Source organism: Bradyrhizobium huanghuaihaiense (genome assembly GCF_007830635.1).
In the GTDB taxonomy this organism is placed as follows: domain Bacteria; phylum Pseudomonadota; class Alphaproteobacteria; order Rhizobiales; family Xanthobacteraceae; genus Bradyrhizobium; species Bradyrhizobium huanghuaihaiense.
The window spans coordinates 1-42,500 of sequence record NZ_VLLA01000027.1; the positions used below are offsets into that span (position 1 = coordinate 1).

The 42,500-nt window shown below is 64.7% G+C and carries 41 protein-coding genes (1 of these 41 running past the window's edge); 21 read left to right on the top strand and 20 right to left on the bottom strand.

Annotated elements, in window-relative coordinates; genetic code table 11:
• The coding region (locus tag IQ16_RS36480; protein ID WP_488226079.1) for a transposase at positions 1–327 on the top strand (327 nt) is incomplete at its 5' end.
• An 11-nt stretch (positions 328–338) separates the two neighbouring features.
• Here the strand turns inward: IQ16_RS36480 and IQ16_RS36485 are convergent.
• From IQ16_RS36485 to IQ16_RS36495, 3 genes are all read right to left on the bottom strand, one after another.
• A complete protein-coding gene (locus IQ16_RS36485; protein WP_026312555.1) occupies positions 339–917 on the bottom strand; it encodes a TadE/TadG family type IV pilus assembly protein in 579 nt (192 codons plus the stop codon).
• A gap of 244 nt (positions 918–1,161) precedes the next feature.
• A complete protein-coding gene (locus IQ16_RS36490) occupies positions 1,162–1,659 on the bottom strand; it encodes a pilus assembly protein N-terminal domain-containing protein (RefSeq protein WP_018646600.1) in 498 nt (165 codons plus the stop codon).
• 254 nt (positions 1,660–1,913) lie between these two features.
• Positions 1,914–2,741 carry a sterol desaturase family protein gene (locus IQ16_RS36495; protein ID WP_018646599.1) on the bottom strand — a complete coding sequence of 276 codons (828 nt, stop codon included), beginning with the start codon at positions 2,739–2,741 and terminating at the stop codon, positions 1,914–1,916.
• Positions 2,742–3,009: 268 nt separating this feature from the next.
• Between IQ16_RS36495 and IQ16_RS36500 the strand changes: the two genes are divergently transcribed.
• From IQ16_RS36500 to IQ16_RS36540, 10 genes are all read left to right on the top strand, one after another.
• Positions 3,010–3,174 carry a Flp family type IVb pilin gene (locus IQ16_RS36500; protein WP_018646598.1) on the top strand — a complete coding sequence of 55 codons (165 nt, stop codon included), beginning with the start codon at positions 3,010–3,012 and terminating at the stop codon, positions 3,172–3,174.
• 70 nt (positions 3,175–3,244) lie between these two features.
• Positions 3,245–3,391, top strand: a complete 147-nt coding sequence (locus IQ16_RS46035) for a hypothetical protein (RefSeq protein WP_167526376.1) — start codon at positions 3,245–3,247, stop codon at positions 3,389–3,391.
• A gap of 111 nt (positions 3,392–3,502) precedes the next feature.
• On the top strand, positions 3,503–4,027 hold the full coding sequence (locus IQ16_RS36505; RefSeq protein WP_018646596.1) for an A24 family peptidase: 525 nt from the start codon (positions 3,503–3,505) through the stop codon (positions 4,025–4,027).
• Between the two features lie 129 nt (positions 4,028–4,156).
• Positions 4,157–4,957, top strand: coding sequence for a Flp pilus assembly protein CpaB (gene cpaB, locus IQ16_RS36510; RefSeq protein ID WP_026312554.1), 801 nt, complete (start codon positions 4,157–4,159; stop codon positions 4,955–4,957).
• A gap of 11 nt (positions 4,958–4,968) precedes the next feature.
• A complete protein-coding gene (locus tag IQ16_RS36515; RefSeq protein ID WP_026312553.1) occupies positions 4,969–6,444 on the top strand; it encodes a type II and III secretion system protein family protein in 1,476 nt (491 codons plus the stop codon).
• 20 nt (positions 6,445–6,464) lie between these two features.
• A complete protein-coding gene (locus tag IQ16_RS36520) occupies positions 6,465–7,199 on the top strand; it encodes a CpaD family pilus assembly protein (protein ID WP_018646593.1) in 735 nt (244 codons plus the stop codon).
• On the top strand, positions 7,196–8,464 hold the full coding sequence (locus IQ16_RS36525; protein WP_018646592.1) for a CpaE/TadZ family protein: 1,269 nt from the start codon (positions 7,196–7,198) through the stop codon (positions 8,462–8,464). The genes IQ16_RS36520 and IQ16_RS36525 overlap by 4 nt, the downstream gene beginning before the upstream one ends.
• A 21-nt stretch (positions 8,465–8,485) precedes the next feature.
• A complete protein-coding gene (locus IQ16_RS36530) occupies positions 8,486–9,955 on the top strand; it encodes a TadA family conjugal transfer-associated ATPase (RefSeq protein ID WP_018646591.1) in 1,470 nt (489 codons plus the stop codon).
• Positions 9,956–9,971: 16 nt separating this feature from the next.
• On the top strand, positions 9,972–10,949 hold the full coding sequence (locus tag IQ16_RS36535; protein WP_018646590.1) for a type II secretion system F family protein: 978 nt from the start codon (positions 9,972–9,974) through the stop codon (positions 10,947–10,949).
• A gap of 9 nt (positions 10,950–10,958) precedes the next feature.
• Positions 10,959–11,933, top strand: a complete 975-nt coding sequence (locus tag IQ16_RS36540) for a type II secretion system F family protein (RefSeq protein ID WP_018646589.1) — start codon at positions 10,959–10,961, stop codon at positions 11,931–11,933.
• Between the two features lie 60 nt (positions 11,934–11,993).
• Here IQ16_RS36540 and IQ16_RS36545 read toward each other — a convergent pair whose 3' ends face one another.
• The 3 genes from IQ16_RS36545 to IQ16_RS47570 form a co-directional block, all read right to left on the bottom strand.
• On the bottom strand, positions 11,994–12,815 hold the full coding sequence (locus tag IQ16_RS36545) for a tetratricopeptide repeat protein (RefSeq protein ID WP_018646588.1): 822 nt from the start codon (positions 12,813–12,815) through the stop codon (positions 11,994–11,996).
• 85 nt (positions 12,816–12,900) lie between these two features.
• Positions 12,901–14,394 carry a metallophosphoesterase family protein gene (locus tag IQ16_RS36550; protein WP_018646587.1) on the bottom strand — a complete coding sequence of 498 codons (1,494 nt, stop codon included), beginning with the start codon at positions 14,392–14,394 and terminating at the stop codon, positions 12,901–12,903.
• Between the two features lie 286 nt (positions 14,395–14,680).
• Positions 14,681–14,884: a hypothetical protein gene (locus tag IQ16_RS47570; RefSeq protein WP_018646585.1), complete on the bottom strand. Its 204-nt coding sequence runs from the start codon at positions 14,882–14,884 to the stop codon at positions 14,681–14,683.
• 206 nt (positions 14,885–15,090) lie between these two features.
• Here IQ16_RS47570 and IQ16_RS36560 point away from each other — a divergent pair, with 206 nt between their 5' ends.
• A complete protein-coding gene (locus tag IQ16_RS36560; RefSeq protein ID WP_018646584.1) occupies positions 15,091–16,464 on the top strand; it encodes a leucyl aminopeptidase family protein in 1,374 nt (457 codons plus the stop codon).
• Positions 16,457–17,311 (top strand): C40 family peptidase, encoded by an 855-nt coding sequence (locus tag IQ16_RS36565; protein ID WP_018646583.1) that lies wholly within the window; start codon positions 16,457–16,459, stop codon positions 17,309–17,311. Before IQ16_RS36560 ends, IQ16_RS36565 begins: the two co-directional genes overlap by 8 nt.
• 35 nt (positions 17,312–17,346) lie before the next feature.
• On the opposite strand, the gene IQ16_RS36570 is transcribed toward IQ16_RS36565, so the two are convergent.
• Positions 17,347–17,598 (bottom strand): hypothetical protein, encoded by a 252-nt coding sequence (locus tag IQ16_RS36570; RefSeq protein ID WP_145832042.1) that lies wholly within the window; start codon positions 17,596–17,598, stop codon positions 17,347–17,349.
• A 256-nt stretch (positions 17,599–17,854) separates the two neighbouring features.
• Here IQ16_RS36570 and IQ16_RS36575 point away from each other — a divergent pair, with 256 nt between their 5' ends.
• Together IQ16_RS36575 and IQ16_RS36580 are read left to right on the top strand one after the other, a co-directional pair.
• Complete coding sequence (locus tag IQ16_RS36575) at positions 17,855–18,148, top strand: hypothetical protein (protein WP_018646581.1); 294 nt, start codon at positions 17,855–17,857, stop codon at positions 18,146–18,148.
• 25 nt (positions 18,149–18,173) lie between these two features.
• Positions 18,174–18,419: a hypothetical protein gene (locus IQ16_RS36580; RefSeq protein ID WP_244636005.1), complete on the top strand. Its 246-nt coding sequence runs from the start codon at positions 18,174–18,176 to the stop codon at positions 18,417–18,419.
• A 74-nt stretch (positions 18,420–18,493) separates the two neighbouring features.
• On the opposite strand, the gene IQ16_RS36585 is transcribed toward IQ16_RS36580, so the two are convergent.
• The 6 genes from IQ16_RS36585 to IQ16_RS36610 all read right to left on the bottom strand — a co-directional run bounded on the left by IQ16_RS36585 (position 18,494) and on the right by IQ16_RS36610 (position 26,998).
• Complete coding sequence (locus tag IQ16_RS36585) at positions 18,494–20,131, bottom strand: ABC transporter ATP-binding protein (protein WP_018646579.1); 1,638 nt, start codon at positions 20,129–20,131, stop codon at positions 18,494–18,496.
• A gap of 5 nt (positions 20,132–20,136) precedes the next feature.
• Positions 20,137–21,315, bottom strand: a complete 1,179-nt coding sequence (locus tag IQ16_RS36590; RefSeq protein WP_026312552.1) for an ABC transporter permease — start codon at positions 21,313–21,315, stop codon at positions 20,137–20,139.
• Positions 21,315–22,424 carry a microcin C ABC transporter permease YejB gene (locus IQ16_RS36595; RefSeq protein ID WP_018646577.1) on the bottom strand — a complete coding sequence of 370 codons (1,110 nt, stop codon included), beginning with the start codon at positions 22,422–22,424 and terminating at the stop codon, positions 21,315–21,317. Before IQ16_RS36595 ends, IQ16_RS36590 begins: the two co-directional genes overlap by 1 nt.
• Positions 22,425–22,426: 2 nt before the next feature.
• Positions 22,427–24,301, bottom strand: coding sequence for an extracellular solute-binding protein (locus tag IQ16_RS36600; RefSeq protein WP_026312551.1), 1,875 nt, complete (start codon positions 24,299–24,301; stop codon positions 22,427–22,429).
• Between the two features lie 14 nt (positions 24,302–24,315).
• Positions 24,316–26,232, bottom strand: coding sequence for an extracellular solute-binding protein (locus IQ16_RS36605; RefSeq protein ID WP_018646576.1), 1,917 nt, complete (start codon positions 26,230–26,232; stop codon positions 24,316–24,318).
• Between the two features lie 211 nt (positions 26,233–26,443).
• Positions 26,444–26,998, bottom strand: a complete 555-nt coding sequence (locus tag IQ16_RS36610) for a c-type cytochrome (RefSeq protein WP_018646575.1) — start codon at positions 26,996–26,998, stop codon at positions 26,444–26,446.
• A gap of 221 nt (positions 26,999–27,219) precedes the next feature.
• Here IQ16_RS36610 and IQ16_RS36615 point away from each other — a divergent pair, with 221 nt between their 5' ends.
• Both IQ16_RS36615 and IQ16_RS36620 read left to right on the top strand, forming a co-directional pair.
• Complete coding sequence (locus IQ16_RS36615; RefSeq protein ID WP_018646574.1) at positions 27,220–27,960, top strand: 3-deoxy-manno-octulosonate cytidylyltransferase; 741 nt, start codon at positions 27,220–27,222, stop codon at positions 27,958–27,960.
• A 21-nt stretch (positions 27,961–27,981) separates the two neighbouring features.
• The gene (locus IQ16_RS36620; protein ID WP_018646573.1) at positions 27,982–28,839 is read left to right on the top strand and encodes a prephenate dehydratase; all 858 of its coding nucleotides are present in this window, start codon (positions 27,982–27,984) and stop codon (positions 28,837–28,839) included.
• A 126-nt stretch (positions 28,840–28,965) separates the two neighbouring features.
• Here IQ16_RS36620 and IQ16_RS36625 read toward each other — a convergent pair whose 3' ends face one another.
• On the bottom strand, positions 28,966–29,982 hold the full coding sequence (locus IQ16_RS36625) for an LLM class flavin-dependent oxidoreductase (protein WP_018646572.1): 1,017 nt from the start codon (positions 29,980–29,982) through the stop codon (positions 28,966–28,968).
• 389 nt (positions 29,983–30,371) lie between these two features.
• Here IQ16_RS36625 and metF point away from each other — a divergent pair, with 389 nt between their 5' ends.
• From metF to IQ16_RS36640, 3 genes are all read left to right on the top strand, one after another.
• Positions 30,372–31,292: a methylenetetrahydrofolate reductase [NAD(P)H] gene (gene metF / locus IQ16_RS36630; protein WP_026312550.1), complete on the top strand. Its 921-nt coding sequence runs from the start codon at positions 30,372–30,374 to the stop codon at positions 31,290–31,292.
• Between the two features lie 6 nt (positions 31,293–31,298).
• Positions 31,299–35,147 (top strand): methionine synthase, encoded by a 3,849-nt coding sequence (gene metH / locus IQ16_RS36635; protein ID WP_018646570.1) that lies wholly within the window; start codon positions 31,299–31,301, stop codon positions 35,145–35,147.
• Between the two features lie 495 nt (positions 35,148–35,642).
• Positions 35,643–36,500 carry a tetratricopeptide repeat protein gene (locus tag IQ16_RS36640; RefSeq protein ID WP_018646569.1) on the top strand — a complete coding sequence of 286 codons (858 nt, stop codon included), beginning with the start codon at positions 35,643–35,645 and terminating at the stop codon, positions 36,498–36,500.
• Positions 36,501–36,777: 277 nt separating this feature from the next.
• On the opposite strand, the gene IQ16_RS36645 is transcribed toward IQ16_RS36640, so the two are convergent.
• Together IQ16_RS36645 and IQ16_RS36650 are read right to left on the bottom strand one after the other, a co-directional pair.
• Positions 36,778–37,407: a glutathione S-transferase family protein gene (locus IQ16_RS36645; protein WP_018646568.1), complete on the bottom strand. Its 630-nt coding sequence runs from the start codon at positions 37,405–37,407 to the stop codon at positions 36,778–36,780.
• 154 nt (positions 37,408–37,561) lie between these two features.
• Positions 37,562–37,864 carry an ArsR/SmtB family transcription factor gene (locus IQ16_RS36650; protein WP_018646567.1) on the bottom strand — a complete coding sequence of 101 codons (303 nt, stop codon included), beginning with the start codon at positions 37,862–37,864 and terminating at the stop codon, positions 37,562–37,564.
• 63 nt (positions 37,865–37,927) lie between these two features.
• On the opposite strand from IQ16_RS36650, the gene IQ16_RS36655 reads away from it, so the two are divergent.
• Positions 37,928–38,875: a threonine/serine dehydratase gene (locus IQ16_RS36655; protein ID WP_430648222.1), complete on the top strand. Its 948-nt coding sequence runs from the start codon at positions 37,928–37,930 to the stop codon at positions 38,873–38,875.
• A 320-nt stretch (positions 38,876–39,195) separates the two neighbouring features.
• Here the strand turns inward: IQ16_RS36655 and IQ16_RS36660 are convergent, their stop codons facing one another.
• The 4 genes from IQ16_RS36660 to IQ16_RS36675 form a co-directional block, all read right to left on the bottom strand.
• Positions 39,196–39,789, bottom strand: coding sequence for a GNAT family N-acetyltransferase (locus IQ16_RS36660; protein WP_018646565.1), 594 nt, complete (start codon positions 39,787–39,789; stop codon positions 39,196–39,198).
• A 114-nt stretch (positions 39,790–39,903) separates the two neighbouring features.
• Positions 39,904–41,409, bottom strand: coding sequence for a glycerol kinase GlpK (gene glpK / locus IQ16_RS36665; protein ID WP_018646564.1), 1,506 nt, complete (start codon positions 41,407–41,409; stop codon positions 39,904–39,906).
• A 291-nt stretch (positions 41,410–41,700) separates the two neighbouring features.
• Positions 41,701–42,093 carry an endonuclease domain-containing protein gene (locus IQ16_RS36670; RefSeq protein ID WP_020608059.1) on the bottom strand — a complete coding sequence of 131 codons (393 nt, stop codon included), beginning with the start codon at positions 42,091–42,093 and terminating at the stop codon, positions 41,701–41,703.
• A gap of 106 nt (positions 42,094–42,199) precedes the next feature.
• Positions 42,200–42,500 carry the end of an SDR family NAD(P)-dependent oxidoreductase gene (locus IQ16_RS36675; RefSeq protein ID WP_018646562.1) on the bottom strand. 473 nt of this gene lie beyond the right edge of the window, so the window shows 301 of its 774 coding nt (coding positions 474–774); its start codon lies off the right edge, out of view; it ends in the stop codon at positions 42,200–42,202.

Here is a 42,500-nt window from a genome sequence, read left to right on the forward strand (position 1 = left end):
GTCGACAAGGGATACCGCGGCCACGACGCACAAAATCCCCGTCGCGTCTTCATCTCCGGCCAGAAGCGCGGCGTTTTCGGTGTCATCAAGCGCGAGCTGCGCCGCCGCTCCGCCATCGAGCCCATCATCGGACACCTGAAGGCGGAAGGCCACCTCGGGCGCTGCTACCTCAAAGGCCGCGCCGGCGATGCCGCCAACGTCGTCCTCTCAGCCGTCGGACACAACTTCCGCCGCATCCTCGCCTGGCTGAGATATCTCTTGTGCCTGTTCCTGGCCCAGCTATGGCGCACGCTCGCCCGGCCAGCCTCGATCAATCCGGCTTCTTAACGGACGACGCTTTAGTAAGGCTCGTTCTTGAACGCGGCCGTGGCCACCAGCAGTCGCTTGCTGCCGGTGAGATTGGCGATGTTGTACCCGAGCCCGGTGACGAACAGTGGCCACTGATAGAACAGCCGCACCACCACGATGTCGCCGGCGCTGCCCGGGCTGTAGCTCATGCTCGTGTCGAAACCTCCGGAGCCGTCGATGTGGCTCGACAACGTCACCGCAGAGAAGGACGAGTAGCTCGTGACGTCGACATAGAGCTTGCTGCAATCGAACAGCGCCGGGATCTGGCTGCAGACGTAGGTCTTGAACGTTGCTTGCGTGCACGGCGTGCCGACGCCGGACACCGCGCAGGCGGTCACCGAACCCGATTGCGCCTGCCCGGTCAGCACCACCCGCGCAGAGTTCTGCGTGATGGTCTCGAGCACCTGGCTCGCAAAGAACATGAGCGCCGTCTCGATGATGGCGAACAGCAGCGCGAAGAAGATCGGCGCGACCAGCGCGAACTCGACGGCCGCGGAACCGCGGCGATTGCCGCGAAACCGACGCAGCACGGTTCGGAACGTGAACCTCACAGGTGCAGGCGATGGCATCGCGTCAAATTTCCCCAGCCAGCGGCGATCATCCGCTCAATGAAATAGCTAAAACTGATTGTTTAAGTGTTGCAGGCCGGCCGCGGCCGGCGACGCGCGCCGTTAAGGGGCCGTTAACCAGGGACCACCCGAGGCGCGCGGAAGAAGGGGCGCAGGAAGAAGAGCTCGTCCTCGCCGGTGCAGGTGCCCGGACCACACGATCCCGCCCAAGCACCTCGCCGATCTGACTTACTAGTTGGTCTTGCTAGTTGGTCTTGGCGCCCGCGCCGGCGTTGCCGCTGGCATTGCTGCTCAGCGAACCGGCCTGGCCCATCGTGGTGTTGAAGTAGTTGTCGCTGTCGCCCAGCGTCACGCGGCGCTGGCAGAGCGGCAGGCAACTGTAGGACTCGCGCTCAACCCCGCGATAGACGGTGACGAGCCGATCGCTCGGACCTTCGACCTGGATCTGGCGGTCGACCAGGATCTCGCCGGCCCGGTCCAGCGCGATGAAATTGGTGGCGCCGTAGCCCTTGCCGGTCACGACGATCATGCCGCCGGGCTGGAGCGTGACGTCGGCGATCAGGGGATTGCCGACCACGATGGTCGCCACCTTGCCGGGCAGCCGGACCAGCTTGGCCTGGTCGACATTGACGGCGATGGTATCGGCGGTGGATTCGGCAAGGCCGGCAGAAGGCAATGCCAGCACCGCAGCCGCAACCAGAAGACAGACGCGCGCATGGCGGCGCAGCAGTTCTTTACGCATACTCTTACCCCCGGGACGTCACAAACCGGCAGAAGCGATCAGATACAGCGGAGCCGGTGCCCGACCCCGCTAACCTGCCCTCAATTCGTGAACGTTCCGCAAATTCGCGTTCTATTGTTTGAACGGACTGACGATTTGCCGCTCTGGAGCACCCTAAAGCGCGATGAGATTGGGATGAATCGTCATCGCGCTTTAGGTTGTTGTTTACGCATGAACTTTCCGGAAAACCGCTTCGCACTTTTCCGGATCATGCTTTAGCGGCGGAACGGATAGGCAAGCTGCCCTCCGATCCCCTTCGGCATGGTCGCTTCGTCCTTGCCGTAGTCCTGCGGCAGTTTCCCCTCGGGCATGCGGAAGGTGCCGAACAGCACGTCCCAGATCGGGAACGTCCCGGCGAAATTGGTGTCGCCACCGTCTTCGAGCGGGGTGTGGTGCCAGCGATGGAATACCGGCGTCGCCAGCACATATTTGAACGGCCCGAACGTCCAGTTCAGGTTGGCGTGCACGAAGGCCGAATGAAAGGTCGTGAACGGGGAGACCCAGATCATGACGTTCGGGGAGATGCCGGCCATCAGCAGCACGACGTCGACCCCGATCGTGCCGAGCACGAGATTGACGGGATGGAAGCGGGCCGCCGAAATCCAGCTGATCTCCTCGGAGGAGTGATGGATCGCGTGGTACTTCCAGAACTCGCCGCCATGGAAGAGCCGGTGCAGCCAGTACAGCATGAAGTCCGACAGCACCAGGAACAGCGCGGCCTGCACCCAGAGCGGCAATTGCGCCAGCGGGCCGTGGCCGTTGTCGTAGAAGGCGATGAGATCGTCGGCGTCGTGGATGTTGAAGAAGACGCCCGCCCCAACGATCAGGAGCCCGATCCGCATGGTCCGGGCGAATACGGGGACGAAGAACCAGTAGCAGATGTCGGTGACGATCTCCCGCTTGCGCCACCACGGCAGGCCGGGATTGCAGGCCCAGAAATGCTCGAGCACCGTGAAGACCAGCGCGAGCACGAAAGTGACGGGGACCACCTTCGCAATGGTCTCGCCGAGCATCAGGGCGACTTGCATGGGCAGGCTCGACATCGTCGCCTCTCTTCCGAATTGCTGGTCCCCTTACGCCTACTCCGCGAAATTTAAGGGAGGGTGAAGCCGGCGACGCAGTTGCAGTGCGTCCGGAACCGGAGCGAATTTCGATGGGTGCTTTAAGGTGAGATTCACTCTGGGCAAAAGCATCGCGCAGCAATTGGGTTTACACGATCGAATTAACTCTACCGAAAGAGCTCGGCTCTCATGGTCATCGCGTCAACGACAGCGCCGAACGAGGCGATCCCACCCAAGATGGAGTTTGTTCATGAAGAACTTGATTGCGCGTTTCGCCAAGGATGAATCCGGCGCCACCGCCATCGAATACGGCCTGATCGCCGCCGGCATCGCGCTGGCCATCATCACCGTCGTCAACAATCTCGGCAGCACGCTGAACACCAAGTTCGGCTCGATCAGCAGCTCGCTGAAGTAAGCGACCGACAAACGACGGCAAAAGCCCCGGACCTCCGGGGCCTTTGTTTTTCCGAGTACGGCGAGTTCCAGTGGCGTTGCGAAAGTACAGAACGGATGCCGCGGTTGCGGCGAGCGAGGCGCAGGCGGCGCCGACCGGCTCGCCGGCCTATTGGGTGTGCCTTGCATTGCTGCTCGCAACGGTCGCGCTCGCGGCGCGCATCGCCAGCCTCTGGTGAGCGGGCCGCTACGGGGTTCTCGCTGCCGCCATTGTCGGTTTGTTTAGCACTGCCGGCTAGCATCGCGCGACGGCAGATCCCGCGACAAACCCAGGCCTCAAGACGCAGCCCATGATCCTCGACCTTGCGCGCCTCATGATCTTCCCGGCCCTGATGGCGTTCGCGGCTGCGAGCGATCTCTTCACGATGACCATCTCGAACCGTGTGTCGCTGGCGCTGGTCGCGGGCTTCTTCGTGCTCGCCCTTGCCGGTGGCATGGCACCTTACGAGATGCTCACACATGTCGGCGCCGGCGCGCTTCTGCTGGTCGTGGCCTTCACGTGCTTTGCGATGGGCTGGATCGGCGGCGGCGACGCCAAGGTCGCGGCCTCCGTCGCGCTCTGGTTCGGCTTCGCGCACCTGATGAACTTCCTGCTCTACGCCTCGCTGTTCGGCGGAGCGCTGACGCTGCTCCTGCTCCAGTTCCGGCAATGGCCGCTGCCCTACGGCCTCGCGGGCCAGGCCTGGCTTGCACGACTGCACGCCAAGGAGAGCGGCATTCCCTACGGCATCGCGCTCGCGCTGAGCGCGCTGATGGTCTACCCGGAGACCGAATGGGTGAAGGCGATCGACCTCGCTCACCTCGCACTGCGCTGAACGCCCTGGGTAAACCCGGCGTTAAGCCGATTTAGATACGCCTCATTAACCATGCTTTGACGAATAGCTGGTCAACTGCCGATTACGGCGGCGGCAGCGTCGCGGCGTTTTTGTTGGAAAGTGAAGCGTATGAATAGGGCACGCATTGTCGTCCTGACGGTCGCCATCTGCGCCGGCGGCGTCGCCGCGTACCTGGCGAGCGGCTCGGACAATTCTGCGCCGCCTCCAGCGGCTCCGGTCGCGCAGCTTCCGACCGTCGACGTGCTGGTGGCCAAGAACGACATCGGTCTTGGCCAGACCGTCAAGCCTGAAGACGTGCAGTGGCAGACCTGGCCGGCCGCGACCGCCAGCGCTACCTTCATCCGCCGCAACGAGCGCCCGGAGGGCGCGACCCAGGTGACGGGCTCGATCGCGCGCGCCCCCTTCATCCAGGGTGAGCCGATCCGCGACCAGAAGCTGGTCAAGGCCGAGGGCTCCGGCTTCATGGCGGCGATCCTGCCCACCGGCATGCGCGCGATCTCGACCGAGATCTCGCCCGAGACCGGCGCGGGCGGCTTCATCCTGCCCAACGATCGCGTCGACGTGCTTCTGACCCGCCGCCTCAAGAACCCGGACCAGAGCAGCGGCGCTCCCGATCTCATCACCTCCGAGATCATCCTGGCCAACATCCGCGTCCTGGCGATCGACCAGGCGCCGAAGGAGAAGGACGGCCAGAACGCGGTGGTCGGCAAGACCGTCACCCTCGAGCTCAATCCCGCACAGACGGCGACGCTATCCGCCGCGCGCCAGAGCGGCACGCTGTCGCTGGCGCTGCGCAGCATCGTCGACGTCAAGATGAGCGAGATCACGCTCGATGATTCCGCACAGAAGCGCGATGGCGTTTCGATCATTCGCTACGGCATCCCGAGCGCGACGGCAAAGGCACGATGAGGGCAGTCGATATGAAATGCAGGGCAGATTTGACGACGATGCGAACCTCCGTGGTCCGCGCCCTGTCGTTTTCGGCCGCCCTCGCGCTGGTGCTCAACCCGGCGCTGACCCCCGTGGTCGCCGCCGACTACCGCCCCGTGGCGCCGGCCGCCGCCGACGGCCAGATGAACGCGCGCTTCCTCTCGCTCGGCGTCGGCAAATCGATCGTGATCGACCTGCCGCGCGACATCAAGGACGTGCTGGTCGCCGACCCCAAGATCGCCAATGCGGTGGTGCGCTCGGCGCAGCGCGCCTACATCATCGGCGCCTCGGTCGGCCAGACCAACATCGTGTTCTTCGATTCCGCCGGCCAGCAGATCGCGGCCTACGACATCGCGGTCAAGCGCGACCTCAACGGCGTGCGCGCCGCATTGAAGCAGGTCCTGCCCAATTCCGACATCCAGATCGACGGGCTCGGCGAGGGTGTCGTGCTGACCGGCAGCGTGGCGAGTCCGATGGAGGCGCAGCAGGCCAACGAACTCGCCGCGCGGCTCGCCGGCGGCGCCGACAAGGTGGTGAACTCGATCGTGGTCCGCGGCCGCGATCAGGTCATGCTGAAGGTGACGGTGGCCGAGGTCCAGCGCAACATCGTCAAGCAGCTCGGCATCGACCTCTCGGCGAACCTGAACTACGGCACCTCGGTGGTGAGCTTCACCAATTCCAACCCGTTTACCGCCCTTGGCCACAATCTCGTGGACGGCAACAGCCTGACCACAAAGTTCGGCGCGACGCCTTCGGTACAGGCCACCCTGCGCGCGATGGAGACCGCCGGGGTGATCCGGACGCTGGCCGAGCCGAACCTGACCGCGATCTCCGGGGAATCGGCGACCTTCATCGCCGGCGGCGAATTCCCGGTGCCGGCGGGCTATGCGTGCGATCCCACCACGCATGTCTGTACCACCCAGATCAGCTTCAAGAAGTTCGGCATCTCGCTCAATTTCACTCCGGTGGTTCTGACCGAAGGCAAGATCAGCCTGCGGGTGATGACCGAGGTTTCGGAACTGTCGAACGAAAACTCGATCACGCTGTCGCAGGCCGTGACCTCGACGTCGGTGAACTCGGTGACGGTGCCCTCGATCCGGACCCGCCGCGCCGAAACCTCGCTGGAAATTCCCTCCGGCGGCGCAATGGCGATGGCCGGCCTGATCCAGCAGCAGACCAAGCAGGCGGTGAGCGGACTGCCGGGCCTGATGCAGCTTCCGGTCCTCGGCACGCTGTTCCGCAGCCGCGACTTCGTCAACAACGCGACCGAGCTGGTCGTGATCGTGACGCCCTATGTCGTTCGCGCAGCAGCGCCGAAGGACCTGTCGCGACCGGATGACGGCTTCGCCGCGCCTGCCGACCCGCAGGCCGGCCTGATCGGCAACATCAACCGCATCTACGGCGTGCCTGGCCGGACCGAACCGGCCCGGAACTACCGTGGCACCTACGGCTTCATCACCGACTGAGGCGGAACGGGGACTTCACGATGATCACAAGACCACCCCAGCTTCGCCAACGCGCCATCCGCTTCGGTGGCGCGCTCGTCGGCATCGCGCTTGCGCTCGGCGGCTGCCAGCACGACGAGGTGATGACCGCCTCCATCCCCGACGACTACAAGCAGCGTCACCCGATCGCGGTCGAGGAGCAGAACCGCTCGATCGTCGTCTTCGTCGGCCACGCCCGCGGCGGGTTGACCGCCGCCCAGCGCGCCGACGTGATGGGCCTGGCATCGGCCTGGCTGCACGAAGGCACCGGCGCCATCCATATCGACGTGCCGTCCGGCACGCCGAATACGCGCCCGGCAGCGGAATCGATGCGTGAGATCCAGGCCATGCTGGCGGCTGCGGGCATTCCCCCGCGCGGCATCATCACCCGTCCCTACCAGCCGACGGACAAGCGCTTCCTGCCGCCGATCCGGCTGACCTATTCCAGGATCGCCGCAGTCGCGGGTCCCTGCGGCCTTTGGCCGGAGGACATCGGCCCCTCGATGAAGAACAAGAGCTGGTTCGAGAACAAGGACTATTACAATTACGGCTGCGCCTATCAGCGCAACATGGCCGCCATGGTCGACAACCCGGCGGACCTCGAGCAGCCGCGTTCCGAAACGCCGTCCTACACGACGCGACGCACCGCCGCGTTCGAGAAATATCGCAAGGGAACTCCGACCGCGGTCATCTATCCTGACGCCGAAAAGGCCAAACTCAGCGACACCGGCAAATGATCAGTTACGCTCGCCAGTCCCAAGAAGAGCAGCCGGAAGCATCGCTCCCGCCGGTCGAGGAGCATATTGCGCCCGCGCCGCGCGTGTCGGTCCAGGCCTTCTGCGAGACCGTGGAGACGGCTGCCGCGGTGCAGTCGGCCGGCGAGGATCGCCGCCTCGGCAAGGCTCACCTGAAGATCCAGATGGGGGGCATGGCCGCCGCGATCGAAGCCTACCGCTCGGCGCCCACGCCGAACGTGATCGTGCTCGAGAGCGACGGCCGCAACGACCTTTTGGGGGGCCTCGACCAGCTCGCCACCGTCTGCGACGCCGGCACCCGCGTGGTGGTGATCGGCCGCATCAACGACGTCACGCTCTATCGCGAGCTGGTGCGTCGCGGTGTCAGCGACTACGTGCTCGCGCCGGTCGGCCCCATCGACGTCGTGCGCTCGATCTGCAACCTGTTTTCCGCACCGGAAGCCAAGGCGGTCGGCCGCATCATCGCGGTGGTCGGCGCCAAGGGCGGCGTCGGCGCATCCACCATCTCCCACAACGTCGCCTGGGCGATCGCACGCGATCTCGCGATGGACGCGGTGGTCGCCGATCTCGACCTTGCCTTCGGCACCGCCGGGCTCGACTACAATCAGGACCCGCCGCAGGGCATTGCCGACGCCGTGTTCTCGCCCGATCGCGTCGATACCGCCTTCATCGACCGTCTGCTGTCGAAATGCACTGACCACCTTAGCCTGCTGGCGGCGCCTGCCACGCTCGACCGGGTCTATGATTTCGGCACCGACGCCTTCGACGCCGTGTTCGACACGCTTCGCTCCACCATGCCGTGCATCGTGCTCGACATCCCGCACCAATGGTCGGGCTGGACCAAGCGCGCCCTGATCGGCGCGGACGACATCCTGATCGTGGCGGCGCCGGACCTCGCCAATCTGCGCAACACCAAGAACCTGTTCGACCTGCTGAAGGCCTCGCGCCCGAACGACCGGCCGCCGCTCTACTGCCTGAACCAGGTCGGCGTCCCCAAGCGGCCCGAAATCGCCGCCACCGAGTTCGCCAAGGCGATCGAGAGCCAGCCGGTCGTCTCGATCCCGTTCGAGCCGCAGATCTTCGGCTCGGCAGCCAACAACGGCCAGATGATCGCGGAGATCTCTGCCAACCACAAGTCGATCGAGATGTTCCTCCAGATCGCCCAGCGCCTGACCGGCCGCAGCGAGACGAAGAAACAAAAGTCATCCTTGCTTTCACCCCTGATTGAGAAGTTGCGGGGAAAATAAGCCGCCGCATGGAGTCGTTAAGTGTTCGGTAAGCGTAGCGGAACAGACACCGATCTTCGGGCCCCCAAGCCCGGCGCCGTGTCGCCAGAGCCTGCCCCGGCTCCGGCGCCGACGGTGTCGCGCGCGCCGCCCCCGCCGGCCGTCGCCTCGCCGCCGCTCGCCCCGATCAAAGCCCCGCCGCCTCCTCCCATGGAGAACCGGCGCTCTGACAATTATTACGAGGTCAAGGCGACCATCTTCGGCGCGCTGATCGAAGCCATCGATCTCGCCCAGCTCGCCAAGCTGGACTCCGAGTCCGCGCGCGAGGAAATCCGCGACATCGTCAACGAGATCATCGCGATCAAGAACATCGTGATGTCGATCGCCGAGCAGGAGGAGCTGCTCGACGACATCTGCAACGACGTGCTCGGCTACGGTCCGCTGGAGCCGCTGCTGTCGCGCGACGACATCGCGGACATCATGGTCAACGGCGCCAACACCGTCTACATCGAGGTCGCCGGCAAGATCCAGCGTACCGGCATCCGCTTCCGCGACAACCAGCAGCTCCTCAACATCTGCCAGCGCATCGTCAGCCAGGTCGGCCGGCGCGTCGACGAATCCTCGCCGATCTGCGACGCACGCCTCGCCGACGGCTCCCGCGTCAATGCCATCGTGCCGCCGCTGTCGATCGACGGGCCCACGCTCACCATCCGCAAGTTCAAGAAGGACAAGCTGACGCTGGATCAGCTCGTCAAGTTCGGCGCGATCTCGCCGGAGGGCGCCGAGATCCTCCAGATCATCGGCCGCGTCCGCTGCAACGTGCTGATCTCCGGCGGTACCGGCTCGGGCAAGACCACGCTGCTCAACTGCCTTACCAACTACATCGAACACGACGAGCGCGTCATCACCTGCGAGGACGCCGCCGAGCTCCAGCTGCAGCAGCCCCACGTGGTGCGGCTCGAGACCCGCCCGCCCAACATCGAGGGCGAGGGCCAGGTCACCATGCGCGAGCTGGTGCGCAACTGCCTGCGTATGCGTCCTGAACGGATCATCGTCGGCGAAGTCCGCGGACCCGAGGCGTTCGACCTGCTGCAGGCCATGAACACCGGCCATGACGGCTCGATGGGCACGCTGCACGCCAACAATCCGCGCGAGGCTCTCTCGCGCTGCGAATCCATGATCACGATGGGCGGCTTTTCCCTTCCGTCGCGAACAATTCGCGAGATGATCTGCGCTTCGATCGACGTCATCGTCCAGGCGGCGCGCCTGCGCGACGGTTCGCGCCGCATCACCCACATCACCGAGGTGATGGGCATGGAAGGCGACACCATCATCACCCAGGACATCTTCGTCTACGACCTGGTCGGCGAGGACGCCAACGGCAAGATCATCGGCCGGCACCGCTCGACCGGCATCGGCCGGCCGAAGTTCTGGGAACGGGCCCGTTATTACGGCGACGAGAAGCGCCTTGCCGCCGCACTGGACGCTGCGGAAGTGGCGCCGACGAAATGAGCGGGTCAGCGACGTCATGAACATGCAGGTCCTCGCCCTCGCCTTCCTCGCCACCGCCGCTGTGGGCGGCATCGCCTGGGTCTTCCTCTATCCGTTGCTATCAGGAGAACGGCAGGCGGAGAACCGCCGCGCCTCGATCGCACGCGCCGACGCGCCGGCAGCCAAGCAGACCGAAAAGAGCCAGCGCTCGCGCCGCGAGCAGGTCGAGAGCTCGCTCAAGGATCTCGAGGCACGGCGTCAGCAGGAAAAGAGCGTTCCGCTCAGCGTCCGCCTGTCACAGGCAGGGCTGGACTGGACACCGCAGAAATTCTGGATCGTGTCCGCCGTCGTGGCGGGCGTGCTGTTCGCGGCCGCCATGTTCGTCGGCGGCGGCCTGCTCGGCGCCGCCGGCCTTGCCTTTGCCGGCGGCCTCGGCCTGCCGCGCTGGGCACTCGGCTTCCTGAAGAAGCGTCGCGAAGCCAAATTCCTGAAGGCGCTGCCCGACGCCGTCGACGTGATCGTCCGCGGCATCAAGGCGGGCCTGCCGCTGTTCGAATCGATCAAGGTCGTCGCCGCCGATTCGCCCGAGCCGCTGCGCAGCGAATTCCTGGCCATCATCGAGACGCAGGCGATCGGCATGCCGCTCGGCGAAGCCTGCTCGCGCCTTTACGAACGCATGCCGCTGCCGGAAGCCAATTTCTTCGGGATCGTCATCTCGATCCAGCAGAAATCGGGCGGCAATCTCTCCGAAGCGCTCGGCAACCTCTCCAAGGTGCTGCGCGACCGCAAGAAGATGAAGGAAAAGATCCAGGCGATGTCGATGGAAGCCAAGGCCTCGGCCGGCATCATCGGCTCGCTGCCGCCGATCGTGATGTTCCTCGTTTATCTCACGACGCCGCACTACATCTCGCTGCTGTGGACCCATCCTACCGGCCAGCTCATGCTGGTCGGCTGCGTCATCTGGATGTCGATCGGCATCCTGGTGATGAAGAAGATGATCAACTTCGATTTCTGACGGTGGCGTATGGTCGAATTTCTCGTTTCGAAACTTCATGACGTCCGCTTCATGACCATGCTGCTGGCGGCCATCGCCGCCAGCGCCACCGTCTATACGCTGGTGATGCCGCTGTTCGCCGGCGAAGGCCTCTCCAAGCGCATGAAGGCGGTGGCAAGCGAACGCGAACGCATCCGGCAGCGCGAGCGCGACCGCCTCAACAAGAACGAAAAGGTCTCGCTGCGCCAGACGCCGAAGCAGATCGTCTCCAAGGTCGTCGAGGACTTCAACCTCACCAAATGGCTCGCGCAGGAAGCCGCCCGCGACAAGCTCATCATGGCGGGCTACCGCGGCCAGGCGCCCTACATCACCTTCCTGTTTGCGCGCATGGTCGCTCCGCTCGTGCTGTTCATGGGCTCGATCCTGTACGTGTTCCTGATCGCGCACATGGACAAGCCGCTGCCGGTCAAGATCGGTATCTGCATCGGCGCCGCCTATGCCGGCCTGCAGGCGCCGATGCTGTTCCTCAAGAACGCGATCTCCAAGCGCCAGCTCTCGATCAGGCGCGCCTTTCCCGACGCGCTCGACCTGCTGCTGATCTGCATCGAATCCGGCATGTCGGTCGAAATGGCGTTCCGGAGGGTCGCCACCGAGATCGTTGGCCAGTCGATCGCGCTGTCGGAAGAGTTCGCGCTGACCACCGCCGAGCTCTCCTATTTGCAGGACCGCAAGGTGGCCTACGAGAACCTGGCGCGGCGCACCGGGCTCGAGGGCGTCAAATCGGTCTGTCTCGCGCTTCAGCAGGCGGAACGCTACGGCACTCCGCTCGGGCACTCGCTGCGCGTCATGGCGCAGGAAAACCGCGACATGCGCATGAACGAGGCCGAGAAGAAGGCCGCCGCGCTGCCGCCGAAGCTGACGGTGCCGATGATCCTGTTCTTCCTGCCGGTGCTGTTCGTCGTCATTCTCGGGCCGACCGGCATCAAGATCTCCGAGCTGCAGTGACGCGAAAGGCGGACCGCGTGCGGTCCGCCTCGGCAATCAGGACGAGATAATGCGGGGCGATCAGTCGGACTGGCTGAGCGAGGCGACCGGCGTCCGCTTCGGCGCGCCGCGCTGGCCCTCGCTGCGGTTCAGCATGTCCTTGAGATAGGCGACATTGGCCGCGGCCTGGTCCGGCGGCAGGTCCGCCTTCACGATGGTCTCGGCCTCGGCGAAGCGGCCCTGGAGACCGACGACCAGGCCGAGATTCTGCCGCACCCGGCTACTCGCCCGCGGCGATGCATAGGCCTGCCGCAGTGCCTCTTCGGCCTTGGGCAGGTCCTTCGACAGCATGTAGGACAGGCCGAGATTGGAGAGCACACCGGGATCGCCCGGTGCGATCTTCAGTGCGCTCGCATAATACGAGCGCGCCTCCTCGTGACGGCCCATCTGATCGAGCGCCGTGCCCTGCACCGAGAGCAGGCGCCAGTCCGGATTGTCGGGCGAATGCGCCTTCGACAATACGTCGAAGGCCTGCTGGAAATTGCCGTTGTCGGCGAGCGCGCGGCCGTACTGGGCGAGCAGCGCCTTGTTACCGGGATTGGCGATGGTCGCCTGCTCGAGCACGGCGGCGGCCTGGGCGCGCTGGCCGTTGGCGCGCAGGGCCTGGCCATAGCCAAGCGCGGCCTCGGCGTCCTTGGGATTGGCACGGTAGCGCTCGCCATAGAACTCGACGGCGCGCGCGGGATCGGTGGGCGCGGCCTCCGCGCGCGACCCCGCCGACCCGATCGAGCCGGTGACGTCGGAGAGCTTTGACATTGCCGTGCAGCCGCCGAGGCTGACCGCCACCATCGCGACGAGAGAGGCAGACGCAAGAAGCCGGGCAGGACTGAACCGTTGACGCATGACGCTTTGACTCTCGAGCGGATGGATCGAGCCGAACGCGCCAGCAATAGACTGTTAACCCTAATGGCCGGTTAACGCCGGGCCCTCATGGCGGCGTCGGTGGCGGGGCCTCGCCACCGAGCCCCAGATCGAGGCCGAGCTCCTTCATTTGCGCGTTGATGTCCCGCAGCAGTTGCAGCACCTGCGCCTCGGCCTCGGTACCCGTGCGTGGCATTCCCTGGCATTCGCGCCGGAGATCCTCACGGCTGACCACACGCCGCGCAAGGAGCTCGTCGAGCTGAAGCTGATCGATGCCGAGCACGCCGGCGGATTGCTCGACCAACCGGCGCAGCAGTAGCGCCACCGCGGCAACCGCGTCGGCGCCATGCCTGGTCCCCGACCTCGAGAACTTGCGGTCGAGATCGGCCCAGGCCTGAGAGGTGACCAGATAGGCGTGGAGCGCATTCACCGAAGCCGGCTCGCCGTCGGCGTAGAAGGCACGGCGCATCAGCAGCCGGCGCGCCAGCGCCGCCACCAGATCCCGCCTCAGCGTCGCGATTGAAGCAATCTCGATCGCCGTCTGGACGGCGGGATCGCGGGAATAATCCCGCCCTGCCGGCAGGCGGATGACGCCGTCCGGCAGGTTCGAGTCGAGCAGGCGGAAGCCGCCACCATTGCGCGGCCGCGAATGGCGCGCGATCGCAAATCCATAGTCCGAATTGCCGGCATCGGACATTGGGCCAAAATGGATGATGTTGAATCCGGCATCGTCGCCGCCCTGCCCGGTCGAGGACGGACAGGACAGCACGTAGACGGTGCGCCAGAACGCTTCACTGCCGTTGCTCCGCGTCGCGCGCGGATCGGGAATCGAATAGCGGGTCAGTCCCTCGACATGCCGGTGACCGTGCAGGACCAGATCGACGTTGAGCGAGGTCGCCGCTTCAAGCAAGGTCGCGGGCGCGGCGAGATACATCAGCGGCTCGTCCGGAGCGCCGAGGAACCGCTTTGCTTCGCCGGTCGCCTGCGGCAGCGGATGATGGTGCATCGCCAGCACCCGCACCAGGTTTTCGGCCGGCTCGAAATAATCGGCGCGTCCCGCCGATCCAAGGCTGCCTGCAAGCTCGACACTCAGCCGGGCGGAATCGGCGACCATGGCGCTGTAGGAGCTCTGGTCGATCGTGCCGCTCGCCAGCGTCGCGAGGCTTGCGCGATTTGAATCCAGCAGTACCAGATCAAGGCCGGCCTGGCGGTAGTAGACGCTCTTCGAGGTCCGCGGCAGATGCAGGTAATCATAGACGTCGTGACGGCCCGCGCGCTGGCTCGCCCGCTTGACGTCGTGATTGCCGGCGACCGCCTGGATGTCGGTGAACAGTCCGGTCTGCCGGAAGGACGCGATGACCGCGAGCGCTTCGTCGAGCGCGCGCGGCGTTGGATCGTCGACGAGATCGCCGGTGATCAGCAGGATGCGATCGGGAACGTCGGCGAAATCCGCCATGCTCTCGCGCAGAGCAGTGCCAAGCGCCTCGATCGTCGCGAGCAGCCGGCCTGACCCGTCCAGATGCAGGTCGGAGATCTGCGCAATAACGAACGATCTATCCATTTTGCGCCGCTCATTGCGAATGCTGCGCCGCCCAAAACGATGAGAGAAATTGCCTTCAGAAATTGCCTTCGACGAATAGCTTGATGCCGGTCTCAGCCCAGGCAAGGATCACCCGGGCAACCGCATTCCTGCGCTCGATGCCTGCAGAAATGCCCGGCACAATCTAAAATGTTCGCCAATAATGCCACAACCGCAGCGCTAGTAAAGCCCTGCGACCGCGCTCTCGTGAACGGCAGTTCTCAACGTGGATACGAGAGCTCCCGCACAGCGGTTTCGTTTCGTCCGATCAATATTCGATGGCCAGCCGCTTGCGAATTTCGTCGACGCGCTTGTCGAGCGCATCGAAGCGTGCGTGGACGGAGCGATCGTGAAGATAAAAGACGTAGCCGCCGGCAAGGAAGGCAAAGATCCAATGATGATGCTCGACATAGCCAAAGATCGCCTCGACGGCCTGGCCGATGAATGTGACCACGCTCCACAGAAATTCCATTGCATTTCCTCCCGGCAGGCCTCGCCTTTCGGCTGCCGGCGATCTCCGTACACCTGACAGCCATTGTCGGAACCTAGCATGGCCCACTTGCTGCGAGTAGCGGCTCACCGAGGTGACGGCAAAGCCGATTGCGGCCACGGCAAAACTCTGCGAAGTCTTCTGGAGTTCGCATGACCTGCCTGACCTGACGATCCGGACACCCGCCAATGCCCTCTGTCTTCGAGACGTCCTCAACCGCCATTCCGATCACCTTCGTCACCAAGTCGAGCTGGGAAGGGTTGCGTGAGACGCTGTCGCCGGCGCAACGCCAGTTCGCGACCGCCAGCGCTTATTCCGCCAAGCCCGGCGGTTATCTCGCGCTGCCCGCATCCGATGGGGCGATCGCACAAGTGCTGTTCGGCCTCGAGGACGAAGGAGCAAGATCGCGCGACCTGTTCCGGCCGGGCGCCCTGCCCGGCCTGTTGCCGCCGGGGACCTATCGCTTCGCCAACGCACCGCACGATCCACGGCTCGCCGCGCTGGCTTTTGCACTGGGGTGCTACCGCTTTTCCCGCTACCGCAAGGCCGAAAGGCCAGAGGTCCGCCTGGTGCCGCCCGACGGCGTCGACGCCGCCGAGATCGATCGCATCGCGGACGCTGCGATGCTGGCGCGCGATCTCATCAACACGCCCTCCAACGACATGGGTCCGGAGCAGCTCGCCGCGGCCGCGCAAGCGCTCGCCACCGAATTCGGCGCGAGCTTTGCCTGCACCATCGGTGAAGACCTGGAGAAGAACTTTCCGCTGATCCATGCCGTCGGCATGGCCTCCGACCGCGCACCGCGGCTGATCGATATCGGCTGGGGCGATCCTGATCATCCCAAGGTGACGCTGGTCGGCAAGGGCGTGTGTTTCGACACCGGCGGGCTCGACCTCAAGCCGTCGAGCGGCATGCTGATCATGAAGAAGGACATGGGCGGCGCCGCCAACGTGCTGGCGCTGGCGCGCATGGTGATGGACGCGAGGCTGAAGGTGCGGCTGCGCGTGCTGATCCCGGCGGTGGAAAACGCGGTCTCCGGCAACGCCTTCCGCCCGCTCGACATTTTTACTTCGCGCAAGGGCATCACGGTCGAGATCGGCAACACGGATGCGGAAGGCCGGCTCGTGCTCGCCGATGCATTGGCATTGGCGGACGAGGAGAAGCCAGATCTGCTGATCGATCTGGGCACGCTGACCGGTGCCGCGCGCGTCGCGCTGGGGCCGGATTTACCGCCCTTTTACACCAATGATGAGACGCTGGCCGCCGAGGTCGCGCGCTGCGCGGTGAAGGAGAACGATCCGTTGTGGCGCATGCCGCTGTGGCCGCCTTACGATGCGTGGCTGGACTCCAAAACCGCCACCATCACCAACGCGCCGTCAGGCGGTTTTGCCGGCTCGATCACCTGCGCGCTGTTCCTGCAGCGCTTCGTCGAGCACGCCGGAAGCTGGCTGCATGTCGACATCTATGGCTGGACACCGTCGGCCAAGCCGGCACGGCCCGAGGGCGGCGAGTGCCAGGCCGCGCGCGCCATCTACGCATTGCTGAGCGAGCGCTATGCGTGATCCAGGATACGACCCAAGGCTGACGCCGGCGCGGGGCGACCTCGCCGCCAAATATCTCGAAGGCAAGGTCGAGGCGCAGCGCTTCGTCGAGGGTGAAGAGTTCGAGGTGATCGAACCGATCGCTTCCGTGCGCGAGCAGCCGTCCTCAGGCGCGATGCTGATGACAGAGGCACTGCGCGGCGAGCGCATCACGGTCTACGATCGCAACGGCGAAGGCTGGGCCTGGGGCCAGCTCAATGGCGATGGCTATGTCGGCTGGCTGCCGGATGCCGGGCTGACGAAGCCGGTGGCCGCGCCGACGCACAAGGTCAGCGCACTGCGGACGTTGACCTTCCCCGGTCCTTCCATCAAACTGCTGCCGGCCGCCACGCTCGTACTGGGCTCGAAGCTCGTGGTGGCACGCGAGGACGGCAGCTTCGCCGTGACGCGCGACGGGACCTTCGTGCCAAAGACGCACCTCGTCCCGCTTGATCATCGTGAGCCGGATTTCGTTGCTGTCGCCGAGCGCTTCATCGGCACGCCCTATCTGTGGGGCGGCAAGAGCAGCCTCGGCATCGACTGCTCGGGCCTCGTGCAGGTGTCACTGACCGCTGCCGGCATCGGCTGTCCGCGCGACAGCGACATGCAGCTGGCGGGACTCGGCCGCGCACTCGAGACACATGAGCGGAGCAAGCTGCAACGCGGCGACCTGATCTTCTGGAAAGGGCATGTCGCCATCGTGCGCGATGCCAGCACCATGGTTCACGCCAACGCGCATCACATGGCCACGGTGATTGAGCCGATCGAGCCGGCGATTGCGCGGATCAAGCAGGCCGGCAGCGAAGTCGCGGCGATCAAGCGGCTGTAGGGTTGGGCCCGAAGCGGATCCGCATCTGATGGATCTCAGACATCGCTATGCTGCTTCGGCACGTTGCCGGTGCTGGTCTTCGGCTTGGAAATCGGAGGGATGCAGCTGCCGAAGCGTGGATCGAGCGGATCGTAACGCGACCTCGTTCTCGCGACGATATACAGCGCCGCCAGCGCGAAGGAACCGAGCAGCAGCAGTATCCACGCAGGTGGCCGGCTTGCAATCAAGAGCACTGTTGCTCCAACCAGCAGCAAGGCAACAGTAACCGAAGACAGCTTCAAAACCATCACCGCCTCCGCGGCAAGTGCTTGGGTCGGATATTACCGCGTCTGTCGATATATTTGGGCGAAGCCGACTGCGACACTCCAACGCAGATAGAACCGGAAGTCTCGTACGTTCCCCAGGCTCATTTCCAGGGAACACACGCACGATCATTCGGGCGACTAACAGGCACCTCGCGGCGCAGCTACGGAACAACGTTACAACTGAGAGATTTGCGGAACGAAACGCGCCGTCGATCTTTCTCTGGCTTAGAGAGGTCCCATGAGTTCTCAGGCCAGAGAAGGCGCGTGTGCATTCGCTTGGCGGAACTATTTGCTGCTCCATAGCGGCATCAGCGAGAATGATAACAGGCGTTCCGCCCTCGACCGCTACATCGCCAATCTTCGCGATATCGGCGAAGATGACTTCGATCTCTTGCAAATAGCCGCAGTCGCTTATTTGAAAAAATTGGATGAACTGCATGACGACCAATGCGCGCGCCTCGCGGCAGACCAAGTCTTGGCCGAGTGCTTGGAAGCACGCATTCACAACCGGAGAGGTGACTTTAGGCCATAACACCCAGAGCGAAGGAACGAATACGATGGCAGACAAGATCCCTACCGCAAACGATCTCGCGCGCGATCCACAACGGCGCATCGCCGCAACGACAGCAATCGGCATGAATGCCTTGAAGCCGATAATCCACTTTCAGGCCTCGATGCTGAGGATGTGGGCCGATAGTATCGAGAAGTTCGCGGGCAATTACGAAAAGAAGCTGGAAGAAACAGCGACCACGGTCGAGGGAACGCGACAAGGAACGCGCCGCGTAGATCAACTCGACTGGTAGGTGCAAACCCGCTTTGGCTACAAGCAAAAGCATCCCCGGGGGACGCGCTACGCGCGCCCCCTGAATGACGAACGTTATGTCGCCACTGCCCCGTTGCCCGCCGTCTCCAGCCGGAACGCCGCCGCAAACAGGGCGCGCGTGTAATCCGTCTTCGGGTTCTTGAACAGCTCGGCGGCCTGGCCTTCCTCCACCACCTTGCCACCGCGCATCACGATGAGGTGGCTGGCGAGCGAGGCGACGACGCGCAAGTCGTGCGAGATGAACATGTAGGTCAGCTCGCGCTTGCGCTGGAGCTCGCGCAGCAGTTCCACCATCTGCGCCTGGAACAGCATGTCGAGCGCGCTGGTCGGCTCGTCCAGCACGACGAAATCCGGCTCCAGCACCACCGCGCGCGCGATGCTGATGCGCTGGCGCTGGCCGCCGGAGAATTCGTGCGGATAGCGGAAACGCGTATCCGGATTGAGCCCGACATCCTCGAGCGCCTTGACGACGCGCGCCTCGCGTTCCTCGCCCGACAGCTTCGGCTGATGCACTGAGAGGCCTTCGGCAATGATGTCGGCGACCGACATGCGCGGGCTGAGCGAGCCGAACGGATCCTGGAACACGATCTGCATGTCGCGCCGGAAGGGGCGCATCTCCTTGAAGCGCAGGCCCTGAATGTCATTGCCGAGGAACACGATACGGCCGTTCGAGGAGATCAGCCGCAGCAGCGCCAGCCCCAGCGTGGTCTTGCCCGAGCCTGACTCGCCGACCACGCCAAGCGTCTCGCCCTTGCGCACGGCGACGCTGACGCCGTCGACCGCCTTGATGTGGCCGACCGTCTTGCGCATCAGGCCGCGCTTGATCGGAAACCACACTTTCAGGTCATCGGCCGACATCACCACCGGCGCATTCGGCTGCGGCGGCGCCGGGTCGGGCTTGGGCTCGGCCGCGAGCAGGTCACGCGTATAGGGATGCTTCGGGGTCTTGAAGACCTGCTCGACCGGCCCCTGCTCGACGATCACGCCGCCCTTCATGACGCAGACCGTGTCGGCGATGCGGCGCACGATGCCGAGATCGTGGGTGATGAAGAGCAGGCTCATGCCGAGCCGCGAGCGGATCTCGGCGAGCAGCGCCAGGATCTGCGCCTGCACGGTGACGTCGAGCGCCGTGGTCGGCTCGTCCGCGATCAACAGGTCCGGCTCGTTGGCGAGCGCCATCGCGATCATCACGCGCTGGCGCTGGCCGCCGGAGAGCTGGTGCGGATAGCTCTTCAGCCGCGTCTCGGGTTCGGGGATGCCGACCTGCGTCAGCAGCTCCAGCGTCCGCTTGCGCGCCTCGGCGTTGCTGGTCGGATTGTGCAGCTGGATGATCTCGCCGATCTGCGCCTCGATCGTGTGCAGCGGATTGAGCGAGGTCATCGGCTCCTGGAAGATGATCGAGATGTCGCTGCCTCTGATCTCCCGCATCTGCTGCTCCGACTGGTCGATCAGCTCCTGCCCCTTGAAGCGGATGCTGCCCGAGGGGTGTGAGGCGTTAGGATACGGCAGGAGCTTGAGGATCGACAGCGCGCTGACCGACTTGCCGGAGCCGGATTCTCCGACCAGCGCGACGCATTCGCCGCGCTTGATCTGGAACGAGACCTTGTCGACCGCGAGCGTCGTGGCGCCGCCCTGGTGGAAGGCCACCGAGAGATCGCGCACGCTGAGCAGGGGCTGGTTGATCGCGTCCATCGGACTTACCTGAACGTCTTGCGCGGATCGAAGGCGTCGCGCACGGCTTCGCCGATGAAGATCAAAAGCGACAGCATGATCGCGACCGAGAAAAAGCCGGAGAAACCGAGCCAGGGCGCCTGCACATTGGCCTTGGCCTGCGACAGCAATTCGCCGAGCGAAGGCGATCCCGGCGGCAGGCCGAAGCCGAGGAAATCGAGCGCCGTCAGCGTCATCACCGACGAGGAGACGATGAACGGCAGGAAGGTCATGGTCGCGACCATCGCGTTCGGCAGCAGGTGGCGGAACATGATGACGGGGTTGGAGACGCCGAGCGCCCGCGCCGCCTGGATGTATTCGAAATTGCGCCCGCGCAGGAACTCGGCCCGCACCAGACCTACCAGCGAGACCCAGGAGAACAGCAGGAGAATGCCGAGCAGCACGAAGAAGCCGGGCACGAGCACCGAGGACAGGATCAGGAGCAGGTAGAGCGAGGGAATCGCCGTCCAGATCTCGATGAAGCGCTGAAAGATGAGGTCGACCCGGCCGCCGAAATAGCCCTGCACCGCGCCCGCCGCGATGCCGATGACGGACGAGACGATGGTGAGGCAAAGGCCGAACAGCACGGAGATCCGGAAGCCGTAGATCAGCCGCGCCACCACGTCACGGCCCTGATCGTCTGTGCCGAGCCAGTTGTATTCGAGATCGCGGCAGCTCTTCAGCCCCTTCTTCTCCACCACCGGCTGGCATTGCTTCTCCGTCAGCATCCAGGTCGGCGGCGACGGCGCCGGTGTCGGCAAGTCGAGATTGTGCGTGTCGTAAGAGTAACGGATCAGCGGCCAGACGATGGTGCCGCCCTTGTCCTTGATCAGCTTCTGCAAATAGGGGTCGCGGTAGTCGGCCGCCGTCTCGAAATCGCCGCCGAAGGTCGTCTCCGAATAGGTCACGAAGGCGGGCCAATACAGGCGGCCGTCGAACTTGATCAGGAACGGCCGATCGTTGGCGATCAGCTCCGCGAACAGCGAGACCACAAACAGGATGATGAAGATCCAGAACGACCAGTAGCCGCGGCGGTTGGCCTTGAAGTTCTGCCATCGCCGCTTGTTCAGCGGCGATGGGGCGAACGGCTTGCGCGTGATCGGAACGACATCGCCGAGCGGCGACTTCGCTGTGGTTTCGATCGGCGTCGGCGCGGTGATCGTCATCAGACCTCCCGTGCCTCGAAATCGATGCGGGGGTCGATCCACATATAGGTCAGGTCGGAGATCAGGTTGATCACGAGTCCGACCAGCGAAAAGATGTAGAGCGTGCCGAACACCACGGGATAGTCGCGGTTGAGCACGCTCTCGAAGCTGAGCAGCCCGAGCCCGTCCAGCGAGAAGATGGTCTCGATCAGAAGCGAGCCGGAAAAGAAGGCGTGGATGAAGGTTCCGGGGAAGCCGGCGATCACGATCAGCATGGCGTTGCGGAAGACGTGGCCGTAGAGCACCCGGTTCTCACTGCAGCCCTTGGCGCGCGCGGTCATGACGTATTGCTTGCGGATCTCGTCCAGGAACGAGTTCTTGGTCAGGAACGTCATGGTGGTGAACGCACCTAACCCCATGGCGATCAGCGGCAGCGTCAGGTGCCAGAAATAATCGATGATCTTCCAGTACCAGGGAAATTGCGACCAGCCGTCCGAGGTCAGTCCGCGCAGCGGGAACCAGTTGAAGAACGAGCCGCCGGCAAACAGGATGATCAGGAGGATCGCGAACAGGAAGCCGGGAATGGCATAGCCGAGCACGAGCACGGTCGAGGTCCAGGTGTCGAACCGTGCGCCGTCGTTCACGGCCTTGCGAATGCCGAGCGGGATCGAGATCAGGTAGGTCAGAAGCGTCAGCCAGATCCCGAGCGAGATCGAGACCGGCAGCTTCTCCTTGATGAGCTGGAGCACGCTGACGTCGCGGAAATAGCTCTTGCCGAAATCGAAGCGGGCAAAGTTCCACACCATCAGCGCGAAGCGCTCCGGTGCCGGCTTGTCGAAGCCGAACTGCGCCTCCAGCTTCTTGATGAAATCAGGGTCGAGACCCTGCGCCCCGCGATATTTCGAGTTGATGGCATCGCCGCCGGCACCGACCTGCCCCGGCGCGCGCTGCGCAAAATCACCACCGCCCGAAATGCGCGACGTTCCGCCAGTGTCGGCGCCCGAGAGCTGCGCGATCACACGCTCGACCGGACCGCCCGGCGCGAACTGCACCACGACGAAGGAGACGAAGAGGATCCCGAGCAGGGTCGGGATCATCAGAAGGAGACGGCGGGCGATATAGGCGCTCATGATTATTTCGCCTGCTCGAGCTTGGCCGCCCTGGCGCCATCATACCACCAGATGTCGGGAGCACCGACACCGTTGGCGTAACGCGGCAGCTTCTGGGGGTGACCGAACTGATCCCAATAAGCCAGCCGGTGCGTCTTGTTATACCATTGCGGCACCCAATAGCGGCCGGCGCGGAACAAACGATCGAACGCACGGCAGGCGACGGTCAGTTCCTCGCGGCTGTCGGCGGCCATGATCTTCTCGACCATGGCGTCGATGGCCGGGCTGGCGACGCCCGCGAGATTGTACGAGCCCTTGGTGTTCGCGACCTGCGACGAGAAGAATGCGCGCATGGCATCGCCCGGCGTCGCCGACATGCTGAAGCGCTGGATGGTCATGTCGAAGTCGAAATCTTCCTGGCGCGCCTTGTGCTGCACGGCGTCGACGACGCGCACGCTCGCCTCGATGCCGAGAGTGCCCAGATTCTTGATGTAAGGCGCGTGGTGCGGCTGGAACGAAGGCTCGTCCAGCAGGAACTCGATCTTGAACACCTCGCCGTTTGGCAGCACCCGCTTGCCGTCCTTGATCGGCACGCCGGCCTCGTTCAGCAGTTGCTGCGCCTTGCGGAGCAGGCTGCGATCCTGCCCGGAGCCGTCGGAGACCGGCGGGGTAAACGGCGCCGCGAACACATCCTCGGGAACCTGGCCGCGGAACGGCTCCAGCAGCTTCAGCTCCTCCGGCGATGGAGGCTCGTTGCTGGCCATCAGATCAGAATTCTGGAATGGCGACACCGTACGGGCATAGGCCCCGTACATGATGGTCTTGTTGGTCCACTCGAAATCGAAGGCGTTGATCAAGGCCTCGCGCACGCGCGGATCCCTGAACTTGTCGCGCCGCGTGTTGATGAACCAGCCCTGCGCACCAGACGGCGTATCGTCGGGCACGACCTCCATCTTGACGCGCCCGTCCTTCACCGCCGAAAAGTCGTAGCGCGTCGCCCAGATGCGGGAGGTGAATTCCTCGCGGTAGAGATAATTCTTGCCGGTAAAGCCCTCGAAAGCGACATCGCGGTCGCGATAGAATTCGTAGCGCACGACGTCGAAATTGTAGCTGCCGCGACATACCGGCAGATCGGCGGCCCACCAGTCCTTCACCCGCTCGTATTCGATGTAACGATTGACCTCGAACCTGCCGACCTTGTACGGGCCCGAGCCAAGCGGGATCTCCAGCGACGACTCGTCGAACGGACGGGACGCATAATACGCCTTGGAGAAGATCGGCAGGCCCGCGACATAGAGCGGCACGTCGCGCGCGCGACCTTTGGCGAAGATGACGACGAGCGTCGCATCGTCGAGAGCTTCCGCACTGACCATGTCGCGCATCTGCACGATGATCAGCGGATGCCCCTTGGTCTTCAGCGCCGTCAGCGAAAACGCGGCATCGTGGGCGGTGAGCTTGCTGCCGTCGTGGAATTTCGCCTCGGGCCGCATGGTGAAGCGATAGACCAGCTTGTCCGGCGAGATCTGCACGGATTTGGCGGCCAGCCCGTACATCGCGTCAGGCTCGTCATTTGCACGCACCATCAGCGGCACGAACGTCATGTCCATGCCTTGCGCGCCGTCGCCCTTCAGGATGTAGGCATTGAGCGAGTTGAAGGTCTGGTAGGACTGGTTGTAGGCGCGCACCGACGGGATGAGCGAGAAGGTGCCCCCCTTCGGCGCGTCCAGATTGACGTAGTCGAAATGGTGGAAGTCGGCGGGATATTTGAGATCGCCGAAGGCGGAGATGCCGTGGGCTTCGGCCGGCCCTTCCGACGCCGCCGCGCCGCGCAACAGGGCGGCGCTGAGTGCACCGCCGGCACTTAAGGCCAGCACATGCCGGCGTGAAAGCTGCGCCATGCGGGGGATATCCTTCACGATTTCTTTGCGATCCGTGCCGCCTTATCTGCGTCGTACCACCAGATGAATGGGAAGCCGGACTGACCGTATTTGGGCAGTTCCGATGGCCGGCCGAAGCGATCCCAGCGCGCGGTGCGCACCTTGGTGTAGGTCCACTGCGGCACGACGTAGTGATTCCACAGCAGCACGCGGTCAAGCGCCTTGGTGGCCGCGACGAGATCGTCGCGATCCCTGGCGTAGATCAGCCGCTCGATCAGCTTGTCGACCGCCGGATTCTTGATGCCTGTGATATTGCGCGAGCCGGCAATATCGGCCGACTTGGACGACCAGAACTCGCGCTGCTCGTTGCCCGGCGATTGCGACTCGCCCCAAGAGTTGGTGACGACGTCGAAATCCCACTCGCGCGTCCTGTTCTCGTATTGGGTCGGGTCGACCGTTCGCACGCTCACGGCGATGCCGAGCCGTTCCAGCGACGGCTTGTAGAACAGCGTGACCCGCTCGAAGCTCGGATCCTGGTTCAGCAATTCCAGCGAGAACTGTGCGCCGGTCTTGACGTCGATCAGCTTGCGGTCGCGCACCTCATAGCCGGCCTCCTTGAACAGGCGCAGCGCCTCGCGCAGATTATCGCGCACGGCTTCGGGACTGCCGCCGACCGGATTGGTGTAGGCTGTCGTGAAGACTTCGGGCGGCACTTCGGCACGAACGGTCTCGAGGATTTCGAGTTCCTTGCCCTGAGGCAATCCGGTCGCCATGAGCTCGTCGATGCCGTCGAAATAGCTGCTGATGCGCTTGTACTGCCCGTAGAAGATCTGCTTGTTCATCTCCTCGAAGTCGAACGCGTAGTTGAGCGCACGACGTACGCGGGGATCCGCAAACTTGGCGCGGCGCAGGTTCGGGACGAAGGCCTGCATGACACCCGAGCTGCGATTGGCGAACTCCTCGAGGATCACGCGCTTTTCTGCCACGGCCGGGAAGTCGTAGGCCGTCGCCCAGCTCTTCGCACTGTTCTCGGTGCGCCAATCGACCTGATCGGCCTTGAAGGCCTCGATCGCCACGGTGGCGTCGCGGAAATACTCGTAACGCAGCTCGTCGAAATTGTTGCGGCCGACATTGGCGGGCAGATCGCGCCCCCAATAATCCTTGACGCGCTCCAGCGCGATCGAGCGTCCGGCGACGAATTCCTTGACCTTGTAGGGCCCGGAGCCGAGCGGCACTTCCAGCGTGGTCGCGGAGACATCGCGCTTGCGGCCCTGCGCGTCGGTCCCCTCCCACCAATGCTTCGGCAGAACCGTGAGCTGCCCCACGATCTGCGGCAATTCGCGATTGCCCGGCGCGTCGAACACGAACTTCACCTCGCGCTCGCCGACCTTCTCGGCCTTCACGACATGACTGTAATAGGCCGAATACATCGGGTGATGCTTCTTGAAGGAATCGAGCGAGAAGATCACGTCCTCGACGGTGACGGGCTTGCCGTCGTGCCATTTAGCCTGCGCTCGCAAGCGATAGGTGACGAAGGAGAAATCGTCGGGGTGGCTGACGGCTTCGGCCAGCGCGCCATATTCGGTCGAGACTTCGTCGAGCGCAGGCGTGAGGAGGGATTCGTAGATGAACGCGACCGCTCCGGAGACCTGGCCCTTCACCCCAGACACGACGATGTTGAAATTGTCGAATGTGCCGACGGCGATCTGGCGCGCGACGCCGCCCTTCGGGGCTTCCGGATTGACGTAGTCGAAGCGCTTGAAGTCGGCGGGGTACTTGACCTTGCCAAACAGCGACAGCGCATGGCGCCAAGGCAACCCATTTGAAGGCAGCTCGCTCGCCGATTGCGCCTGTGCCGCACCGATGACGGGAACGCCCGCCACGGAACCGAGGGCGGGGAGCGCTGCGGCCGCAGCGCCGGTGAGCAGGAGATCGCGTCGGGTAATGGCCAAATCAATAGTCCTGTCTTGAAGGAGGCTACTCCTTTAAGGTCCCAATATAGGCGAGGTTTCGACGGAATATGTTGCTTTTTCCTCATGTTGGAAGGCCGGACGGCCTCCCGGATGCGGCCAAACGCCCCGATAACGAGCCCGCGAGGTCCGGATAAGGAAACGGCCAGGCTTTTCAGCCTGGCCGCATCTTCCAAAATCGGTTCTTGAAGCCTTACTTCGACGCCGTCGGCAGCGGCTGCGGATGCTCCGACAGCGAGTTCAGATAGGCGATGACGTCGGCGCGCTCGGAATCCTTCGGGATTCCGGCGAAGCCCATCGCGGTGCCCGGAATGAAGCCCTTCGGATTGGCGATGAACTTGTTGAGGTCGTCGAAGGTCCAGGTGCCGCCCTTGCCCTTCATCGCGGCCGAGAAGTTGAAGCCGTTGCGGCCTTGGCCCCTGGCCTCGCCGACGACGCCATAGAGGTTCGGACCGACGCGATTCGGGCCGCCCTTCTCGAAGGTGTGGCAGGCGCCGCACTTCTTGGCGGCGGCAGCGCCCTTCTCGACGGAGGCAGTCTGCAGCAATTTCTCGATCGGCTCCGAGGAGGCCGCGGCGGCGCCGCCTTCCTTACCGTGGCCGGCGTCTTCCTTCACGGCGATCTCGAAGCCCGGCTTTTCCGGCATCTTGGGCGAGAACAACGCCTGGGCGGTGAAGCTGGTCACCAGAAGAAAGAGACAGGTACCAAGCACGGCACCCATGATTTTATTGAGTTCGAAAGAGTCCATTTCCGGCCAGGCCCCACACCGCAAGAAGGAAACAGCGGCCCAAGCGGCCGCCAGGACGAGCCTCGGGAGAATCAGAACGTTCCTTATTGTTTCCCCGAGTTTTGCCATTGAGATATCGGTTTGCCCGGGGTCTGGCAACCCGTATAAGCGACCCGGCTTCGAACCCGTCCCCACCCCATTTCTCGGCGCGGAAAACGCTCCATTTCCAGGCCCTTGAACCGATGACCGATCCCCGCATCCTGGTGCTGATCCCGGCCCGCATGGCCGCCACCCGCCTGCCCGGCAAGCCGCTCGCCGATATCGCGGGCCTGCCGATGATCGTGCATGTCCTGCGCCGTGCAGAAGCCGCCGGCATTGGCCGGGTTGCGGTCGCCACCGACACGGATGAGATCGCCTCGGTCGTGACGGCCCATGGCGGCGAGGCGGTGATGACCCGCGCCGACCACCCCTCCGGCTCGGACCGCATCCACGAGGCCATGCAGAGGCTCGACCCCGCGGGCAAGGCCGAGATCGTGATCAATCTCCAGGGCGATTTCCCGACCATCACGCCCCAAACGATCCGCGAGGTGCTGCCGCCCTTTGACGACCCCGCGGTCGACATCGTGACGCTGGCCTCGCAGATCCACACCGAGGAGGAGGATCTCGCCCCGAGCGTGGTGAAGGCGATCGGCTCGCCGATCGGGCCGAAGCGTCTGCGCGCACTTTATTTCACGCGCGCCACCGCCCCGTACGGAAACGGACCGCGATACCACCACATCGGCCTTTATGCCTATCGCCGCGCGGCGCTGGAGCGGTTCGTGTCGCTGCCGCCCTCGCCCCTCGAAAAACAGGAGAGCCTGGAGCAGCTCCGGGCGGTGGAGGCCGGCATGCGCATCGACATCATGATCGTCGACAGCGTGCCCCGCGGCGTCGACACGCCGCCCGATCTCGAAACCGCGCGCAGCATCCTTTCCAAATCCTGAGCCGCTGCTACAAGGCCGACCATGAGCAAGATGAAGATCGCATTCCAGGGCGAACCCGGAGCCAATTCCCACATCGCCATCGTCGAGGCCTATCCCGACGCCGAGCCGATGCCCTGCGCCACCTTCGAGGACGCCCTGTCGGCGATCTCGTCGGGCGAGGCCGACCTAGGCATGATCCCGATCGAGAACTCGGTCGCCGGTCGCGTCGCCGACATCCATCATTTGCTGCCGGCCTCCGGCCTGTTCATCATCGGCGAATGGTTCTTGCCGGTCCGGCATCAGCTGATGGCGGTGAAGGGCACCAAGCTCGAAGACATCAAGAGCGTCGAGAGCCATGTGCATGCGCTCGGCCAGTGCCGCCGCATCATCCGCAAGCTCGGCATCAAGCCGATCGTGCACGCCGACACCGCCGGCAGCGCCCGCGACATCTCCGAGCGCAAGGACAAGACCGTCGCCGCAATCGCCTCGCGCCTCGCCGCAAAGATCTACGGTCTCGATATCCTCGCCGAGGGCATCGAGGACGAGGCCCACAACACCACGCGCTTTGTGGTGCTGGCGCGTGAGCCGAAATGGGCTCCCCAAGGCTCGGGCCCGCTGGTCACCACTTTTGTATTTCGCGTGCGCAACCTGCCCGCCGCGCTCTACAAGGCGCTCGGCGGCTTTGCCACCAACGGCGTCAACATGACCAAGCTCGAGAGCTACATGGTCGACGGCAATTTCTTCGCCACGCAGTTCTACGCCGACGTCGACGGCCATCCCGAAGACAAGGGCCTCGCCTTCGCGATCGAGGAGCTGAAATTCTTCTCGCGCGAATTCCGCATCGTCGGCGTCTATCCGGGCCACCCCTTCCGCGCGACGTTCAGCGAGACGCAGGATTAGCCGTCGCCCCGGCGAAGGCCGGGGCCCATAGCCACCAGCCTCAGTTGGTGCGCACGCTGCCAGTTGCGAGTCTTCGCCAAACGTCCGCCTCGGAGTATGGGTCCCGGCCTTCGCCGGGGCGACAGCTTAAGCCGCCTGCTTCGCCAGCCCGAACGCTTCCGCCAGCAGCGAATACGACTTCTTCCGCGCCTCGTGGTCATACACAGCGGTGATCACCATCAACTCGTCCGGCTTGCTCGCATCGATCAGCGGCTGCAGCTTCCTCTGCACCGTCGCCGGGTTGCCGACGAACAGGCGCGAACGGTTGCGAGCGATCGAGATGCGCTCGGAATCCGTATAGGGATAAGCCAGCGCCTCCTCGACGCTCGGCAGCGGCAGATATTGGCCGCGGTCGCGGCGGAGCCGATTGAGATCGAACGAGGTCGCGAGCTTTTCGGCTTCCTCGTCGGTCTCCGCCGCAATGACGGCGACCGCGAGGATTGCATGCGGGCGCGCGCGCCAGGCCGACGGCTGGAAGCGATTGCGGTAATGCACCATCGCATCGATCGCGTCGTGGGACGCAAAATGATGCGCGAAGGCGAAGCCCATGCCGACTTGCGCCGCGAGTTCCGACGAATAATCGCTGGAGCCGAGCAGCCAGATCGGCGGCAGGGGGGTATCGTCGGGCATCGCGACGACGTTGTTATAGGGGTGTCCTGAGGGGAATTCGCGGGTCTGCCACAGGATCAATTCGTGCAGCCGCTCCAGGAAATCGTCGCCCTCGCGGCGATCGAGCCGGCTGCGCAGCGCGTAGGCGGTCGCGCCGTCGGTGCCGGGGGCGCGGCCAAGCCCGAGATCGATACGACCGGGAAACAGCGCCTCCAGCATCTTGAAGCGCTCGGCCACGACCAGCGGCGCGTGGTTAGGCAGCATCACCCCGCCCGAGCCGACACGAATGTGCTTCGTCACCGCCGCGATCTGCCCGATCATCACGTCAGGCGCCGGGCTTGCGACGGAGGCAAGGTTGTGATGCTCGGCGAGCCAGTAGCGGACATAGCCGAGCCCATCGACATGGCACGCCAGGTCGATGCTGTTGCGCAGCGCCGCGGCGGGCTTGGTGCCTGTGGTGACGACGGAGAGGTCGAGGACTGAGAGCGGGATCATGGCGCGTTAACGTAGTGAAGGGCTGCGTGGCGGCAATGGTTGGCCGCGCAGGTCTGGCGTGTGCGGGCCGCGCGCAGTTGAGCTCGCGGCGTTGGGCCAAAAACAGCAGTGCACACACCATCTTCAAACTGCCCACATCAATTGGAGCGGTATCATGCGCCCGTAATTTTTAGTAACATTATGGTATCACTGTGTAATTTATACTTCAACCCGTATCCCACATCAGCTTCAAAACGGCACAAAATAGCACACCGCCCATCGGAAGTGGGCTACTTCCCACTTCCGATGGGCTGTCGGCCAGACGGCCTTTGTCCTATCTTACCCGCTCCCAAATTTGACCTTACGGCCGGCCACGAAGACTTGGCGGGATCCTTGCGATGAGTGGTGCCATGACTGACCTGACGACGCCTGCGACAGCCGACCGGCAAGAGGGGCACCTGAAGCGGCCTGCGATCTCCTTCGAGTTCTTTCCGCCCAAGTCCGAGGAGATGGAGCGCAATCTCTGGGAGACCATCAACCGGCTGGCCCCGCTCGATCCGAAATTCGTCTCGGTGACCTATGGCGCCGGTGGCTCGACCCGCGAGCGTACCCATTCCACCATCTCCCGCATCCTGAAGGAGACCACGCTGCTGCCGGCCGCGCATCTGACCTGCGTCGGCGCCTCGCGCGGCGAGATCGACGAGATCGTCGACCGCTATCACGAGGTCGGCGTCCGCCACATCGTGGCCTTGCGCGGCGATCCCGCCGGCGGCATCGGCACGCCCTACTCCAGCCATCCCGACGGCTACCAGAGCTCCGCGGACCTCGTCGCTGGGATCAAGAAGCGGCACGCGGATATCGAAGTGTCGGTCTCGGCCTATCCCGAGAAGCACCCCGAGGCGCGCGACTTCGACGCCGATCTCGACACGCTGAAGGCCAAGGTCGATGCCGGCGCGACGCGCGCGATCACCCAGGTGTTCTTCGATAACGACTTCTACTTCCGCTATCTCGATCGTGTCCGCGCGCGCGGCATCGACATTCCGATCGTGCCGGGCATCATGCCCATGCACAATTTCAAGCAGGCGCGCAATTTCGTCACCCGGAACGGCACTACCGTGCCCGACTGGCTCGCCGCGAAATTCGAGGGCCTCGACGGCGATGCCGAGACCCGCAAGCTGGTCGCCGCGACCGTCGCCGCCGGCCAGGTGCAGAAGCTCGCCAAGCACGGCGTCGACACCTTCCATTTCTACACCATGAACCGCGCCGATCTCGTGTTCGCGATCAGCCATTTGCTCGGCATTCGCGCCAAGAGCGCCCAGAAGGCTGCGTAAGAGAAAATGACCGTACCCGTTTCCGCCAAGCGAACTGCCCTGCTGAACGCCGCGCGCGAGCGCATCCTCGTGCTCGACGGCGCCATGGGCACGATGATCCAGAACCTGCAGTTCGACGAGAAAGCCTTCCGCGGCGAGCGCTTCAAGGACTTCCATCGCGACCTGCGCGGCAACAACGACCTGTTGATCCTGACCCAGCCGCAGGCGATCGAGGACATCCACGCCGCCTATTTGCGCGCCGGGGCCGACATCGTCGCAACCAACACGTTCTCGACGACGTCGATCGCGCAGGCCGACTACGACCTCACCGACATCGTCTATGAGATGGCGCGCGAAGGCGCCCGCCTCGCCGGCAATGCCGCGAGGCGCGTCGAAGCCGAAGACGGCAAGCCGCGCTTCGTTGCGGGTGCCATTGGTCCCACCAACCGGACCGCCTCGATCTCGCCTGACGTTTCCAATCCCGGTTACCGCGCCGTCACCTTCGACGATTTGCGCAAATCCTATGGCGAGCAGATCCGCGGCCTGATCGACGGCGGCGTCGACCTCTTGCTGGTCGAGACCATCTTCGACACGCTCAACGCCAAGGCGGCGCTCTATGCCATCGCCAAGATCACCGAAGAGCTCGCCATCGACATGCCCGTGATGGTGTCGGGCACCATCACCGACAAGTCCGGCCGCCTGCTGTCCGGGCAGATGCCGGAAGCGTTCTGGAATTCGGTGCGGCACGCAAAGCCCGTCACCATCGGCTTCAACTGCGCGCTCGGCGCCGAAGATTTGCGCGCCCATATCGCCGATATCGGCCGCGTCGCCGACACGCTTGTGTGCGCCTACCCGAATGCCGGCTTGCCCAACGAGTTCGGCCAGTATGACGAGACGCCGGACTACATGGCGCGCCTCGTCGGCGAATTCGCCCGTGACGGCCTCGTCAACATCGTCGGCGGCTGCTGCGGCACCACGCCGGATCATATCGCGGCAATCGCCGCCGCGGTCGCCCCGCACAAGCCGCGCATCGTGCCGGAGATCGAACCGCGCCTGCGGCTTTCGGGCCTCGAGCCGTTCGCGCTGACGGATGCGATTCCCTTCGTGAACGTCGGCGAGCGCACCAACGTCACGGGCTCCGCCCGATTCCGCAAGCTGATCACCGCCGGCGACTACACCGCCGCGCTGCAGGTCGCGCGCGACCAGGTCGAGAACGGCGCGCAGATCATCGACGTCAACATGGACGAAGGCCTGCTCGATTCCGAAGCCGCGATGGTGACGTTCCTGAACCTCGTTGCCGCCGAACCCGACATCGCCCGTGTCCCCGTGATGGTGGACTCCTCGAAATTCTCTGTGATCGAAGCCGGCCTGAAATGCGTGCAGGGCAAGCCGGTCGTAAATTCGATCTCGATGAAGGAAGGCGAGGAGAAGTTCATTCACGAGGCGAAGATCGCCCGCCGTCACGGTGCGGCCGTCGTCGTCATGGCGTTCGACGAAGTCGGCCAGGCCGACACGTTCGCGCGCAAGACCGAGATCTGCAAGCGCGCCCACGACATCCTGGTGAACAAGGTCGGCTTCCCGCCCGAGGACATCATCTTCGATCCGAACATCTTTGCGATCGCGACCGGCATCGAGGAGCACAACAATTACGGCGTCGACTTCATCGAGGCGACGCGCTGGATCCGGCAGAACCTGCCGGGCGCGCACATCTCGGGCGGCGTCTCCAATCTGTCGTTCTCGTTCCGCGGCAACGAGCCGGTGCGCGAGGCCATGCACTCGGTGTTCCTGTATCACGCCATCAAGGCCGGCATGGACATGGGCATCGTCAATGCCGGGCAGATGATCGTCTATGACGACATCGACCCCGAGCTGCGCCAGACCTGCGAGGACGTCGTCCTCAACCGCGACCCCGGCGCCTCCGAGCGGCTGCTGGCGCTCGCCGAGAAATTCCGCGGCAAGAAGACCGAGAGCAAGGAAGCCGATCTGGCCTGGCGCGAATGGCCGGTGGAGAAGCGGCTGTCGCATTCGCTGGTGCACGGCATCACCGAGTTCATCGAACAGGATACGGAAGAGGCCCGCAAGAATTCCTCGCGCCCGCTCGATGTGATCGAGGGACCGCTGATGGCCGGCATGAACGTGGTCGGCGATCTCTTCGGCGACGGCAAGATGTTCCTGCCGCAGGTGGTGAAATCCGCACGCGTCATGAAGCAGGCCGTTGCCTACCTCATGCCGTTCATGGAGGAGGAGAAGGCGCGCAACCTTGCGAGCGGCATCGGCACCGAGGCCTCGTCGTCCGCCGGCAAGATCGTGCTCGCGACGGTCAAGGGCGACGTCCACGACATCGGCAAGAACATCGTCGGCATCGTGCTCCAGTGCAACAATTACGAGGTCATCGACCTCGGCGTGATGGTGCCGGCCGCGAAGATCGTCGAGACGGTGAAAGCGGAGAAGGCCGACATCGTCGGCCTCTCCGGCCTGATCACGCCCTCGCTCGACGAGATGGCATTCTTCGCCGGCGAATTGCAGCGCGAAGGGCTGAAGCTGCCGCTCTTGATCGGCGGCGCGACTACGAGCCGCGTGCATACGGCGGTGAAGATCGACCCGAGCTATCGCGCCGGGCCGGTCGTGCATGTCAACGACGCCAGCCGCGCCGTCGGCGTCGCCTCCTCGCTGCTCTCGCCGGAGAAACGCGAGGCCTATGCGGCCGAGGTGCGCGCCGAATACGCCAAGATTTCCGACGCGCATCTGCGCGCGCAGGCCGACAAGAAGCGGCTGAAGCTCGCTGCCGCCCGCGCCAACCGCGTGCCGGTCGACTTTTCCAAGAACAAGCCGGTGAAGCCGACTTTCCTCGGCACGCGCAGCTTCGACGCATACGATCTCGCCGAGCTCGTCGACTGCATCGACTGGACGCCGTTCTTCCAGACCTGGGAGCTCGCGGGACGCTTCCCCGCCATTCTCGACGACGCCAAGGTGGGCGAAGTCGCGCGCTCGCTCTACGACGATGCGCGCAAGATGCTCGACACCATCGTCAAGGAAAAATGGTTCCGGGCCCGTGCCACGATCGGCTTCTGGCCGGCGAACGCGCAAGGCGACGACATCGTGCTCTATGCCGACGAGAGCCGTACCAAGAGCATCGCGACGCTGCACACGCTGCGGCAGCAGCTCGAGAAGCGTGAGGGCCGTTTCAACGCGGCGCTTTCAGACTTCATCGCGCCCGCCGGCGTGCCCGACTATATCGGCGGCTTCGTCGTCACCGCCGGCATCGGCGAGGATGCGGTCGCCGACCGCTTCAAAATGGCGAACGACGATTACTCCTCGATCCTATGCAAGGCGCTGGCCGACCGTCTCGCCGAGGCCTTCGCCGAGCGCATGCATGCCCGCGTGCGCCGCGAGTTCTGGGCCTATGCGCCGGACGAGGCGCTTTCCAACGACGAGCTGATCCTCGAAAAGTATCAGGGCATCCGTCCCGCGCCCGGCTATCCCGCGCAGCCCGATCACACCGAGAAGGCGACGCTGTTCGAACTGCTCGATGCGGAAGCGACCGCCGGCGTGAAGCTGACCGAGAGCTTTGCGATGTGGCCGGGCTCTTCCGTGTCCGGGCTCTATTTTGCGAACCCCGAGAGCTATTATTTCGGGGTCGGCAAGATCGAGCGCGACCAGGTCGAGGACTACGCGGCGCGCAAGGGCATGAGTGTGGCGGAAGCCGAGCGCTGGCTCGCGCCGGTGCTCAACTACATCCCGTCGCAGCAGACCGACAAGGCCTTCGCGGCAACGCCGGCGAACGACGAGGCGTCAAACGACCTCGCCTCGCATCCGCCGGGCTGCACCTGCGCGGTGCATCTGGTCTGGCAGAAGAAGCGCGCGGGCGCGGGCTAGCCGCGCCTTCAAAAGCAAAAATGCGAAAACAACCCCATGCACAGTAGAATGGGGTTGAAAGGGTTGACGAATTTTCGGTCTTACCGAAACCGATTGCGGCGTCGGGCAAAACAGCAGTAATATTTCATCATCGCCGACCGCGCCGGTTTCGTCAGTTTGGGGGTGCGTCCCACACCACCGGTGCCGCTCAGGCGAGCAAGTGCGGTAGCCCGCATGAGCGAAGCGGCATGCGGGACCGGTCTTCCCGGATATCGCTTCGCTCATCCGGGCTACGACACTCGCCCTGTCTTCTCCATCCGTGAACCGGCGCGCGCCTCGTACCGACAAACACGCGGTCGGCGCGCGCGGGAGGGTGCCATTCGCAATCGTCTGGAAATCCTGGCCATCTGTCTCGTGATCGTCGGCGGAGTCTCCGTTTCGCAAGCGACCTCACCCGGTGTGGCGACGCCGCCGGCCGCGCAGCGGCCGTCGAAACCAGCGGACACACATTCAACCATGCAAACCGTCACAAGGCTTCTCGCCGAGCCCCGCTCGCCGTCGCGCGACGACCAGCTCTATGCCGCTGCGGTGGCCCTGTTCAAGGCGATCGAGGCAGGCGAGGAGCCGGTCGAGAGCCGCGACATGCTGGCGAGGGCGCTGCACGAAGCTGCGCTCGGCGGGCACGCCAGCGCGTGGGTCGACTATGGCCGCTGCCTGTGGAACGGCTGGGGGGTGCCGCGCGACCGCGAGGCGGCGGTCGACGCCTACAAGCGCGCGGCTGAGCTCGGCCTGGACTACGGCGCCTATCTCGCCGCCTACAATCTCTATTGGACGTTCCAGAGATATGACGACGCCTATGGCTATGCGCAGAAGGCGCTTGCAGGTGGCGATCCCGACGGCGCTGTGCGCTATCTCCTGGGACTGATGGCCTATAATGGTCGCGGGCGTCCCAAAGACGTCGCGGCAAGTCTTGCATTGCATCTGGAGGCGGCGAAGCGCGGCAATGCAGATGCCTATTTCGAGCTGTTCGTCTATGCGATGCAAGGCATCGGCGACCGCAGCAAGGCGGTGTTCTACCTGAAGGAGGCCGGACAACGCGACCAGCCGCGCGCCTGCGCCAATCTCGGCGTGTTCTATGCCACCGGGCAATTGCCCGGCATTACGCAGGATTTCAACGAGTCCGTCCACTGGTACAAGCGCGCCGCCGATCTCGGCGTCGGCCGCGCCGCAGCAGCGCTCGGCGTGATGGCGACGCGTGGCGAGGGGATGGAGAAGGATCTCGACGCGGCGGAATCCTATTTCGATCGCGCCCATGAACTGGGGTTCGAGCTGGACGAGTATCTCGACAAGGTTGGCGTGAAGCGGAGCAGATAGTTCACGACACTTCGTCAGTCCCGGGTGCGCGCCGGCGTCGGGCCCCGAATGATGGAGCCGGCAACTCAGGTCCCACACGCGCGGTGCCCATCCTCCCCTTGAGGGGGAGGATCGGTTCGCATGCAGCGAAGCGGAATGCGGACCGAGGTGGGGTGACAGTCTCTCCACCGAAGCGCTGCCCGTGGTGAGAGATCACCCCACCCCGCTCGCGCTGCGCGCGATCGACCACGGGCGAGCTACGCTCGTCCCGGACCCCTCCAGGGGAGGGTAAGGGACCTCACCCCTTCGGCGGGGCCAGCGGCTGCACGATCTCCTGGAATGGGGCCAGCGCCTCGCAGCGCTCGGCATGCGCGCCGAGTGCCGGATAGCGTGCGGCATCGAACAGCTGCGGATGCGCTTCGCGGGTGAAGCGGACGACACAGGCGACTGCGATGTCGGCGTGACCGATGCGCTCGCCAAGCCAGTACGGCGTCGTCACCCTGACGCACTCGGCTTCGAGCACGCCGAGCACGTCCGCGATCTGCGCCTGGCAGCGCTCGACCCACAGCGCGAGCTGCTCCTTCCGCAGCACGCGCTCGTAGAGCAGGCTGACCGCCTTGTCGCCGAGGCCGGAGGCGAGCGCGCAGATGCGCAGGTGCTTGCGCCGGCCGGCGCCGCTGCGCGGCAGCATCGCCTTCCCCTCGCCGACGAGCTCGTCGAGATAATCGAGGATGATCGTGCTCTCGATCAGCGCCTCGCCGTCGTCGAGCACCAGGGTCGGCACGCGGCGCAGCGGATTGTACGGCGCGATCTTCTCGGCATCGCCGAAGGTCGACCACGGCTTGTGCTCGAAGGCGAGCCCATAGAGCCGCAGCGCAATCGCGACACGGCGGACGAAGGGGGAATCGTATTGGCCGATCAGGAACATGGTTCGCGCTCTTCTCGTTCAATGGACAAGGCGGGGCCGATCAGTATCCGCGGGAAGAACGGCGCGGCGCAAGGAAGATATTGGACATGGAGCATTGAGCCGGATGCAACGGCGCGCTCGACAGCATCGCGCGCACAAGACACGCGCGGCGAGCTCAAAGACCGTCCCGGATCTCGCGTTTGATGGCGGCGATCGCGGTTTCGTTGCGCTTGTACATCGTCCACTGCTTGATGCGCTTGGCGCGCACCAGCTTTGCCGCCGTCAGCACCCGCATGTGCTCGCTCAAGGTCGGTGCGCTGACGCCGAGCTTTTCGGCGATCAGCAGTCCGCAGACGCCGTCCTCGACCAGGTCGCCATCGGCCTGCTCGCGGAAATGCTTTCGCGGATCCCGCAGCCAATCCAGGATCTGCAGGCGGCGTTCGTTGGAGAGCGCCCGCAAGGCGACGGCAAATTTCATTTAGCCATTTTGCTAATTACCTAATTGATGTCAACTCTCCCTTGCGCTATTCTGGATGCCATCATGACAGCGACAACGGACATCAATCGGGAGCAGATCGCGGCGACCGAGGTGGTCATTCGTCCGCATATCAGGCGCACGCCGCTCATTCAGGCCGACCTCGCCGATTTCGGCCTGCCGGCGGCACGCGTCATGTTCAAGCTCGAGATGCTGCAGCATTCCGGATCGTTCAAGGCGCGGGGCGCTTTCGCCAATCTGCTGCTGCGGCAGGTGCCGGAGGCCGGCGTCGTCGCGGCATCCGGCGGCAATCACGGTGCGGCGGTCGCCTACGCGGCGCAGCAGCTCGGCGTTCCCGCCACGATCTTCGTGCCCGACATCACCTCACCGGCCAAGGCCGAGCGCATCAGCGGCTATGGCGCGAAGCTCGTGATCGCCGGCAACCGCTACGCTGATGCGCTTGCCGCAAGCGAGGCGCATGTCGCGCAGGCCGGCGCGCTTGCGGTCCATGCCTACGACCAGGCCGAGACCCTGCTCGGGCAGGGCAGCGTCGCCCTGGAGCTGGAGCAGGACGCGCCCGACATCGACACGCTGCTGGTGGCGGTCGGCGGCGGCGGGCTGATCGGCGGCATCGCGGCATGGTATGCCGGCCGGACGCGCATCGTGGCGGTCGAGCCGGAGCAGTCGCCGACCCTGCATGCCGCCTTCGCGGCAGGCGCTCCGGTCGATGCGCCGGCCGGCGGCATCGCCGCTGACAGCCTCGCGCCGCGACGCGTCGGCTCTTTGATGTTTCCGATCGCGCGATCTCATGTCGAGCGCGTCGTCCTCGTCAGTGACGAGGCGATCCGGCAGGCCCAGGCCGCCCTGTGGTCGCGCCTGCGTCTCGTCGCCGAGCCCGGCGGCGCAGCCGCGTTTGCCGCGCTGCTTTCCGGCCGCTATCGTCCCGCGGCCGGCGAGCGCATCGCGGTCCTGGTCTGCGGCGCCAACACGACCGCGGTGAATTTCGACAGCTAATTGCGGGGGGCGCATGATCAAGTCGGGCGCAGTTTTCCTGATGTTGATCCTGCTTGGATTGTCCCCTGGTCGCGCTCACGCGCAGGACCGTCCCATCGGCTTCCTGACGCCGTCGAAAAACATCGTCTGTCACCTTCCCGAACCGACTGTTCGCGCAATCCCGTGATCACAGAGCGCGCATGTCCGATTCGAAGAGCGACGCCGGCGCCATGCTCCGTCATTGCGAGCGCAGCGAAGCAATCCAGAATCCTTCCGCGGAGGCAGCCTGGATTGCTTCGTCGCAAGGGCTCCTCGCAATGACGGTGAGGAGACAGCCGTGCCTACTCAATGATCGGCACATGCCGCGCCGCATCGCGCGGCGCCGTCCCGTCCAGCCGTGGATCGTCCGCCACCTCGATCTGGCGGTGGAACGGGCGGAAGCCGGAGCGTTGGTAGAATGCGACGGCGGAGGGGTGGTCGAAGGTGCAGGTGTGCACCCAGACGCGGCGGACATCGCGTGACCATGCGAGCTCCAGCGTGCGGTTCATCAGGAAGCGGGCGGCGCCGGTTCCGATCAAGCTACCGGTGACGCCGAAATAGACCAGCTCGCAGTGGCCGGGCTGCCGGAGGTCCAGCTCCAGCAGACCTTCGTCGCGGCCGTCCACGGCCAGGGCATAGAGTTCGATTCCCGGCGCGTGGATGATTGCGGCGAGCTCCGTGTCGCTCATGCGTGCGCGGGAGAACCATAGCCAGTCCTCGCCGACGCGGCGGTAGATGTCGCGGTACCAGTCGGGCGCGGGGGTGTCGATCTTGCGCAGAGTCCAGCTGCCGGGCGGATCGGCGCGGCGTGCGGGTGGTGCGGTCATTTCGAGATGGGTGACGACGGCGGCGATCTTGGCGGCGGGGACGTCGGAATAGCCGTCGGGGAGGATCATCTTTTTCTCACAACCGTGTAGCCCGGATGGAGCAAAGCGTAATCCGGGACTCGCACCACTAGCGACGGCGGTCCCGGATTGCGCTTCGCTCCATCCGGGCTACGAAGCTTATCGCTACCCCTCCCCCTCGTCACTCGCGAGCACGCCCTTCACCGCGCGGGCCCAGCCGGCGAGCTTCCGCTGGCGCGTTGCTTCGCTCATGTTCGGCTTGAAGCGGTGCTCGAGGCGCCAGTTGTCGGCGAATTTGGTCGGCTCGGGATAGACGCCGGCATTGAGGCCGGCGAGATAGGCGGCGCCCAACGCCGTGGTTTCCTGGATCACCGGGCGGTCGACCGGCGCGTTGAGGAGATCGGCGAGGCGCTGCATGGTCCAGTCGGAGGCGGTCATGCCGCCGTCGACGCGCAGCACGACGCTGGCGGTTTCCGAGCTCGGCCAGTCCGCGCGCATCGCGGCCCAGAGGTCAAACGTCTGGTAGCAGACGCTTTCGAGCGCGGCATGGGCCAGCTCGGCGGGACCGGTGTTGCGGGTGAGGCCGAACAACGCGCCGCGCACGCGCGGATTCCAGTAGGGCGCGCCCATGCCGACGAAGGCGGGGACGAGATAGACGCTCTGCATGGAGTCCGACTGATCGGCAAGAGGCCCGGTCTCGGCGGCGTGCTTGATGATGCCGAGGCCGTCGCGCAGCCACTGCACCGCGCTGCCGGCGACGAAGATCGAGCCTTCAAGCGCGTAGGTACGTTTTCCCTCGAGCTGATAGGCGACGGTGGTGAGCAGCTTGTTCCTGGAGACGACGGGCGTCGTGCCGGTGTTGAGCAGCGCAAAGCAGCCGGTGCCGTAGGTGGATTTCATCATGCCAGGACGGAAGCAGGCCTGGCCGATGGTCGCGGCCTGCTGGTCGCCGGCGATGCCGGAGATCGCGATGGCGCCGCCGAACAGGTCGGGCGTGCTCTCGCCGAAGCGGGCGGAGGAATCCTTCACCTCGGGCAGCATCGAGCGCGGCACGCCGATGATCTCCAGCAGCTCGTCGTCCCACTGGCCGGTGTGGATGTTGAACAGCAGCGTGCGCGAGGCATTGGTGGCGTCGGTGGCGTGCACCTTGCCGCCGGTGAGGCGCCACAGCAGATAGCAATCGATGGTGCCGAACAGCAGCTCGCCGCGCGCGGCGCGGGCGCGGGCGCCGGGGACGTGGTCGAGGATCCAGGCGACCTTGGTGCCGGAGAAATAGGGATCGATGATCAGGCCGGTCTTCTGCGAGATCACCGGCTCGTAACCGTCGTGCTTCAGCTTGGCGCAGATGTCGGCGGTACGGCGGTCCTGCCAGACGATGGCGCGGTGCACGGCCTGCCCGGTGGCGCGGTCCCACACCACGGTGGTCTCGCGCTGGTTGGTGATGCCGATCGCGGCGATGTCCTTTGCGCTGATGCCGGCATGCTCGATCGCCTCGCGACAGACCATCACGGTCGAGGTCCAGATGTCCTCCGGCTCGTGCTCGACCCAGCCCGAGGCCGGAAAGTGCTGCGGAAACTCGGCCTGCGCCTTCGCCGCGATGGAAATGTCGCCGCGAAACACGATCGCGCGCGAGGAGGTGGTGCCCTGGTCGATGGCGAGGACAAAAGACATGGCGGCTTACCTTCGCGTTTTCTTGGCGCTTCCGTGGAGGGGGTCGTTGTGTCGGGCCAAAGGGAGCGGATTGGAGGCGGAAGGTCAAGGTTGGATGATGGTGGTGTCCTTACCCTCCCCTGGAGGGGGAGGGTCGCTACGCATGCAGCGAAGCGGAATGCGTTGCGGGGTGGGGTGACAGTCTCTCCACCGAGGCGGTGCCCGAGTGGAGAGATCACCCCACCCCGCTCGCGCTACGCGCGATCGACCCTCCCCCTCCAGGGGAGGGTAAGAGAGACATCGCCCGGAGCACTATGTCCGTCGATGCTTCAAGGGTGTGGTGTCCGCCTCGCGCGATCCGTAGAGCTCGACATAGATGCGTTCGAGAACGGCGGTCAGGTCGCTTGCGATCTCAGAGTTCCAGAAGCGGACGACACGATAACCTTCGTTCTCCGGCCATTGCTGCCTGATGAGGTCGCGTGCGGCGGTCTCATCTTTATTATGGTGTCCGCCGTCGAGTTCGATGATGAGCCGCTTGGCTGGACAGAAGAAATCAACGACGTAGGGACCGATCGGCGCCTGGCGGCGGAAGTGCGAGCCGTCCATCGGGAGCTCTTTGAGGGCCCGCCACAGTGTCCGCTCGTGGGGCGTCGTGTTCGCTCTCAACTTCTTCGCGGCGGCGCGGCGGATTGTTGTCGAGACCATTTGCGTGGCTTCACCCCACCCCGCTCGCGCGTCGCGCGAGCGACCCTCCCCCTCCAGGGGTGGGTGAAGTGAAGCGCTTTCGCGGTGCAGTTGCAAGCGCCGAGAGCTACACCGCTGCTGTGGTGACGCCGCCGTCGATGACGATGGTCTGGCCGGTCATGAAGCTCGAGGCATCCGAAGCAAGATAGGCTACTGCGCCTGCGATCTCGTCGGGTTCGCCGATGCGGCGCAGGGGCGTGGTGGCGGTGCGGCGCTTGAGCATGGCTTCGTCTTCCCAGAGCGCGCGGGCGAAATCGGTTTTCACGAGGCCCGGGGCGATGCAGTTGACGCGAACGCCTTTCGGGCCCCATTCGCCGGCGAGACTGCGGCATAGCGCGAAATCGGCGGCCTTGGAGATGCCGTAGGCG

Excerpts from the sequence above, each read along its gene's own strand:
- metF (WP_026312550.1), top strand. The coding sequence starts at position 30,372 with ATGACTGACCTGACGACGCCTGCGACAGCCGACCGGCAAGAGGGGCAC.
- IQ16_RS36505 (WP_018646596.1), top strand. The coding sequence starts at position 3,503 with ATGATCCTCGACCTTGCGCGCCTCATGATCTTCCCGGCCCTGATGGCG.
- IQ16_RS36660 (WP_018646565.1), bottom strand. The coding sequence starts at position 39,789 with ATGATCCTCCCCGACGGCTATTCCGACGTCCCCGCCGCCAAGATCGCC.
- IQ16_RS36515 (WP_026312553.1), top strand. The coding sequence starts at position 4,969 with ATGAAATGCAGGGCAGATTTGACGACGATGCGAACCTCCGTGGTCCGC.
- IQ16_RS36620 (WP_018646573.1), top strand. The coding sequence starts at position 27,982 with ATGAGCAAGATGAAGATCGCATTCCAGGGCGAACCCGGAGCCAATTCC.
- IQ16_RS47570 (WP_018646585.1), bottom strand. The coding sequence starts at position 14,884 with ATGGAATTTCTGTGGAGCGTGGTCACATTCATCGGCCAGGCCGTCGAG.
- IQ16_RS36575 (WP_018646581.1), top strand. The coding sequence starts at position 17,855 with ATGAGTTCTCAGGCCAGAGAAGGCGCGTGTGCATTCGCTTGGCGGAAC.
- IQ16_RS36545 (WP_018646588.1), bottom strand. The coding sequence starts at position 12,815 with ATGCGTCAACGGTTCAGTCCTGCCCGGCTTCTTGCGTCTGCCTCTCTC.
- IQ16_RS36535 (WP_018646590.1), top strand. The coding sequence starts at position 9,972 with ATGAACATGCAGGTCCTCGCCCTCGCCTTCCTCGCCACCGCCGCTGTG.
- glpK (WP_018646564.1), bottom strand. The coding sequence starts at position 41,409 with ATGTCTTTTGTCCTCGCCATCGACCAGGGCACCACCTCCTCGCGCGCG.
- IQ16_RS36565 (WP_018646583.1), top strand. The coding sequence starts at position 16,457 with ATGCGTGATCCAGGATACGACCCAAGGCTGACGCCGGCGCGGGGCGAC.
- IQ16_RS36560 (WP_018646584.1), top strand. The coding sequence starts at position 15,091 with ATGCCCTCTGTCTTCGAGACGTCCTCAACCGCCATTCCGATCACCTTC.
- IQ16_RS36520 (WP_018646593.1), top strand. The coding sequence starts at position 6,465 with ATGATCACAAGACCACCCCAGCTTCGCCAACGCGCCATCCGCTTCGGT.
- IQ16_RS36645 (WP_018646568.1), bottom strand. The coding sequence starts at position 37,407 with ATGTTCCTGATCGGCCAATACGATTCCCCCTTCGTCCGCCGTGTCGCG.
- IQ16_RS36550 (WP_018646587.1), bottom strand. The coding sequence starts at position 14,394 with ATGGATAGATCGTTCGTTATTGCGCAGATCTCCGACCTGCATCTGGAC.
- IQ16_RS36495 (WP_018646599.1), bottom strand. The coding sequence starts at position 2,741 with ATGTCGAGCCTGCCCATGCAAGTCGCCCTGATGCTCGGCGAGACCATT.
- IQ16_RS36640 (WP_018646569.1), top strand. The coding sequence starts at position 35,643 with ATGCAAACCGTCACAAGGCTTCTCGCCGAGCCCCGCTCGCCGTCGCGC.
- metH (WP_018646570.1), top strand. The coding sequence starts at position 31,299 with ATGACCGTACCCGTTTCCGCCAAGCGAACTGCCCTGCTGAACGCCGCG.
- IQ16_RS36610 (WP_018646575.1), bottom strand. The coding sequence starts at position 26,998 with ATGGACTCTTTCGAACTCAATAAAATCATGGGTGCCGTGCTTGGTACC.
- IQ16_RS36600 (WP_026312551.1), bottom strand. The coding sequence starts at position 24,301 with ATGGCGCAGCTTTCACGCCGGCATGTGCTGGCCTTAAGTGCCGGCGGT.
- IQ16_RS36500 (WP_018646598.1), top strand. The coding sequence starts at position 3,010 with ATGAAGAACTTGATTGCGCGTTTCGCCAAGGATGAATCCGGCGCCACC.
- IQ16_RS36655 (WP_430648222.1), top strand. The coding sequence starts at position 37,928 with ATGACAGCGACAACGGACATCAATCGGGAGCAGATCGCGGCGACCGAG.
- IQ16_RS36670 (WP_020608059.1), bottom strand. The coding sequence starts at position 42,093 with ATGGTCTCGACAACAATCCGCCGCGCCGCCGCGAAGAAGTTGAGAGCG.
- IQ16_RS36625 (WP_018646572.1), bottom strand. The coding sequence starts at position 29,982 with ATGATCCCGCTCTCAGTCCTCGACCTCTCCGTCGTCACCACAGGCACC.
- IQ16_RS36595 (WP_018646577.1), bottom strand. The coding sequence starts at position 22,424 with ATGAGCGCCTATATCGCCCGCCGTCTCCTTCTGATGATCCCGACCCTG.
- IQ16_RS36485 (WP_026312555.1), bottom strand. The coding sequence starts at position 917 with ATGCCATCGCCTGCACCTGTGAGGTTCACGTTCCGAACCGTGCTGCGT.
- cpaB (WP_026312554.1), top strand. The coding sequence starts at position 4,157 with ATGAATAGGGCACGCATTGTCGTCCTGACGGTCGCCATCTGCGCCGGC.
- IQ16_RS36580 (WP_244636005.1), top strand. The coding sequence starts at position 18,174 with ATGGCAGACAAGATCCCTACCGCAAACGATCTCGCGCGCGATCCACAA.
- IQ16_RS36525 (WP_018646592.1), top strand. The coding sequence starts at position 7,196 with ATGATCAGTTACGCTCGCCAGTCCCAAGAAGAGCAGCCGGAAGCATCG.
- IQ16_RS36585 (WP_018646579.1), bottom strand. The coding sequence starts at position 20,131 with ATGGACGCGATCAACCAGCCCCTGCTCAGCGTGCGCGATCTCTCGGTG.
- IQ16_RS36615 (WP_018646574.1), top strand. The coding sequence starts at position 27,220 with ATGACCGATCCCCGCATCCTGGTGCTGATCCCGGCCCGCATGGCCGCC.
- IQ16_RS36650 (WP_018646567.1), bottom strand. The coding sequence starts at position 37,864 with ATGAAATTTGCCGTCGCCTTGCGGGCGCTCTCCAACGAACGCCGCCTG.
- IQ16_RS36570 (WP_145832042.1), bottom strand. The coding sequence starts at position 17,598 with ATGGTTTTGAAGCTGTCTTCGGTTACTGTTGCCTTGCTGCTGGTTGGA.
- IQ16_RS36590 (WP_026312552.1), bottom strand. The coding sequence starts at position 21,315 with ATGACGATCACCGCGCCGACGCCGATCGAAACCACAGCGAAGTCGCCG.
- IQ16_RS36540 (WP_018646589.1), top strand. The coding sequence starts at position 10,959 with ATGGTCGAATTTCTCGTTTCGAAACTTCATGACGTCCGCTTCATGACC.
- IQ16_RS36490 (WP_018646600.1), bottom strand. The coding sequence starts at position 1,659 with ATGCGTAAAGAACTGCTGCGCCGCCATGCGCGCGTCTGTCTTCTGGTT.